Origin of the sequence: Janthinobacterium sp. DSP2-3-3, from assembly GCF_049897325.1 — a bacterium.
Lineage (GTDB): Bacteria > Pseudomonadota > Gammaproteobacteria > Burkholderiales > Burkholderiaceae_D > Janthinobacterium.
The window spans coordinates 56,118-109,378 of record NZ_JAFCWA010000017.1 but is presented as its reverse complement, the minus strand read 5'-3'; the positions used below and the strand labels follow the sequence as shown (position 1 = coordinate 109,378).

Genomic DNA, 53,261 nt, shown 5'->3' with positions numbered 1-53,261 from the left:
AGCTTTACTGCTTCTTCTCGAAGCTCTGGCGTGTATGTTGTTGAGCGTTTCATATGTTCTCCAGTTGGTGAAGTTTGCCAAACAAGAGTGTCCGAAAAAGTCAGGGTACCTCACTCTAACCGATCACTTCGGTGCTCCCGGAATTGACCCTCAGTCCCTAGTTGTGGCGTTTGACGGTGGTCGTGAGGCGATTGAATCGCTCGCTGAGGAGAGAATCCGCTTAGGGATGGTTCCACCTTTTTTGCTCGCAACTAAGGACTTTTAGCGCGTCATGGACTTGCTGGCGTACTTACGTGGATGAAGCAGTTTTCCACTGATGACAGCGGTCGACACTTCGCGTTCCTGAATGTGCCAAACCTGACTAGTGTCGTTTGCTTTTTTTGGCATTGTTGGCTAATAACATCATTCTACAGATCGCGGTTGGTGTCTCTGGGAGAACCCATTAGAATTCAAGAAAAATGGAGGTACGACATGAAACTGAAGTTTTTCATAAGTCTCGATGGCTGGCACTGGTCGCTGTACTGGCCTGGCGTAAATGGATACGGCGCAGTACGCGACATCAGTAAACCATTTAAGAGCAAGGCTGCAGCGGAAGCAAACCTGAAGTGGCTGGACAAAGCGCGGAGCTAAGAGCTACTACATGTAGGTCAGGCAATGGAGGGGCATATCAAACTGCGCGTGTAATTCGCACGCAAACGAACAAACCCGACGGACTTTCGCCGCATTCAACTTTGCTATGCCGGTTTTTGGGTATCTTCGACGGACTTTACATGGTTGCATAGTCGGAAAAAAAGCCTAAAAAATCATAAGCTTAGAATTTCTCCTTCCGACGGACTTTATTGTCTCGACTCATCTGTGTGCACGAACAATAAAGTCCGTCGGAAAACAATAAAGTTTGACACAAGCGGTGCTGTTTCTTGTGGGCTGCGCCATTTGTGGAGTGAGCGCCTACCGTTGACCGGCTAAAAAAATGGAAGATTCGCGGCCGACGGCCAAGTTTTCACGCAGGCTGGTGTGGACGCGGATCGTCGCTCTCCAAGGCGGCTCACGCTCGCACATGCAGTATTGTTTTGGATTTCACGTGCCGTGAAAATTCAAAAAAATGAAAATTGCTGCCACCTGGCACTTCACAAGTTCAGCTCTCCGCCAGCCGCGACTTGACCGATGGGCGCTGTACGGCACAGGTGTTCAGGGCTTCTCCGCTTTGACAAGCGTCCTTCCAGCCCAACGGCATGATGCCGTCCTTGACGATCTCGGCTTCCTCGCGCCTGTTGCGTTGGACCGGTGCTGCACGGCGAGGCATCAACGCTCTGGCCGCAGGTGCGCAAGGTAGGCCGTGCTGCTGTAATTGTTGTGGGGCAAGCACAGATCGTTCAATGCGATTGGGGGGCTGCAGTGATGAGAATACTCACGCCACGTTGCAAGCGCTCAGTACGAGGTGCATCAAACCCAGGTGATCTGGCGCTGCCCAGACCATTGAATGACAACCTGGCCAACAGCAGGCGTCAGTTGTTTGCGCGGCGGCGTGACGCGTTTCAGATGCCAGCATTCTGCATCAGCTGATATTTCTGATGTAATGCCGGCCGATATTGATGGGTTTAACCGTGCGATGGGAATTGGCCCAGTTGCAAAAACAAACCGAACCAGTCTTCCATGTGCCACGTGGTCGTGATTAGGCCGTTGGCGACGGTGTGAAATTCGTGCAGACGGAAGCTCACCTTTTTGCCGGTTGGTGCGATGCCGAACAGCTCGCCCAGATGCGTACCGCTGATCTCGGCACGCACGCCAATCTTGCCCGGCTCTTGGAGCATGTCGTGGATGGTGATGTGAACATCCGGAAACGCGGCAGCAAGCATACGAATGATGGGCTTGATGCCGGACGGACCGGGTCCCTGGCCTGGCGCCAGTGGAATATCCTCCCACTGTGGAGCTAGGACCGAATCCACCATATCTGGGTTTTGCTCGCTGAACGCGCGATACAGCGTTTCGACTGCGATGCGTTCGGCGCGTAATTGCGAGGACAAGTCTGTAGTTGACGTTTTCATGAGAGTAATTAGTTGAGTTGGTTGAGAATGGATTCAGTGTGATGTAGAGGCCAAGAACAATTTGGCAGCTATCTCGGCAACACGCGAGCCGTAAAGACGCGCGGTTTCCAAGTCACCCGAAGACATTTCCTCCGGTGCCGCATCGGCCGGCGACAGTGCCATCGGCCCTAGGAAGGAACCCATACGATTGATGTCATCTCGTTGAGAAGCCTTTGTGTTGGACGATTTCATTCCCACGCCCACCCAGATACCGCGATGTTGTGCGGCAAGCAGGGTGAAATACTGCAGCGTCGCCAGTTTGTCGCCATTGACGCTGGCGCTATTAGTGAATCCGCCAAAAACTTTGTCCTTCCAAAGGTCGGCGAACCATGGTTTGGACGAAGCGTCCGCAAATTTCTTGAACTGCCAGCTAGGCCCGCCCATATAGGTGGGCGATCCAAAAATGATGTAGTGTGCATGCTCGATTTCTGCCCATGCCTGGTCGGACAGATTCCCATCTGCATCGATTTGCAACAAGCTTGCTCTCGCGCCTGCCGCTACGGCTACGGCCACCCGTTTCGTGTGGCCGTAGCCTGAATGAAAAATAACGACGCCTTTTAATTCCGAAGGATGCATGCTCATGATAAAAACCCTTAATGTTAAGTAATGTAGTTCGCCAGCTCTAACTGGCATCAGAAAAAACGGAATACGCAACGCTGCGATCAGTGGGCCTGTGCACCTGCTTTAAGCTGCACCCTGCGCGTCGTTCAGAGATCAACGGCAGCGTCCTTTGCATTGACTGTTGGACTCGGGCCGCCTGGCATGATTTGGCTGCCGGAGGGCATACGTGTGTGAGCGGTGCGCGCGAGCATCCACCCGGGATATTCGGGCGTGAGCTCGCTGACGGTATCAAGCAAGCCGAGGTCGTCAGCATCAAGTTGGAGCTTGACGGCACCCAAGTTCTGCGCCAGCTGATCAAGGTGTTTTGCGCCAATGATTACCGACGTCAAGAAAGGCTTTGCCAAGACATAGGCCAGCGCGACGCTCGCCACACTGGTGCTGTGCTTCTCGGCGACGTGACGCATCGCGTCCACACATTCCCAAGCTTTATTCCTGTCAACGGGCGGAAAGTCGAACGCTGCGCGCCTCCCTTCGCTCGACGAATCGGGGCCGAACTTGCCCGACAGCAGACCGCCTGCAAGCGGTGACCAGACGAGCAGGCCCATCTTTTCCTCGGTTAGCATCGGCACGACTTCACGCTCGATATCCCGCCCCGCAATCGAGTAATAGGCTTGTACGGTTTCGAAACGTGCATATCCATGGCGACGGGCAATACCATTGGCTTTGGCGATCCGCCACGCCGACCAGTTCGAGACGCCGATGTAACGCACCAGTCCACGCGAAATAAGGTCATCGAACGCACGTAGCGTTTCTTCGATCGGTGTGAGGGGATCGTTGGCGTGCACCTGATAGAGATCGATGTAATCGGTCTGCAAACGTTCCAAGCTTGCCGATACCGAATCCATAATGTGCCCGCGCGAGGCTCCCCTGTCATTCGGGCCGGTGCCTGAAGGGTTGAATACCTTGGTGGCAATGACGATGTCCTTGCGCGCCACGCCAAGGTTTTTTAAAGCCTGCCCCAGCATTCGCTCGGACTGGCCGTGCGTATACACATCGGCGGTATCGAAGAAGTTGACCCCTGCCGCCAGGGATTGTTCGACGATACGATCAGCGGTCAGTTGATCCATCCCCGCAATATCGTGATACAGACCTTCTTGTCCCGAAGGCCCGAAGGTCATTGTGCCGAGACAAAGCTCGGACACGAACAGTCCAGTGTTACCCAGTTGCTTGTAGCGCATTGCGAGCTCCAACATTCGTGGGGAGCAACCGTTTGCTCCAGTGGAGTTAACTATGCCCTGTGCGACTTTTGCTATAAAGTACTCCAATCAAAACCCGTTGTTACTCAAAAGAATTACAATGAAAAATCTGGAGGCCCTGGCAATCTTTGTTCGCATTGCAGAAATGGGCAGTTTCACTCACGCAGCGGAGAGTCTCGGCATCCAGAAAGGACGCGCGTCGAACGTGGTGCGTGAACTGGAGGCTCAGATGGGCGCCCGTTTGCTGCACCGCTCAACTCGGACAGTGCAGTTGACGGAGGATGGGCGCAGCTTTTACGCGCGCGCACGTGCACTGCTTGCTGATGCTGAGGAGCTAAGTGTGATGTTCGCCGCGAGCCAGGCCCCGCTCAGCGGCCGTCTCCGCATCGATCTGCCGACCGAATTCGCTCGCTCCACGGTCATGCCAGCGTTGCCCACGTTCATGGAGAGATACCCCGGCATCGAGCTGGAGTTATCCAGCACTGACCGGCGCGTTGATTTGATTCAGGAAGGAATGGATTGCGCCCTTCGCGTCGGTGGCATCGTTGACGAGACCCTCGTTGCGCGGACGCTTGGCACCTTGCGGATGGTGAATGCCGCGAGTCCAGCCTACCTAGCGCGGTACGGTGTTCCGCACACGCTGGAAGACCTATTGGCGCAGGCACATCGCATGGTGCACTACACCCCAACACTGGGCAGTCGGACGCTTGGTTGGGAATATCCAACAGGTCAGACCTATGCTGTGCTTGCACTTCCAGGATCGCTCAGCGTCAACAACGTGCAGACATACCATGGTGCCGGTTTGGCGGGGCTTGGGCTGATTCAGGCTGGCCTTTCGAGCCTGAAGCCTTTCCTTCACAGTGGTGAGCTGGTAGAAGTTCTGCCTGATTTGCGGCCAAAATCCTTGCCAGTGTCTATCGTGGTAGCACATCGGCATAATCTGTCACGCCGGGTACGCATCTTCGTCGAGTGGCTTGAGAACATTCTGACGCCTTACCTGGACCGGTAGTCACGGCGGACTGCGATTCCCTTGACCTAGGCAATGCGCTCAGTTTTGCTGAAGCAGGCACGCATGTTCTTTCTTGGTCTTGGAGCCAAGTTCTCTTTTATTGAAAGATCACATAAGGATTGAAAATCCTTGTGTCGGTGGGTCGATTCCGCCCCGGGCCACCAAGAAGAAAACGCTACCTCCGGCTGGCGTTTTCTTTTATCAGGCACCACCGTTCATTCTCTGGAAAAACCATACGAATGACTTTTTTCTGTCACCGCTGAATCCATTGTGCGAGAATGCCCCTCCCCCCTGGATGGTGCGCATGATGACCAAACTCGCCGCAATCATGATTGGAATGACACTAGTGCTGGCAGCTTGCAAGCCCGCAGCCCCAGTACCTGCGCATGACATTCCTGCGGCAATGCGCCAGACCGCAAGCACGCTGCTGCAATCAAAATTTCTACACGCGACCTCGATTGCTGTCGTTTATCGCGGCAAGGAATTCATTCTGCATCAAGGCGAGCTGGAGACCGGCAAAGCCAATCCGCCGAACGATACAACGCTATATGAAATCGGCTCAGTCAGCAAAACTTTTGCTGGCCTGCTACTGGCGAACGCAGTGCTTGATGGGAAGGCGGCGCTCGACGATCCCATACAAAAGTACCTGGCAGCCGCCTACCCGAACCTGCAGTCGCAGGGCCAGCCAATTCGCTTGCGCCATTTGATCACGCACACCAGCAATATGCCGGGCATGCTGCCATTGCAGGTGAACACCGTATTGAAGGATTTCACTGCACACGCCACGCCGGCAAAGCTCAATGCAGCCTACGCCAACTACGGACAACAGCGATTCTGGCAGGACTTGCACACAGTCAGCATCAAAGGTCCGCTTGGCAAGGACTACGCCTATTCAAGCGCCGGTACCGAACTCATTGCGCACACGCTCGAAAAAATCTACGGAATGCCCTATGAAGTCCTGCTCACGCAATTCGTCGCGCGCGAAGCCGGCATGCACGATACCAAGCTGAGAATCACAGCCAGGGATACCGGCCGGCTGGCGCCCGGCTACCACAGCGACAATCCCGTCGTCACAACAGCGATGCCACAACTGCCTTGGGGGGCAGCGGGCAACCTGAAGTCGACTATGCCGGATATGACGAAGTACCTGCGCCTGCAATTGGGCGCCAATCCTGCGGTCGTCGAATCACACAAGCCGCTGGTACGCTTTCAGGACGACTTCAGCATTGGCTATTTCTGGAACATCGGTAGCAATCGCCAGTTGGGCACGCATTATGTCCACCATGGCGGCGTGCCACGTGCGCAAAGCTACGCTTACGTCGTTCCTCAATATCAGCTTGGGGTTTTCATCATCACCAACCAGAGCGGCGACGCTACTGCCAGCGCCATGGAAAGCGCGCTGGCGCATATTTTCAATACAGTGGAATCTATGGAAAGCGCGAAGTAGGCCGGGAATGGAAATGGTTGACGCGGGCAATATCCGGGGCGCCGCTGCGCTCAAAGCAGGGCACTGACTTCCAGGGAATAGGCGTGCGTGATGTTGTTGGCGGGCCTGGGTTTATCTGCATGCATCAAGGGCGTTAGCATCGTTTCCTTGCGCAACGACGATGGCAGGCTGGCGGGCCAGTTCGATGAAGGCCCGCACGTAGTCGATGGCGGTGTCCGCCTCGCGTGCCCCCAGGAAGATCTGCTTGGCGACGCCGCGCACGCCCAGCCGCACAGGCACCACGTCCATCTTGGCCGCGTATTCCTCGACCAGCCAGCGCGGCAGGGCGGCCACACCGCGGCCGCTGGCTACCATCTGCAGCATGATATCGGTGGTTTCGATGGCTTTGTGGCGCTTGGGCGTGACACCGGCCGGCAACAGGAACTGGTTATAGATGTCCAGGCGCTCGATGTCCACGGGGTAGCTGATGAGCACTTCCTGGGTCAGTTGCTGGGGCTTCACATAGGCCGCGGTAGCCAGGGCATGGCCCTTGGCCACGACGAGCACCTGCTCGTAGTCGAACACGGGTTCGAATGTCAGCCCCGGCTTGTACAGCGGGTCGGGCGTGACCAGCAGGTCGATCTCGTAGCCGAAGAGCGCGCCGATCCCGCCGAACTGGAACTTCTGCTTGACGTCCACATCCACGTCGGGCCATGCGGCCAGATAGGGAGACACCACTTTGAGCAGCCACTGGTAGCAAGGGTGGCATTCCATGCCGATGCGCAGCGCGCCGCGCTCGCCCTGCGCGAACTGGCCCAGGCGCTCTTCGGCCAGGTCCAGTTGCGGCAGCACCCGGTTCGCCACCGCCAGCAGATACTGGCCGGCCTGCGTCAGGCGCAGGCTTCGCCCTTCGCGCAGCCAAACGTCGGTGCCCAGTTGCTGCTCCAGCTTCTTCATGCTGTGGCTCAGGGCCGACTGGGTCAGGTGCAGCACGCTCGCTGCGGCCGTCAACGAGCCTTGTTTCTCGACCTGCTGGACGATGCTGAGGTGGATGCGTTCAAGCATTGAGATGAGCCATGTTCATGGATGTATGAAATAAGACCATTATACTTCATCGATTCCCGCCGTTATCATCGATCCCCTTGTTGCCTGTATTTTTCGGCCCTGGCGCATCCATCCCTATGAAAGCAAAAATGACACGTCCACTTCGTTTAGTCGCGGTTTCCGGCGGGCTGCAACGCCCTTCCAAGGCTGCAGCCCTGGCAGAGCACCTGATGGATCTGATCGCCGACGAAGTGCTGTGCGAACAACGCCTGGTCGAACTGGGTCAGCTCGCACCGCAGCTCGCTGGCGCGGTCTGGCGCTCCCACCTGCCCGATACGGTGGAGCGGGAACTTGCAGCGGTCGAGCAAGCCGACATCCTGGTGGTGGCAACACCAGTCTTTCGCGGCGCGTACACGGGACTGTTCAAGCACTTCTTCGACTTCATTCATCAGGACGCCTTGATCGACAAGCCAGTCTTGTTGGCTGCCACCGGCGGCAGCGAGCGCCATGCCCTGATGATCGACCACCAGTTGCGCCCGCTGTTCAGCTTCTTCCAGGCACGCACATTGCCGCTGGGCGTTTATGCAACCGACAAGGATTTCCTCGACTACCGTCTGCAGGACGAGGCATTGATCCAGCGGGCCACTTTGGCGGTCCAGCGGGCATTGCCCTTGATCGAATTGACGTGCCATGCGAGAGCTACCAAGGCTGATGAAGCGGTCGCGGCCTGACACGCATCACGACGGCCAGCAATCCACACATTCATTTTTTCGCAGAAATCAGGACACCAGATCACCATGAGCAAAGATTTTATATTCAGCATCAAGAGTATTGTTTTCGATGAAAACTATCATCCGGCCGACAATACGCGCCTGACGACCAACTTTGCCAATCTGGCCCGGGGAAACAGACGCCAGGAAAACCTGCGCAATACCCTGAGGATGATAGACAACCGTTTCAACAACCTGGCGCATTGGGACAACCCGAACGGCGATCGCTACTCCGTCGAGCTCGAAATCATTTCCGTGGAGTTGAATATTGATGTCAAAGGCAGCAATATTCCATTGATCGAGATACTGAAACCGACCATCATCGACAAAAAAACCGGGGCACGCATCGATGGGATTGCAGGCAATAACTTCTCCTCTTACGTGCGCGATTACGACTTCAGCGTAGTGCTGGCAGAGCACAACAATAATAAAGCTGCATTCAGTGCACCAGATGATTTCGGCGATTTTCATGGCAAGCTGTTCAAGCACTTTGTAAGATCAAATACTTACAAAAAGCGCTTCAACAAGCCGCCGGTCATCTGTCTCAGTGCATCGAGCAGCAAGACCTATCAGCGGACCGGAAATCAGCATCCCGTATTGGGTGTCGAGTATCAACAAAACGAGTTTTCCTCCACCGATCAATATTTTGAAAAAATGGGGATGCAAGTTCGCTACTTCATGCCGCCGGATAGCGCCGCGCCGCTGGCGTTTTATTTTATCGGCGACCTGCTGGGCGACTATACCAATCTTGAACTGATCGCCACCATCAGCACGATGGAAACATTCCAGAAGATTTACCGGCCCGAAATTTACAATGCCAATTCGGCGGCAGGCAAGTCGTATCAGCCCAGCCTGAAGAATCAGGATTATTCATTGACGCAGATTGTCTACGACCGGGAAGAGCGCAGCCAGCTGGCTGTCAAGCAGGGAAAATATACGGAAGAGCACTTCATCAAGCCATATAAAAATGTTCTTGAACAATGGACTGCCACCACGTTCTCTGATTAATCAACACACGAAATCAATCATCATGAAAAAATTATTACCGACTTCAACTGCCGGCAGCTTGCCCAAACCTTCCTGGCTTGCCCAGCCTGAAAAGCTGTGGTCGCCATGGAAATTGCAGGACGAGGAATTGATCGAGGGCAAACAAGATGCTTTACGTTTGTCCCTGCAGGAACAGCAGCACGCAGGCATCGATATTGTCAGCGATGGCGAGCAGACCCGCCAGCATTTTGTCACCACGTTTATCGAGCACCTGAGCGGAGTCGATTTTGACAAACGTGAGACCGTCAGAATTCGTGATCGCTATGATGCGAGTGTGCCGACCGTCGTTGGCGCGGTGAGCCGCCCAAAGCCGGTTTTTGTTGAAGACGCCAAGTTTTTACGTCAGCAAACCACGCAACCGATCAAATGGGCCTTGCCAGGTCCGATGACGATGATTGATACGCTGTATGACAGCCACTATAAAAGCCGCGAAAAGCTGGCCTGGGAATTTGCCAAGATCCTCAATCAGGAAGCCAGGGAACTGGAAGCGGCCGGCGTCGACATCATCCAGTTTGACGAACCCGCATTCAATGTCTTCTTTGATGAAGTCAATGATTGGGGGATTGCCACCCTGGAAAGGGCCATCGAGGGGCTCAAATGCGAAACTGCCGTCCATATTTGCTATGGCTACGGTATCAAAGCCAATACTGACTGGAAAAATACGCTGGGGTCCGAGTGGCGGCAATACGAAGAATCCTTTCCCAAGCTGCAGCAATCGAATATCGATATCATCTCGCTGGAATGCCACAACTCGCGTGTTCCAATGGACCTGATTGAACTCATCCGTGGCAAAAAAGTGATGGTGGGGGCCATTGACGTGGCAAGCAATACCATTGAAACGCCGGAGGAAGTCGCCAACACCCTGCGCAAAGCGCTGCGGTTTGTCGATGCCGACAAGCTCTATCCGAGTACCAACTGTGGCATGGCGCCCCTGGCTCGTCGCGTAGCCAGAGGCAAATTACATGCGCTCAGTGCAGGCGCAGAAATCATCCGGGGAGAACTCTCAACCTAGCAGGCGGGTGACATACCGAACAGGTGAGTAGCGGTACTTTACAACTCGTTTTCTGCCTGCGTCTTGCCCAACACCGCCAGCATCACCCGCAAGCGCTCCGCCATCCGTGCCCGCAAGGCTTCGTTCAGTAGTGGCGCCACTTGCGTAAAACCATCCGCGATGCGCACCAGCAGCAGCGAGGCGGCGCTGACCGTCATGCTGCGCCGCGTGCCGCGCAGGTCGTAGCGCAGGATGCGCACCACGTTGCGTTCGGCCGTCAATGTATGGTGGCGCGTGTCGGCGAACAGGCGCTTGCGCAAGGACGCATTGAGTGTCGGCCGGCTTTTAGCGATGGCCAACAGTTCCTGCACCAGCGCGTCAAGGTGATGCAGCGTGGGACTAGCCAGCTTGGCAATGTTCGGTTTGGGCGTGTCGCCCACGGCTAGCGCACCCCAGCGCTCACCGTTGCCCGACAGACGCAAGAACTGCGCATAATATATAAACATAAAATTGAATTGAATCATTCTAAATTCAACTTTATGTTCACCTATATGCCCTAATTCCTTGCCGCACGAAAATTTCCGCCATCTATCGCAGGAGTGCGCTAGGCTGTCGCTGTTTGCCGTACAGTTCAGCAACTCCCGTAATACCCATCGCCCCGGTGCCGGCCGCTGCTGCTTTTTGCCGCTGCGCCTGCTGGCGCGATGCTGTCTCGCTTTCACCCGTATTGACCTGGCCGATAGGACCGCATGATTTCATTCCGTACCCCCCATTCTTTTTCTGCGCACCACCGTTGGCGTGGCTGGCTATTACCGCTGCTATTGACCTTGCTGCTGGCGTGCTCGCTATCTGCGCCGCCGGCCTGGTCGCAGCCCGTCGATGATGCGGCCACGGCCGATCAGCGCCTCGATGGCTTGCGCAAGCAGATCACGACCATTCAGAAGGCGCTCGATGGCGAGGCCGATCTCGATGATGCGACCCTGTCGCAGATGCGCGCCGATGCGCTGGCGGCCAGCGCCGAGGCGGACAAGGTGGCCGAGGCGCTCGCGCCCACGCTTTCCAGCGTGCAGGCGCGGCTGGCCGAGCTGGGCAAGCCGGCGGCGGGCACGAAAGATGCCCCTGACGTGGCAGCGCAACGCAGCCAGCTGGACCGCACCAGCAGCGCGCTCGATGCGCAGGTGAAGCTGGCGCGATTGCTGGCCGTGGAAGCGACGCAGGCGTCCGAGCAAGTATCGACGGTGCGCCGCGCGCAGTTGCAGGCGCGCCTGGGTGAGCGCACGGCATCGATCTTGGCCGGTTCCTTCTGGAAACAGCTGCATGGCGAACTGCCGCAAAATCTGCAACGCCTGCGAGCGCTGGAGCTGGAATTGGCCAACGCCGCGCGCGCTACGCCGTGGTCGGCCTGGGGCGGTTTGCTGGCCGGCATCGTGGCCGTGATCGGCGCCAGCGTCTGGGTGTCGCGCTATCTGCTTGTGGTGACGGCCACGCGCGTGCCGCATGGCCGCTTGCGCCGCTCCTTGCATGCGCTAGCCGTGCTGGTGCTGGCGCTGGCCACGCCGGGCTTGGTGGCCGAATTGCTGGCCATGGGGCTGCGCTGGGATGGCGGCCTGTCCGAAAAAACTTCGACTTTCCTCAGCAGCTTGATCGGCATCATCTGTTTTGCCGGTTTTACGGCGGGCTTGGGCCACGCGCTGCTGTCGCCCTGGCGCGTGTCGTGGCGTTTGCTGCCCCTGCCTGATGCGCTGGCGCACCGCTTGCGCCATTTTCCGTCAACGTTTGCCTTCATCGTAGTGCTGGTGTGGGCCACGGAACGGGTCACCATCGTCATCAATGCGGGCCTGTCGACGGCCGTGGCCGTCAATTGCATCGTCGCCCTGGTGATGAGCACGACCATCGCCTATGGCTTGATGCGCGCCGAGCGTTGCTGGCGCCTGTTGCGCGAGGCCGACCCCGCCAGCTTGATCACGCCGCTGTGGCTGCGCTGCGTCACGGTGCTGCTGTGGCTGGCGCTGGCGTCGAGCGTCATCAGCTTGCTGGTCGGTTATGTGGCTTTCGGCAGTTTTATCGCCAAGCAAATCGCCTGGGTCATCGTGGTGGTGGGCAGCACCTATCTGCTGACGGTGCTGGTCGACGATATCTGCATGCTGCTGGCATCCACCCCGCCGCCGCCGGACGCCGTCAATCCCGTGCTGGCCACGCCCAAGGCGCGCGACCAGGCGGCCGTGCTGCTGTCGGGCATCGGCCGCGCCATCGTCGTGCTGCTGGCCCTGATGCTGCTGCTGGCGCCGTTCGGCGAAGGTCCGGGCGAGCTGTTCCAGCGGGTCGGCAAGCTACAGGATGGCCTGGCCATCGGCGAGGTGGCGATCCGCCCTGCCGCGCTGATCCAGGCCCTGCTGGTGCTGGTGGTGGGCTTTGTTGCGCTGGGTCTGTTCAAGCGCTGGCTGCAAAACAGTTATTTGCCGACCACCAATCTCGATTCTGGCATGCAAGTGTCGTTCATCACGCTGTTTGGCTATATCGGCGGCGTGCTGGCCGTGGCGCTGGCCCTGTCGGCGGCCGGCATCGGCCTGGAACGCATCGCGTGGGTGGCGTCGGCCTTGTCGGTGGGTATCGGTTTTGGCTTGCAGGCGGTGGTGCAGAACTTCGTCTCCGGCCTGATTTTATTGGCCGAGCGTCCCGTCAAGGTGGGCGACTGGGTCTCGCTGGGCGGCGTGGAAGGCGACATTCGCCGCATCAATGTACGCGCCACGGAAATTCAACTGGGCGACCGTTCCACGGTGATCGTGCCGAACTCGGAATTCATCACCAAGACGGTGCGCAACGTCACGCACGCCAATCCCCTGGGCCTGGTGCAGGTCAAGTTGCCGCTGCCGCTGGGCACGGATGCGCAAGCGGCGCGCGCGCTGATCCTGTCTACCTTTGTCGACAATCCTGACGTGCTCGACACGCCGGCGCCCAGCGTGCAGCTCGACGGCATCGACAATGGCTTGTTGCTGTTCAACGCCACCGGCTATGCCTCGTCGCCGCGCCTGACGGCAGGCATCCGCAGCGCCCTGTTGTTCGAGCTGCTCAAGCGCCTGGACGAGGCGCATATCGCGATTGCCAAGCCCAGCACGATGGTGCTGAGCAGCGTACCGGCGCAGCCGGATACGCCGGCCATCTCTGCAGCGGTACCCACACCGACTGCGGCGCCGGCACCCGTGCCGCCGTTGACGTCTTAACGCACGGTCGACCACAGCAGGGCCGCCAGGTACAGGCCGATGCCGAACGCCGTGTGGGCCATCAGGCTGCGCAGGCGGGCGGCGGCTGGATGCGATGTCTTGCTGGCGGCGACGCCAGCGCCCATGCCCGGCTGCAAGATGCAAAACGGCGCGGCCACGCTCACGAGGCCCACCAGCAGCGCCGGCGCGAACGTCGGCTGTTGCACCCACTCCCGCTCCACCAGCGCCAGCAGCACGGCCGCAAACAGCACACCGATCACATAATGGGCGGTCCAGCCCATGACCGCTTCATCGCGCACGGGCGCCGCCTGGGCGATGTTGGCATGCGTCAAAGTACCGCGCGGCAGATGGCCCAGCCAGCGTCCCACCATCGCAAAGTTCAGCGAGGGAATGCACCAGAAGCGCTTTAACGCTATCGCCCACACATCCATCACCGCCGTCGCGCCCACGCCGATCGCCAAGGCATCCAGCCAGAGTATTTGCATCGCTATCCCTTATAACATTCAATTTGTTGATTGAATGTTATAAGGGTGCTAGCATCGTGTCAATGAAAAATGCCGACATCGAATTTCTCACCGGTTCCGCCGGGTTTGCCCATATTTTGGGCAGCGCGCCGCGTCTGCGCCTGCTCGAGCAAATCGCGCAGGGCGAGTATGCGGTGGAGCAACTGGTGGAGTTGACGGGCCTGTCCGTGGCGAATACCTCCCAGCATTTGCAGCAGTTGCGGCGCGCCGGCTTCGTGCAGGCGCGGCGCGACGGCAAGCGCGTGCTGTACCGGCTCGGTAGCGGCCCTGTCATGCAGTTGCTCGATGCGCTGGCGCTGTATGCGCAGCATCAGCGCAGCGAGTTGCAGACGCTGAGCCGGGGTGACCATGTGGAAGCGATCACGGGCGAGGAGCTGCTCTCACGCATGCAGGAAGCCAGCATCACCGTGCTCGACGTCCGGCCCGCGCAGGAGTTTGCTGCCGGCCATTTGCCCGGTGCGATCAATATTCCCTTTGAAGACTTGCAGCGCCGCCTTGCCGAGCTACCTGCCAACCAGGACATCGCCGCGTATTGCCGCGGCCCGTATTGCGTGCTGTCCGTGCAGGCGGTGGCGGTCTTGCGCCAGCACGGCTTGCATGCGCGCCGTCTCGGCAGCGGCTACGACGACTGGCAGGCGGCCGGCTTGCCTGTCGTGAAGGCGGCGTGATGGCGATCCCGAACAGCAAGCAGGAACTGGTCGAGGCGATTAGCACCACCTACGCCAAGCTGGCGCAGGAGCTGGCGCGCGTGCCACCGGCCTTGGCGCGCGCACCCGTGCTGGAGGGGCAAGTGAAGGGCACGCGCATGAGCGTGTGCGATCTGCTCGCGTATCTGGTGGGGTGGAACGAGCTGGTCTTGCACTGGCACGCGCAGCTGCGCGAAGGCAAGCGCATCGAGGACATCGCCTTTCCCGCCGAAGGTTTCACGTGGAACGCTCTGGGTCCACTGGCGCAACGCTTCTATGCCGACTATGCTGAACTGGGCATGGAAGACTTGCTGCAGCGCCTGGAACAGGCGAAAAACCAGCTGCTGGCGCTGATCGAGGCGCACGACGATGCGCAGTTGTATGGCCAACCCTGGTACACGCATTACACGATGGGACGCATGATCCAGTTCAATACCTCGTCGCCGTATGCGAATGCGCGCACGCGCTTGCGGGGCTGGCTCAAGACCTTGTAGCTGCTTGATCGGCAGGCTTGCACGATTGCATCAGTACCTTCAGAAAATTTTTCAGGCAGGATAGTGGTCTCAAGTGCCACCATTATGCGTAACCAATGAAGGATCACCATGCTGACCATCGCCCTCGCCCAGCTGAATCCCACCGTGGGCGACTTCGACGCCAATGTCGCCACCATCATCGCGCGCATGCAGCGCGCCAGCAGCGATGGCGCCGACCTGCTGGTGTGCCCCGAACTGTCGCTGTGCGCGTATTACCCGGGCGACCTGTTCGAGGATGCCGCCTTCCTGCGCGACATGCAACAGGCGCTGGAAACCTTGCTGCAGGCATCGACGCGCTGGCCGGCGTTGGTCACCGTCATCGGCACGGCGCGGCCCAATCCCGGCGTTGGCAAGCCGCTGTATAACGCCTTGTTGGCCATCCGCGACGGGCGCATCGTGGCCGAATACTACAAGCAGCTGCTGCCGACGTATGGCATCTTCGACGAGGGCCGCCATTTCGAGCCGGGCCCGCCCGGTGCCTGCACCATGTCCATCGCCGGCTGCAAGGTGGGCTTCATGATTTGCGAGGATGGCTGGAACGACGACGGCCGCGCCTACGCCGTCAATCCCTTCGCAGCCCTGCACGCGGCGCGGCCCGACCTGGTCGTCAGCATCAACGCCAGCCCGTCCGACATCGGCAAGCGCGCGCAGCGCCACGCGGTGTTTGGCGCCGCCTGCGCGCGCGTGAATCTGCCCCTGCTGTTCGTCAACCAGGTGGGCGGCCAGGATCAACTCGTGTTCGACGGCGCCTCGTTTGCCATCTCGCCCAGCCTGGGCGTGCAGTTCGAGGCGGCCCGCTTCGTCGAGGATTTTCCATTGCTGCGCTTTGCCGACGGTCGTTTCGCGCAGCCCGATGGCCAGCCTTTCCCCGTGCCGGACCCGGACGGCATTCCCGCCGTGGAGTTTGCGCGGCGTCAGATCGTGCTGGGTTTGCGAGACTACGCGCGCCGTTGCCGTTTCACGAAAGTTGTCGTCGGCTGCTCGGGCGGCATCGATTCGGCGCTGACCCTGGCCTTGGCCGTCGAAGCGCTCGGTGCGCACAACGTGGTGGCCATCACCATGCCGTCCGTCTTTTCCAGTGCCGGCTCCGTCACCGATTCCGTCGCCCTGTGCGCCAACCTTGGCATTGCCCTGTACACGCACCCGATACGCGACATCGTGGCGCAGTACGAAGCCGGCTACGCGGCCGCCTTCGACGGCAAGCTGCAAGGACTGCCGTTGGAAAACCTGCAGGCGCGTGTGCGCGGCACCATATTGATGGAATACTCGAATGCCTTCGGCGCCCTGCTGCTTACCACCGGCAACAAGAGTGAAATCTCGGTTGGCTACTGCACCCTGTACGGCGACACGAACGGGGGACTGGGGCTGATCGGCGACCTGTATAAAACCGAAGTGTTCGCCCTGTCGCGCCATCTCAACGCCAGCGCCGGGCGCGCACTGATTCCTCTCGCCGTGCTGGATAAACCCCCGTCGGCGGAACTGGCGCCGGGCCAGCGCGACACCGACAGCCTGCCGCCATATCCCGTGCTCGATGAAATTTTGAAGTGGCATATCGAGGGACGGCGCCTGCCGGCACAGGAAAGCGCGCAAGCGCTGACCCTGGTCGATCAGCTGCGCGAGACGGACGAGGGTCGGGCGCTGGTGACGCGCATCCTTGGCATGGTCGCCCGCAACGAATACAAGCGGCGCCAGGCGGCGCCCATCATCCGCGTGCGTTCGCGCGCCTTTGGCAGCGGGCGCCAATTGCCGATCGCCGCCCACTACCCCACCGGAGACGACGCATGACCCTTGCCTATTCCGCTGACGCCGCCATCCTGATCGGCCGCTTCCAGCCTTTTCATAATGGCCATGCCGGCTTGCTGCAAACGGCGTTGGCCACCGCCGCCCAGGTGGTGGTGGTGCTCGGTTCCGCCTTCCATGCGCGCAGCCCGAAGAATCCGTTTACGTGGCAGGAGCGGGCCGCCATGATCGCCGCCACCCTGCCCGAGGCGCAGCGCGCGCGCGTGCATTACGTGGCCGTGCGCGATTATTACGATGATGGCCTGTGGGCCGATGCCGTGCGGCGCGCCGTGGCGGGCGCCGTGCCCGCGGCGCAGCGCGTCACCCTGGTGGCTTGCTTCAAGGACGCCACCAGCTACTATCTGCACCACTTCCCGCACTGGCAGTTACTCAATCTGGAGATCGATCCTGGTTCACCGATTGGCGCGACGGCGATCCGCAACGTGCTGTTTGAAGCTGAAGATGTGGATGTGTCGCTGAGCGCCGTGGCGCAGCTGCTACCTGCGGCCATCGGCCAGTATTTAAAAGCGTGGACCTTGTTGCCGTGGTACGCGCCGCTGGTGCAGGAATACCGCGCCATCGAGGCTTACAAGGCGCGCTGGCGCACGGCGCCATATGCGCCCATCTTTTGCACCGTGGACGCGCTGGTGCAGACCGGCGGCCACGTCTTGCTCGTGCGCCGCGGTGGCTATCCGGGCAAGGGCCTCTGGGCCTTGCCCGGTGGCTTCCTGGAACCGCGCGAACGCCTGCTGCAGGGCGCCCTGCGCGAACTGGCGGAAGAAACCCAGCTGGGCGTGCTGGCGCCCACCCTCGTCGAGGCGCTGGTCGGCGTGGCCGTGTTCGACCACCCGGATCGCAGCCAGCGCGGCCGCACCATCACGCATGCGCATTATTTCGACCTGAAGACGCGCCAGCTGCCGGCCGTGACGGCGGCCGACGATGCGGCGCTGGCCGAGTGGGTGCCCGTGGCATCGCTGCCGGCCATGGAAGAGCAATTCTTCGAAGACCACTTTCATATTCTGAACCACTTCCTGCAGCTCACGCACGAGGGGCGCTGAGGGGGCGTTTTCCCCCTCTCGTCGCGTGTCAGGACATCACGCGTTCCCAGCCATGCCTGACGGCCGCCTTGAAGTCGTTCCATGCCGACTGCGGATACGTGTGTTCCCAGGTGCTGCGCAGTTCAAGCTCGACCTCTTCCCAGCTTTGCCCCCGATAGCTGTCGCTGCCCGCCATCGAATGGCCATAGCGGTAGGCGGGATCGTAGTCGTCGAAGCGCCCGCCGCTGGACGCATACTGGTTACTCCAGTGGTTGCGGTAATACTGCTCGTCGTCGTAGTTGGTGCCTGGCAGGTTGTCGGCGCTTGGATAGCGGCGCACGTTGGCGCCCGCATTGGACGGCGGCGATGCCATGCCGCCCGCAAATTGCTGCGACGCCGCTGCCGCCGCGTTCAGGTTGCCGCTGGGCGTGCCTTGCTGCGATGATGCGCTTGACTGCATGCTGGCGCCTTGGCGCATCGCGCTGTCGTTTTGCGGCATGCCTTGCCAGCCGCCCGCGCGCCAGTGGTCGGCGTGCGCATCGATGTCAAGCGGCGCGTAGCGCTCGACGATGTCGGTGGCGCGCTCGATATCGGCGTCGCTGGCCCCTTCCAGTGTCAGCACGACATGCCCGCGCCGCACGGCTTCCGCATAGATGTGGCGGTCGGCGTGGCCGCCGAACAGGTCCGTAAAGAAATGCTTGATGTTGTCGAGCAGGCTGTCGCTGTCGTCGCGGCGGATGTTTTCCGTGGCGGAAATATCGTCACTGCCCGCATCGTGCAGGCGGATGCTGGCGCCGGAAAAGCCAGCCGTGATCAGGTCGTGCCGGGCGCGCTCGGCCATGTCGCGCAGGACGAAAACTGCTGCCAATGTGTGTGCCATGATGATCTCCAATCGGTGAACAACGTCCTGTCAGTGTAGGCCGTGCACAAGGAAAAGGGCGCTCGTTTGCCCCTTGGAAATCGTTGTATTCAACAAGTATTATCGACGTGACATGGATGCCGCGGCGTCACGTGAAACCTCAGGCGGGCGTGCCCACGAACGCGCGCAAAAAGTTGATAAAGGCGCGCACCTTTTCCGCAATATGCTGGGTGTTCGGATACACGGCATACACGCCCTGCTGCGGAAAGACGACGTCGGGCAGCAGGCGGCGCAGGCGTCCCGCGCGCACTTCCCCTTCTACTTGCCACTGCGGCAGCAGGGCCACGCCGCAGCCGCCCAGGGCAAAGCCCAGCAGGGCCGAGGCGGAGTCGGAATGGATGGCGGCCTCGTCCTGCACGGTGAAGGCGGCGGGACCGTCCGGCGTCTGCACGTCCCAGCGCAGCGGCGTGCTGAGCCGGCTGTGCGCAAGCCAGCGCGCGCGCTGCAAGTCGGGCAAGGTGGCGATGTCCTTGCCGGGCAGGCTGGCCAGGTAGGCGGGCGAGGCGACGGGCCAGATGGCGTAGCGCTCCACCAGCGAAGCGCGGTAGCTAGAATCGTTGAGTGAACCCATGCGGATGGCCAGATCATAGCCGCCCGAAATGAGGTCTTCATGCGAGGACGACGAGGAATGCTGGATTTGCAGCTGCGGATGGGCGGCGGCAAAGGCGATCAGCGCGGGGATCACCGTGCGGCTGCCGTATTCGACGGTGGTGGTCAGGCGTAGCGTGCCGCGCAAGCCCTGATGCCCCTGGCGCGCCGTCTCGATGGCGCTCTGCGCTTCGCTCAGCACACGCTGGCAATCTTCGTAAAAACGCCGCCCCACGTCAGTCAGCGCCAGGCTCCGCGTGCTGCGCGTGAGCAGCGACACGCCCAGCTCCGCCTCCAGCTGTTTCAAGTTAAAACTGACGACGGCCTTGCTCTGGCCCAGCACGGCGGCTGCCGCCGTCAGCGAACCGGCATCGACGATGGCGATAAAAATACCCAGGCGGTCGAGACTGATCATAGATAACAGTGAGAAGAAATGCCGGTTGCAAGGTTTTGTCAAAATTTGTTTGACAGTGTAATCGGGGCTGGCCCGTTACGCAAATGGCGATGGGCGCTTAAGCTGGCCGTTTGCCATTCGGAGCACCATGGACTATCGCAAAAAGGTCGCGGCCATTTATCTGCTGGGGTTTTTCGTCGACCTGATCAACATGTTCATCACCAGCGTCGCCTACCCCGACATCGGCCATGCCCTGCACGCCTCGGTGGCGCAGCTGGCCTGGATCAGCACCGGCTACATTCTCGGCCTGACCATCGTCATCCCGGCCAGCGCCTGGCTGGCTGCCTATTATGGCGGCAAAACCGTGTTCATGGCATCGTTGCTAACTTTTTTATGCGCCAGCATCGGCGCCGGCCTGGCACCGTCGATCGAGGCGCTGATTATCTGGCGCTGCGTGCAGGGCCTGGGCGGCGGCTTGCTCATCCCGCTGGGGCAAAGCATGACCTACCAGTTATACCGGCCTGCCGAGCGCCCCGGCCTGTCCTCCGTCATCATGCTGGTGGGCTTGCTGGCGCCCGCCCTCTCGCCCGCCTTGGGCGGCGTGATCGTCGACAGTCTCTCGTGGCGCTGGATTTTCTACCTGAACGTGCCGTTTGCGGCGCTAGCGCTGCTGCTGGCCGCCTGTTGGCTGCGTCCCGACCCGCCTCGCGCGACCGTTACCCGCCTCGACGTGAGCGGCTTGTTGGCGGGCAGCACGGCGATTTTGCTGCTGTTGCTGGGCTTGAGCATGCTGGGCACGCCGGGCGAGCTGGCCGCTGGCGCCGGTCTGCTGGCGCTGGGCGCCGTCTGCGCCTGGGGCTATGTGCGCGGCGCGCTGCGCAAATCCACGCCGCTGCTCAACCTGCGTCTAGCCGCCGAACCCCTGCTGCGCATTGCCATGTTGATGTATCTGCTGGTGCCGGGTGTATTCATGGGCGTGAGCTTGCTGGCCATGCTGTACCTGCAGGGCGTGCTGGGCATGTCGGCGTCGACGGCGGGTGCGCTGATGCTGCCGTGGGCGCTGGCCTCGTTTGCGGCCATTTCGCTGACCGGTAAAAGCTACCGCCGCGTGGGTCCGCAACCCCTGTTCATCGCCGGCGCGCTGTTGCAGGCGGCGGGCATGCTGATGCTGCTGCGGGTGGATGCGGCAGGTCAATTATTCTGGCTGGCCGGCGCGTATGCCGTGATGGGTTTTGGTGGCGGCTTGTGCAGCAGCACGGCGCAAAGCACGGCCTTCTTGCGCACGCCGGACGCGCAATTGAGCCAGGCCAGCGCGGTGTGGAATATCAACCGCCAACTGGGATTTTGCCTGGGCGTGGCGCTGCTTAGCGTACTACTGAATGGCTTGCTGGCGGCGCAGGGCATCGGCAGCCTGGACGACCCTGCCCTGCATGCGCGCGCGGCGCAGGTGTTTCACTGGTGTTTTGCGCTGGCCGCCGCCTCGTGCGTGCTGCCTTTGGCGCTGTGCCTGCGCATCGATAACCGCGCCATTCTCGACCTTTTGCATCACCATGGAGCAAGCAAAAAATGAATGCAACGAATCCCTATTTTGACGACGTTTTATCTACGCATGTGCTGATCCGCGACTGGCTTTCTGGCGAAGCGGCGGCAGCGGAAAACTGCGCCCAATTGCTGGCGCGTTTCTCGCCCGATTTCACGATGGTGGCGCCGGGCGGCAAGCAGCTCGATGGCGCCGGCTTAACAAAGTTTTTCCGCGCAGCCGGCGGCAGCCGTCCGGGCCTTGCCATGCGCATCACCGACCTGACATTGATCCAGGAAAGTGCCGCCGGCGCCAGCGTAACTTACCGCGAGTTCCAGTCGCTGCCCGGCGGCGACAGCACCGAGCGCCTGTCGACCGTCGTGTATGAAAAAACAGCGGCTGGAACGCTGCATTGGCGCCATCTGCACGAAACGTGGGTGGCTTAATTTAACTCAAATCATGCAAGTCTTTTTGTTGCGCCGGAGCGATGGAAAAGCGGGAAAAAACCACTTCCAGCCCACCGCGTTCCGGCGTACAGCACATGGGTCCCACGCGGTAGTTGCTGGCCTCGGGAAACGGTGCCAGGCGCAGCAGCGGCCAGCGCAGGCCATCGGTCGAATACTGCACCCGGATCACGCCTTGCTCCACCGTCACACGCAGCCAAAAACCATCGGGCATGGCAGGGGCAAGGCTGACGGCCCAATCCGATTTGTCCAGCGTCAGCACGGTGCTCAGCAGCAGCTGGCCATCGGAAAATTCGACGCCGCATTTGATCCAGTTTTCCGCATCGATGCGCACCATCATGCCGGCCTGGTCGTACAGCGCAGCGTACTGCGCTGCCACGTGCAGCTGCGCCGTAAAATCGCCCTCGATATTTCACATAGTGTGCCCCCATCCCAGCGCCTTGTACAGGGCGATCGCATCGATATAGGACGCCGTTTCCACCTGCAACGCTTCGCGCCGGATATCGTACAGTGCGCGCTGGTTTTCCAGCACCGCCTGGTAACTGCCGGAACCGCCCTGATAGCGCGTGCTGGCGATGCCAAGGGCCGCATTGCCATGGCGCGCCGACTGCAGCAAGGAAGCCAATCGCGTCTGATTTTCCGCCAGTTGCGTGACGGCGTTTTCCACGTCTTCCTGCGCCACCAGGATGGCTTGCGCATAGCGCGCCAGGGCGCCCTGCGCCTCCGCCTGCGTGCCGCGCAAGCGTGCCTTGACGCTGCCCAGGCGGAAGGCTGGATAGCTGACGATTGGTGCCACCTCGAAGGCGCGCGCGCCGCCATCGAACACGCCGCTGCCGCGCAGCGCAAAGAAGCCTAAAAAGCCACCCAGGCTCAGGCGCGGATACAGGTCGGCCGTGGCCGCCCCCACGTCTTCGCTGGAAGCTGCCAGCAGGCGCTCGGCGCGCACCACGTCGGGCCGCTGCTTGATCAAGCGGTTCACGTCGCCGAGCGGCAGCTGGCCCGCCAGCGGCGCTTCCTGGCGCGGCATGGTCGCCAGCGAAATGGCGCCCGGCGCTTGGCCGCTCAGCACATCGAGCCGGTACTGCGCCTGGCGCAGGCCCGCCTGCAAGGAAGGCAGCATCGCTTCGCTGCGCGCCAGGTTGGCCAACGCGTTATGGCGTTCTTCCGGCAAACCGCTGCCGGCGCGGATGCGCGCGTCGATCAGGGCCACCGTATCGCGCCAGCTTTGCACCTGCGCCTGCGTCAGCGCCAGGTTTTGCTGGTAACCCAGCGCCTCGTAGTAATTGCGCGCCACATCGGCGGCTATCGTCAACTGCACTTGCCGCAAATCCGCCTGCGCCGCGTCGGCGCGCGCCTGCGCCGAGCGGCTGATATGGGCGAGGCGGCCGAACAGGTCGATTTCCCATTGCGCGTCGAAGCCCACGCGCGTGCTGGCGTTGGCGGCGCGGCTATCGGCTGTGTTTTGCTGCACCTGGCGTTGCCATCCCGCCTGGCTGGTGACGGCAGGCAGTTCATCGAGGCGGCGCTCGTCGAAGACGGCGCGCGCGGCCAGCAAGTTCGCCTGCGCCTGCGCGATATTGAGGTTGTGTTCGAGCGCGCTGGCGATCAGTTGCGACAGGCGCGCATCGTCGAAAAATGTCCACCAGGCGGTCTCGCTGACGGTGCTCGCACCGGGCGCGAATTGCGCTTGCTGCGAACTGGCCAGATGGACGTCGGGCGTGCCTGGCGTGACGTAGGCGGGACTGACGACGCAGCCGGCTAGCAGGGGGAAAAGGGAGACAAGATAGCGGTAGTTTTTCATAGGGATTCCTTCAGCGCCTGCGACAGGTCGCGCGCGCGCGGCGTGGCATGGTCGGCCGTATGGCGGCGGGCCAAAAAGGTGTACACGGTGGGCAGCACGAACAGGGTGAAGAAGGTGCCGATCAACATGCCGGAAACGATCACCACGCCCAGACCGAAGCGGCTGTTGGCACCCGCGCCGGAAGCGAACAGCAGCGGTACCAGGCCCACCACCATGGCGGCCGTCGTCATCAGGATCGGGCGCAAGCGGATTTGCGCCGCCTTGCGGATGGCCGTGATGCGGTCGAGCTGTTCATGCACCTGCAATTCGTTGGCAAATTCCACCATCAAGATGCCGTGTTTGCTGATCAAGCCGATCAGGGTCACGAGGCCGATCTGCGTATAGATATTGACGGTGGCGTAGCCCAGCGCCAGCGGAATCAGGGCGCCGCAAATCGACAGGGGCACCGTGATCAGGATGATCAAAGGGTCCGTCAGGCTTTCATACTGGGCCGCCAGCACCAGGTAAATCACGACGACGGCCGCGAGGAAGGCCAGCAGCAGGGCATTGCCTTCCGTGGCGAACTGGCGTGCGTCCGATTGCCAGTCGTAGCTGAAGCCCGGTGGCAGGGTTTTCGCCACACCGTCGAGGAAGGCCACGGCATCGCCCAGGGTTACGCCCGGCGCCGGCACGCCCTGAAAGGTGGCCGCATTTTGCTGGTTGAACTGTGTCAGCATGTTCGGCTCGATCTGTTCCGTCACCGACACGACGGCCGACAGGGGCAGCAGGCTGCCATCGTCGGCGCGCACGTACTGCTGCGTCAGGGCTTGCGCCGTGAGCCGCTGTTCGCGCGGGCTTTGCGCGATGACGTCATACGCGCGGCCATCCATGCCAAAGCGGTTCAGGTAATTTTCGCCCACCAGCACGGCCAGCGATTCACCGATATCCTGCATCTGGATACCCAGGCTGTTCGCCTTGGAGCGGTCCACGCGCACTTTCACCACGGGGTTGTTGTAATCGAGGTCGCTGTCGACGACGGCAAACAAGCCGCTATCGCGTGCGCGCTGCTTGACGTCTTCCATGGTGCGGAACAGGGTGGCGTAATCCTGCGCGCTGCGCAAGACTAGCTGCACGGGCAAGCCGCCGCTCGACCCGGGCAGGGGCGCCAGCTGGAAGGCGAAGATGCTGGTGCCTTCCACGTCGCCCACGGCGTGCTGCAATTCGGCCTGGATGACGGCCGCATTGCGCGAGCGCTCGGCCCATGGCGTGAGGTTGATGCCGCCGATGCTCGATGCCGGGCCTTCGCCGCCATTGATGATCCAGCGCGACGCCGTTTCGGGAATATTTTTGTAAATGTCATCGAGCTTGTACGAGAAGCGCTCGACGTAATCGAGGTTGGCGTGTTGCGGCGCCTTGATCGCCGTTAATACGCTGGCCTGGTCCTCCGCCGGCGCCAGTTCGCGCTGCGGCAGCAGGTACAAAAACGGCAGACTGACCATCACCAGCGCGGCGAACCCGGCGCTCAGCCAGCGGTGGTGCAAGGAGCGGTCCAGCAGGCGCGCATAGCGGCTGGTGAGGCCCTCGAAGAAATGCTCGGCGGCGCGCGCCATGCGCCCTTCCGATTGTTTCGGCTGCAGCAGCAAGGAGCTCATCACGGGCGACAAGGTCAAGGCCACTACGCCCGACACCACCACGGCGCCGGCCAGGGTCAGCGCGAATTCCTTGAACAGCGCGCCGGTGAGACCCCCCATCATGCCGATGGGTGCATACACGGCCGCCAGGGTGATCGTCATGGCAATCACGGGGCCGGCCACTTCACGCGCGCCCACCAGGGCCGCCGCCACGGGCGTCTTGCCTTCCTCGATATGGCGGTGCACGTTTTCCACCACGACGATGGCGTCATCGACCACCAGGCCCACGGCCAGCACCATTGCCAGCAGGGTGAGCAGATTGATGCTGAAGCCGAAGGCCAGCATCAGCGCCGCCGCACCCAGCATCGACAGCGGTATCGTCACGACGGGAATCAGCACCGAGCGCAAGGAACCCATGCACAGGTAGATGACGATGACGACAATCACAAGCGCTTCGAGCAGGGTGTGCGCCACTTCGTCAATGGACGACTGGATAAAGCGCGCCGTCTCGAATGCCAACTCGACTTTCACCCCGGGCGGCAGGGTTTTCTGTATCTCCGGCAGCAGTTTCTTGATGCCGTCGACAATCACCAGCGGGTTGCCGCCCGGCGTGGGTGACAGGCCCAGGTACACGGCCGGCACGCCATCCATGATGCCGCTCGTTTCCGTCGCGGCCGCGCCCAGTTCCACCGTGCCCACGTCCTTCAAGCGCACGAGGGCAGCGCTGTCCTTTGCATCGCCGCCCTTCTTGACGACCATGTCGCGGAATTCCGCCACGCTGGTCAGGTCGGTGTTGACGCTGATGTTCGAGACGACGAATTGTCCCTTCACTTTGCCGGGCGCCGCCTGGTAGTTATTGCGCCGCACGGCGTCGGCCACGTCGGCCGCCGTCAGGCCGCGCGCCGCCAGTTTCGCCGGGTCGATCCACAAACGCATGGCCAGCTGCTGGCCGCCATACACGTCGACCTTCGCCACGCCATCGATGGTGGCGAACATCGGCTGCACCACGCGCGCCAGGTAGTCCGTCAGCGCGGGCGCCGACACGCTCTCGCTGGCAAAGCCGACATACGCGACGGCCGAGGAATCGCCGGCCGAGCGCTCGATGACAGGATCGAAGGCGCCTTCGGGCAGCTTGTAGCGCACCTGGTTAACCTTGGCCATGACTTCCGTCAACGCCTGCGTGGAATCGCGGTTCAGTTCCATGCGCACGGTCACCGTGCTGCTGCCTTGCACCGACGACGAGGTCAGGTAGTCGATGCCTTCCACCGACGACACGGCTTGCGCAATCGGCTGCGTCACAAAACCCTGCATCAGTTCCGCCGAGGCGCCCGGATAGTTGGTGGTGACGGTGATGGTGGACGATTCGAGCATCGGATATTGGCGTATCGGCAGTTGCTTGATGGCGATCACGCCCAGCATCAGAATCAGGGTGCTGATCACCAGCGCCAGCACGGGGCGGCGCACGAATAAGTCGGTAAATTTCATGGTAGCGTGCTCCTTACGAACCGGCCTTGGGCGCGGCGCGCTTGGCCTCGTCCAGGGTGTTGGCCACCGCCTGCACGGCCATGCCGTCGGCCAGTTTCAGCTGGCCCGAGGCGACCACGCGCTGGCCTTCACGCAAGCCGTCAAGAATGGCCACGCGACCCCCGGCCCGCTCGCCCAGCTTGACACTCACGCGCTTGACGGTGAGCGGCTGCTTGCCCTCCTGCTGCGCGACAAACACCGTGTCGCCATACGCGCTGTAGGTCACGGCCGTTTCCGGCACCGTCAGCTGCTGGCCCGCTTCGCGCGCCACGCGCACATTCGCGTACATGCCCGCCTTGAGCGCTCCCCGCGGATTTGTCAGCGCTGCCTGCACTTGCACCATGCGTGAGCGGGCGATCAGCGGATCGATGGCGTTGATCCTGGCTGTAAAAACCTCGCCGGGATAGGCGTCCACCAGCACTTGCACGGCCTGGCCCGGCGCCAGCTTCGCACTGCTCTGTTCATCGAGGGCGAAGTTCACCAGCAGCGACTGCGTATCGATCAAACTGGCCACCGTGTCGGCCGCGTTCAGGTACTGGCCCGCGTGCACCTTGCGAATGCCCAGCTGCCCGGCGAACGGTGCGCGGATGGTCTTTTGCGCGATCAGCGCCTCCGTCTGGCGCACGTCGCCCTGGGCCGCGTCGCGCGCGGCCAATGCGCTATCCAATTGCTCCTGCGTGGCGGCCTTTTCCTTGACCATCTGCGCCGTGCGGGCATGGCTGCTTTCCGCGTTTTTCAGCTGCGCGCGCTGGCGCAGCAGGGCCGCCTGCTCCGGCGCGTCATTGAGCTGCACCAGTATGGCGCCGGCTGCCACGGTCTGTCCCGATGCGAAGCGGATCTGCGTGATGCGCCCGCCCGTTTCGGCCGCTACCTGCACCTGGCGCGCCGCTTCCAGTTCACCCACGCCCGCAAAAAAACGCTGCTGCGTGCCCAGCACGACGGGCACGAGGGCCACCTTGGTGGCGGGGTAGGCGGCGGCATCGGCCGCATGTGAGTCGGCACGCGGATAGAGCGCGGCACCGGCGACGGCCAGGGTGATGGCCAGCGCGGAAGCGCCGACGAGTTTCGTATTCATGATGAAGTCCTTTACAACAGGAAAGAAGAGGCGCAGCGGAGGCTGATCAGGTCCACTGCGCGTTGAAAAGAAAGAACAAACCCAAGGTCCACAGCAGCAGCACCAAATGCGTCGTCTGCAAGCCTTCCTGGGCGATCCAGTAGCCGAACCACAGGCCGCCCAGGTGCATCAGCAGCAAAAAGGCGGCCATGGCGCACAAGGCCAGGTTCAGCCAAGGCAGCGCCGCCGTCAGGGAGGCGCCAAAGAACAGCACCACGCCCGTCCAGGCGGCGATGGCGGCCAGCAGTTGCAGCGCCAGCACCACGCCCAGCGATAGCCGGTGCAAGGTCAATGAGGTGAGGGCGCGACGCAGCAGCGGCGTCTGGATGGTGGGGTCCTGGCGCAGCGGGTCCATGCGCATGGTGTTGCCGATGGCCCAGACGGCGCCGTGGAAGGCGTGCAGGTTGTTGATGGCGGCCAGACTGAGCCAGGTGGCCAGGCCGGTAGCGAGGATGGCGTGAAACAGCCAGATGGAGTGCGGAAGTTGCATGGGATTCCAGTCCAAAAAGTGTCTTGCCTGCATGCGGACGTGGAAACTCCTCGACAGCGGGGAGCTACCGGCCTATTATGCAAGCAATTAGTTGGTTAACTGGCCCCATGATAGTTGAGTGAAATGAATTACACAAGTAAACGTTTGGATAATAGCGAGGCGCCGCAAACGACGGAGCGCATCCTGTATTTCATCAAGACCAAGGGACCCGTCTCCACGGCCACCCTGGCCAAGACCCTGGACATGACGGGCGAGGCGGCGCGTCAGCAAGTGCAAAAGCTGGTGGCGGCGGGCTTGATCGAGGGGCGCCAGGAAGCGCAGGCAGGTGCTGGCCGGCCGCGCCAGAACTGGGTCTTGACGGAAGCGGGCAATGCGCGCTTTCCCGACACGCATGCGCAGCTGACGATCAAGCTGATCGGCTCGGTGCGCCAGCTGTTCGGCGAAGCGGGGCTGGATAAACTCATTACCCAGCGCGAAGAGGAAAGCCGCAGCGCGTACGCCTTGGCATGCTCGGCGCCGGACTTGCCTACGCGTTTGCAGCAACTGGCGGCCGTGCGCGATGAAGAGGGCTATATGGCGCGCGTGGAAGCCGATGGCAAGGACTGGCTGCTGATCGAAGACCACTGCCCCATCTGCGCCGCCGCACGCACTTGCCAGGGTTTTTGCCGCTCCGAATTGCAGCTGTTCCAGGAAGTGGTGGGGCCGGGCGCGACCATCGTGCGCGAACAGCATTTGCTGACGAACGCGATGCGGTGTATCTATCGCATTTCGCCGTTGCTTTAAGTCTTGGGAAACAGCGGCCACGTGCATAGCGCCACCAGCCCCGCCAGCCACCACACGACGGGCCAACTGCTGGCCGCCAGCAGGTGCGGGATGGCCATCGGCGTGAGGAACAGCCCCACGTAGACGGCCGTATTTGCCATGCCCAGGGCCGTGCCCGCGTTGGTGCCGCCCGCTTCCGTGGCCAGCTCCGTGTAGGCCACGCCATGCCAGGCGGACACGGCGATGCCGGCAGCCACCACGGCGGCCATCAGCAGCCAGCCGGGCGCGTCCAGTCCGGCGATGCATCCCAACAAGACGAATGAGGCCAGCGCTACCAGGGCCGAGCCGCGCAGGTAGGCGGGCCGGTTCGCGTGGCGGTCCGTGTGGCGTCCGCTCCAGATGCGCATCACCATGGCGCCCGCCTGCAGGGCTACCATCACCGCCGTGATGGCGGCCAGGCCCAGGTGGCCATGGTCGTGCAGGAAGACGGTGGCATAGCTGAGCACGGCAAACTGGGGCACGCACAGCAGGCCGATGGCGGCCACCATGCGCCAGACTTTGCGGTTCTTGAGGGGACCTTGCAGCGGTGGCGGCGGCTTGGCCCCGGACAGGCCCATGGACGCGTTTTGTGGGTCCGTGGCGGCCTCGGCAGAGAAATCGGGCTCATGCATCCAGCGCCATGTAAAAAACGCCGACAGGCCGCATACGAGGGCCAGGGCGCCAAACACGGGCATGAAGCCAAAGCGCGATGCCAGGCTGGGCAAGATGAGGGCACCCAAGCCGCCACCGAGCGGCACGGCCGTCTGGCGGATGCTCATGGCGAAACCCCGTTCGCCCGTGCCGAACCAGCGCATCACGGCGCGACCGCTGGCGCCATTCACGCTACCGCCCAGCACGCCCACCAGCGCCAGCCCGGCCGCCAGCGCCCACAAGGGCGGCACGTTACCATCCTGCGGCGTGATCCACAGCAGCAGGGACAGCAAGGCCAGCATGGTGCCTAGCAAGCCTGTCAGCAGCACGGGACGGTCGCCCCAGCGGTCGGTGGCCATGCCCCACGGCAATTCGGTCAGGGCCACGCCCAGGCCCATGGCGCCCAGCGCCACGCCCAGTTGCGTATTGCTCAGGTGATAGCCGCTGCGCAGCCAGATGGCTGTGGTGGGCATGCCGTTGGCGGCGGCAGAAAAGCTGGCATTGGCCGCCACGCCCACGGCCAGCACTTTCCAGCGGTGGGCATCGCCGAGCGCGGGCGTGGAGACGGGAACAGGAACAGCTGGGCAACTGGTGGTCATGGTATGGAGAGGAAAGTGGTTGACCCTGACAGTGTTGCGCGCTACGATCATTCTGAATATCAGATAATTTTCGCTGCACCATCCCATAAAATAGGACGATTGAATCTGCGCCATGAGCCTGCTTAATTTTGACATTGCCTTCTTGCGCAGCTATGTAGCTGGCATCGAGTTGGGCAGCTTTGCCCGCGCGGCCGACAAGGTGGGCCGTTCCACCTCGGCCGTCAGCGCGCAGCTGAAAAAACTCGAGGAGCAAGCGGGCATGCCCCTGTTCCGCAAGGATGGCCGGGGACTGGCGCTAACGCCGGCCGGCGAAGTTCTGCTCGGTTATGCGCGCCGCTTGCTGGAACTCAACGACGAGGCGGCCGTCGCCTTGCGCGGCGCGGAACTGGAAGGCTGGATCAGGCTGGGCTTGCAGGAGGATTTTGGCGAAGCCTTGCTGCCCGACGTGCTGGGGCGCTTTGCGCGCGCGCATCCGAAAGTGCGCATCGAGGCGCACGTGGCGCGTAACACGGCCCTGATGGAAGGCTTGGCCATGGGCCAGCTGGACCTGGCCCTGCTGTGGGGTGGCGCCTGCATCGCCGACGTGGCGCAGTATCCGCCGCAGCAGCGCCAGCATATTGCCGAGCCGGCCATGCGCTGGATCGCTTCGTCCAGCCTGGACTGGCGGCCCGGGTCGGGCGAACCGTTACCCTTGATTACGTTTGACCGCGATTGCCTGTTCCAGCGCTGCGCCACGCAGGCGCTGGACCGGGCTGGCATCGCCTGGCGCACGGCGTTCACCAGTCCCAGCCTGGCCGGCCTGTGGGCCGCCGCGGCCGCCGGGCTGGGCGTGACGGTGCGCACCAGCCTGGGCTTGCCCTCTTCCGTGCGCGCGCTCGATCACGTGGCGGAGGGCTTGCCCGCCCTGCCCCCGCTGTCGCTGGAACTGCTGCGCGCCTCCAGCGTGTCCAGGCCGCCCGTCGAGCGGCTCGCCGGCCTGATCATCGAGTCGCTGCAGCAAGGTGCGGATTGACACGCCTGCACCGTGAGGCAGCCGCTGCTGCGGATGACATCAGTCGCTGGCCCATCATGCTTGCAAACAATGGAATGCTAAGCTTAAAAAATTTCAAAATTGGGAAGCATCGTGAGGCCGCCTTATGTCGAATCGACTGGAAATGTTGCGTATTTTTTGCTGTGCTGCCGAACTGGGCAGTTTTAGGGAAGCGGCCATCCGCCTGGCCATTTCACCGCAGGCCGTCACGCGCGCGGTACAGGAACTGGAACGCTTGCAGGGTGAATTACTGTTTCACCGCAATACGCGGCAGGTGCAGCTCAGCGCATTTGGCGCGAAATTGGCCATTCTTGCGCAGCAAGCCGTGCAGCAAGTGGACCAGTTGTTCGAACACGACGATATCGACAATGGCGATGAACCGGCCGGGCTGGTGCGCCTGACGGCGCCCGCTTCGCTGGCGCGCGCCGTGATTCTGCCGACCCTGACGGACCTGGCCCTGCGCCATCCGAAGATCAATTTCGACTTGCGCCTCAGCGATGAACTGGTCGACGTGGTCAATGAAAAGATCGATATCGGCGTGCGCATCGGCGTGCTGCGCGACAACCGTTTCGTGGCGCGCAAAGTGGCCAAGACGCAGCTGTACGTGGTGGGCACGCCCGAGTGCATCGCGCGCCACGGCAGCCCGGACGTCTTCGACGACTTGAACCGCTTGCCGACCACCGCCATGCATGACCGCAACACGGGCCGCGCCTGGCCATGGCTGTTTGCCGATGGCCAGCACATCTATCCGGCGGGCGCGCGTTTCATGTGCGATGACGCGGAAGCGGAATTGTCTGCCGTGCTGGCAGGACTGGCGTTTGGCCAGCTGCCCAGCTTTCTCGTCGACAGCCACCTGGCCGCCGGTCGCCTGGTGGCCGTCATGCGCGCCGCAGAACCTGTGCCATGGGACATCTATATTTATCGCCCGCAGCGGGGGCCGCTGGCGCAGCGGCTGCGCCTCGTCTTCGATGAGTTGGGCGACGCGCTGTCGAAGCTTTAACTGGCCGCCTGGCGGGCGATCAGCACTTGCACGGGCGCCATGGGGAAGTCGCTGGCCTGGTATCGCTCGATGCGGGCAAAGCCGGCGCTGCGCAAGTGCTGTGCCAGTTCCCCTTGCCGCGCTGGTCCAAGGCTGACATTGCCAAACTGGAACGCGCCTACGCGCTGATGCAGGAGCCGATGGCGCAAGACCTCACGCTCGACTACCTGTGCGCGCAAGTGGGGCTGAGTTTGTTCAAGTTCAAGCAGGGTTGGCACTACCGCCACAACGACAGCCCGCAAGGCACTCTGCTGGCGCTGCGCATGCAGCTGGCAAAGTTGCTGCTGGAAAATGCTTGCCAGGTGGCGCAAGCGGGCTGGTAAGCGAGCTGATAAACGGGCTGATAAACCGGGCTGATAAACCGGGCTACCGCCACCCGGCCAATTTCAGTGCCGCATTTAGCCGCCATTTCGACTACGCGCGCAAGACCGTGGCGCGCGCGAAGCGCTGAAAAGCCGGTGTAGAATCGGCGGGCAAGATGTACTCATTCGACTTACAAGGAGACATGATGGCCCGCAAAATCTTTGTCAATCTGCCCGTGCAGTCGCTCGAGCGTTCCGTGGCCTTTTTCACGGCCCTGGGCTTCAGTTTCAATGCCTATTTCACGGATGAAACGGCGACTTGCATGATCGTCGCCGACGATATCTTCGTGATGCTATTGACGCACGAAAAATTCAAGCAATTCACGCCCAAGCAGCTGTGCGATACCAAGGTGGCGACGGAAGTGCTGGTGTGTTTGTCGGCCGAGAGCCGGGGCGAAGTCGATGACCTGGTGGCAAAGGCCGTCCAGGCGGGCGGCAGCATTTACAAGGAGCCGATCGATTTCGGCTTCATGTATGGCCACAGTTTCCAGGATCCCGATGGGCATCAATGGGAGTTGATGTACATGGAAGCGAATTCAATACCGCAATAGTTGCGGTATTGAATCCGGCACGGCGCTCTTAGCTGGCCAGCGCCAGCAGGTCGACCACTTCCAGGCCTGCCAGGTCTTGCGTCGTGTTGCCCGCAAACGCGGCGCGGCTTTGCTGGCCGTTTTTCAGCCAGGTGCGCGTGACTTCCTTGATCTGGCTCAAGGTGCAGGTCAATACGCCGGTGCGGAACTGCTGGCGCACGGCTTCCGTCGTGCCCCGCTGCTGCATGTTCCACGCCGTCAGGGCTTCCGCGTACGGCGAGTGCGGCTTGTCGAGGCCCTTGATGACGCAGATGATGGCTTCTTCCACTTGCTCCTGCGAGAAATCGCCATCGAGGATTTGATCCAGAGTCGTGCCGAAGTCGGCAAATGTGCCGGCCAGGCGCGGATCGCGGTAGGAGCTCAGGGTGAACGTGCCGGCGCCGGCCGCGTAGCTGGCGCTGCCGCCATACGCGCCGCCTTTTTCGCGCAGGGCCGTATGCAGCACCTGGTTGGTCATCAGTTCGGCGGCGACGGCCAGGGCGGAAGCGTCCGGATTGTGCACGCCAGGCACGGCCCAGGAAACGAAGCAATGGTTGATCTGGCTCGTCGCATGCAGGGCCGTGTTGGCCAGCGGTAAGGCGGCAGGTGCGACGGCAACGGCTGGCGCGGCCGTGTCGGTGCTGGTTGCAGGCAATTCCAGCAAACGGGCCAGGGTGATGCCATCTTGCTCCAGGCCGGCGCACAGCACGGTCGGCTGCTGGGCGATGATGTGCGCGTGCAGGGCGTCGAGCTCGCGCGCGATTTCCTGCAAGCCTGCGGACGTCTTGCTCAGTTGCTGCAAACGGCGGTAGAACGGCAGCGCAGCCGGGCCGCCGACAATGTCGTCGAAGCGGCGCGTGGGCGACAGGGGCGCTGCCGAGGCCAGCATGGCGTAGCGGTTGCCCGATTCGGCCAGGCTGCTCAATTTGTCCTGCACCAGGCTTTCGATCAGGAAGGCCAGGCGCTCTTCTTCATCGAAGCGGGGCTTGGCGATCCAGGCCGACAGCACGGCGGCAATCGCCGCGTGTTCTTCGCGCAAGCCGCTGGCCGAGAACGAGAGTTCCACGCGCATCGCTTGCTGCGGACGGGGAATGGCTTCCAGGCCGATGTGGAACGAGGGCACCATGCTCTGGCGCCAGGCGCTGGCGTCGTCGAACGACATGTCGCCCACGCCCAGTTCCGGCGCCAGGTCCGTGTACAGGCGCAGCCATGGCCACGACGCTTCCGGCAGGCTCGACACGTCGTACAGCACGTTGGCATAGCTGATGCCGTTCGATGCGATGGAAAACGCCACGGCGCCGTCGATCGCCGGGGGGATCGGCAAGGCCGGACGCGGCGCGGCGCTGACGTCGCCAGGGCGGATGCGTGGCAAGACTTCCGAATTCGATGGCAGTTGCTGATGCGCTTCCAGCGCGGCCGATTCGGCCACGATGTGTTCGCGCTCGGCATCCGTCAGCTGCGCTTGCAGGGCCGCCAGCTTGGCGTCTTCCTGGGCCGCGCGGTCCGTGAAGTAGGCGCTGTCGGGCACCACGTGCGTGGTCAAGCGGGTCGGATTGGCGATCAGTTCGCGCACCAATTGCTTGAAGAATTCCGGGTCTTCGATCTGCTGTTCCAAGGTTTCCAGGATGGCCGCATTGTCGAAGGCATCCATCACATCGCCGCCATACATGGCCAGCGGCAAGGCGTGCAGCAAGCGTCCCAGGCCGTAAGGCATGCGGCCGCTGCTGATCTCGCGCTGGCTGTACTTGATGTCGCGCAAGGCAGCGTGCAGCACGGCGGCCGGAATGCCCTCTTCCGCCGTTTCTTCCAGGGCCGTCCAGATGCGCTGGTGCGCATCGGTGATCTGTTCCTGCGTCAAACCTTCCATGCCGATGTGGAACACCATCTGGCGGATGCCCGCGTCGCGGCCATTCATGTCCGATGGGCGGCCATAGCCGGCCGATTCCATGGCACGCATGACGGGCGCCGAGGATTCACCGAGCAAGCCGTGCGACAGCAAATGCGCGTGGTAGTAGGCGATGGGGTCGCTCGACTCGCCCATCAGCCAGGCGAATTGCAGGCCGAACTCATCGTCGCGCGCTTCCTGCGAAGGAATTTTCACCACGTTTTCCTGCGGCGTGGTCCATGCGGGAGCCAGTTGCGGCAAGCGGCGCTCGGAAAAACCGCTGAGCTTGGACAGCACGCGTTCGGCAACCTGCTCTTGCACGGCCGACGCTTCGATATTGCCGGCAGTCATGATCACGGCTTGCGAAGGATGGTAATGGCTGGCGTGGAATTCTTTCAGCATGGCATGCGTGAGTTCCGGGATCACCAGCGGATCGCCGCCCGATTCCACTTCATACGTCGTGCCCTTGAGCAAGGCGCTGGCGATGCCGCTGTCGAGCGCGCGCATGGGGCTGTTGAAGGCGCCCTTCATTTCATTGAAGACGATGCCTTGGTACACCAGCTTATCGCCTTCGAACGCATGGCGCCAGCCTTCCTGGCGGAAGTTCAGGTAATCGAGGTTCGGGAAGAAGGCGGCATCGAGGTAGACGTCGAGCAAGTTGAAGAAATCCTTGCGGTCGGTGCTGGCGAACGGGTACACGGTGCGGTCCGGATAGGTCATCGCATTCATGAAGGTGGCCGTCGAGCGGCGCAGCATCGAGAAGAAGGGGTCGCGCACCGGGTAGCGCGACGAGCCGCACAGGGCCAGATGCTCGAGGATGTGGGCACGCCCGTCGCTCACTTCCGGCACAGTGGGAAAGGCCACCAGGAACACCATCTCAGCCTGCTCGGTATGCATGTGGATATGGCGCATGCCCGTTGCTGGCTCGACATATTGCTCGATGGTTGCCTGCAAGACTGGAATGAAGTTGCTGCTGACTTTTTCAAATGTGCTCATGCGGTATGGGATCTCTTTGGTAGGTGATACGGATAGTCGGTTGGGCTGCATGACATGTGGGGGCAAAGTGGCGTAATGCCAGGGCTGGCCGCCAGGGCGGGGTGCCACTTTGATGCCTGTATGAAGTTTTCCCTATTGTACTAGGAGTATCTGCGCGCCGCCGCCGAGGCTTGCTTGTCGGACGCAAAAGCAACAATATTGCTAAATAAACTATTTGTGGACAGGTGGCGCCCTGGGATGGAGGCTTAGCGTACCATGCGCCTTTTCCCCTTGCTGACTGATCCGAAGGCGCTTACCTTGTCCAGACTGTCCTTTCGCCAACTGTTATTTGCCGCTTTCATTTTGACGACGGGCATTTTGACAGCCACCTCCGTGCAAGCCCTGCTGACCCTGGAGTACCTGGCGCGCCTGGGGCGCGAGACGGCGGCGCAGGCGATTGCCCTGACGGAGCAGTCGCAGCGTTTGTCCGAGCGCACCCTGGCCATGGAGCGTAGCGCACGCCAGTTCCTCGTGCTCGATGATCCCGTGTTCCGCGAGCGCTACGCGGCGGCCCGCGACGAAGCGACGGCGGCGCTGCAGTTGCTGAACCGCGCCACGCCCGAGTTCGCGCCCCAACTGGCCGACGAGTGGATGGTGCAAGCGCAAGCGGCCTGGGAAGTGTTGCAAGCGGGAAAACGTCGCAAGCGCGATGGCCACGCCGTCGTCTACCGCGCGTTTGCCCGCATGACGCAGATCAATGACCGCCTGGCGCGCGAAAGCAAGACGGAAATCGGCAGCCGCAACGATGCCTTGCTGGCCGAGCTGGAACGCCAGCGCCGCGTGCTGAGCGTGCTGGTGGGCGGCGCCGTGTTGCTGGCGGCCGTGCTGGCCACCTGCTTCGGCTTCTTGCTGTCGCGTCCGCTGCGCCGCATCGAGACGGCCATCGGGCGCCTGGGCGACAAGCGCTATGACCAGCCCATCGTCGTCGGTGGCCCGGCTGACACGCGCCGCCTGGGCCAGCAGCTCGATTGGCTGCGCCAGCGCCTTGCAGACCTCGACGCGGACAAGGAACGCTTTCTGCGCCACATCTCGCACGAACTGAAGACGCCGCTGGCGGCCCTGCGCGAAGGCGTGGCCTTGCTGGAGGACGAGGTGGCCGGCAAGCTCAGCGATGGCCAGCGCGAAATCGCCGGCATCCTGCAGCAAAACACGGCCTCCTTGCAAACCCAGATCGAAGACTTGCTGCGCTACAATACTGCCGCCTTTGACGCCCAGCATCTGGCACGCAGCAAGGTCGACTTGCTGGTCTTGCTGCAAGATGTGGTGGCCGGGCAGCGCTTGCAATGGCTGGCGCGCCGCCTGACCGTCGAGGTGCAGGGCGAATCCTTGAGCGTGCAGGCCGACCGCGACAAGCTGGCGACGGCCTTGGCGAACCTGCTGTCGAACGCCGTGCGCTTCAGCCCGGAAGGCGGCACCGTGCGCTTTACCTTGTCCAGCGAAGGCGGCCGTGTGCGCATCGACTGCATCGATGAAGGCACTGGCGTGGCGCCCGAGGATGCCGCGCGTATTTTTGAACCGTTTTACCAAGGAGTGCGCCAGGCGGCCGGCGCGCGCAACGGCAATGGCATTGGCCTGTCCATCGTGCGCGAATATGTCGCCGCCCACGATGGCAGCGTGACTCTTTTACCGCGCCCCGCTGGCGCGCATTTTCGGATAGAACTGCCCTTATGATGACGAGAATTTCCCTGGCTGGCATGGCGGTCTGCGCGCTGCTATTGGGCGCTTGCGCCGCCAAGCCCCCCACCCAGACGCCCGTGCTGGTGCAAACGCCGCCGCGCGTCGTGGTGGTGATGGACCCCCAGCTGGCCGAACTGCTGGCGTATCAAGGCGCCTTGCGCCTGATGACGCCGTCGGAACTGGTGAAAGCGCAGCTGGACCTGGCGAAGGCCGATCACGCGCCGCACAGCACCGTCCGCCGCGCCATGCTGCAAGCGGCCTTGCGTGGTGCCGGCGACCTTGCCCGCGCGCAAGCGCTGCTCGAACCATTGCTCACGGCCACGGGCAAGGATGCACAATTGCTGGCGCCGCTGGTGCAATTGCTCAGCAGCCAATATGCGGAACTGCGCCGCCAGGAAGACAGCGTCGATAAGCTCAACACCCAGTTGCGCGACGCCCAACGCCGTATCGATCAGCTCAATGAAAAACTGGAAGCGCTGAAAAACATCGAGCGCAGCCTGTCCGTGCGCCCAGCCGCAGGAGTGCCGAAATGAGCCAGCACGCCCACATTTTATTGGTCGACGACGACCCTGACCTGCTGCGCCTGCTGACCATCCGCTTGAAAGCGGGCAATTATCGGGTTACGGCCGTGGGCAGCGCGGAAGCGGCGCTGGCCCGCCTGGCCGTGGAATTGCCGGCCTTGGTCATTACTGACGTGCAATTGCCGGGCCGCGATGGCCTGGCCCTGTTCGATGAAATCCGCCGCCAGCATGCGGCCCTGCCCGTCATTTTGCTCACGGCGCATGGCACCATCCCCGACGCCGTCGAGGCGACGGCGCGCGGCGCGTTTGCCTACCTGACGAAGCCGTTCGATGGCAAGCTGCTCATGGAAAAGGTGGCGTATGCCATCAACCTGTCTACCGTCATGCCGGCACCAGCGTCCGGCGACGAGAGCTGGCGCGCCGAGCTGATCAGCCGCAGCGCGCAGATGGCCGAGCTGCTGGCCGAAGCCAAGCTGGTGGCCGGATCGGACGCCAGCATCCTGATCCGCGGCCCCAGCGGCACGGGCAAGGAGTTGCTGGCGCGCGCCCTGCACAACGCCAGCCGCCGCGCCAAGGCGCCGTTCATCGCCGTCAATTGCGGCGCCATCCCCGAGCAGTTGCTGGAATCGGAACTGTTCGGTCACGTGAAGGGCTCGTTTACGGGGGCCGTCGGCAACCGTGAAGGCCTGTTCCTGGCGGCCGATGGCGGCACCTTGTTTTTAGATGAGATCGGCGACATGCCGCTGCCGCTACAGGTGAAACTGCTGCGCGTGCTGCAGGAGCGGGCCGTGCGCCCCGTCGGTGCCGACCAGACGCGTCCCGTGGATGTGCGGCTCTTGTCCGCCACGCACCGCGACCTGGACGTGGCCATGGCGGAAGGGCAATTCCGCGAAGACTTGTATTACCGCCTGAACGTGGTGACCCTGACCCTGCCGTCGCTGGCCGAGCGCCGCGAAGACATCGCCCTGCTGGCGAATCATTTCCTGCAGAAACTGGCGGCCAAGTACCAGAAGCCCCTGAACGGCTTCGCGCCCGACGCCCTCACTGCCTTGGTCAGCGCGCCATGGCCCGGCAACGTGCGCCAGCTGGTCAATGTGGTCGAGCAAGTGTGCGCGCTGGCCACGGCGCCGCTGGTACCCCTGAGCCTGGTGCAACGGGCCTTGCGCGTGCCGTCGCTGGAAGCGCTCAGTTACAACGAAGCCAAGCAGCGCTTCGAGCGCGACTACCTGATTCAATTGCTGCGCCTGACGGACGGCAACGTGGCCGACGCGGCCCGCCTGGCCGACCGCAACCGCACGGAGTTCTACCGTTTACTACAGAAATACGAGCTGACGCCGGCCCTGTTTCGGCTTGACGGCGACCCTGTCGCTGAATAGCGACAAAAATAAAGCATGGATAATCAAAGACTTACCGAGAAATATTGATTGTCTTGCCACAAGCTGTCGCTGTCAGGCGACAAAAAGCCCCGTTTTTCGGGGCAGATCCGGCTGAAACGGGCTGGAAAAATCGGGCTTGCAAGTAAGTCGTTGATTTTGAAGGCAATTTAAAAGCTGGCACGGTGCTTGCTGTATGGGTAGATGTGACGCTTCAACGTGTTGCTGTTTATTGCTATAGCCAAGTAAGAAGCTTTTAACTTCATTGAGAGGAACTACCATGCAAACATCGAAACTGTTCAATACCCTGGTCGCCGCTATCGTACTGTCGGGCGCCTCGATCACCGCTTCGCATGCAGCTGACTCCGCCCCAAAAGCACAAGCTCCTGCTGACACCGTAGTGGCCGCCAACGCCGCCGCTGCCATCCCTGATGAAACCATCACTTCCTCGGCCAAGGCCGCCCTGAGCGCCGATGCGCAAGCCGCTGCCCTGCCAGTGAAGGTAGCAACCCAGCAAGGTGTCGTTGTGCTGTCGGGCGATGTGCCGAGCGCCGAAGCGGGTGACCGCGTCGTGCAGATCGTCGCTTCCGTGAGCGGCGTGAAAGAAATCAAGAACGAGCTGAAAGTCAAAGCCGCCGGTTAATCCCTCGCGCTGTACTTTACTCCGGGTTGCCCTGTCTGCGGACAGGGCATTTTTTTGTCCGCATGGTTTTTACGGGGCAGCGATGCCCATGCTGCCAGGCAAGGAGTTGGGCAATACGGGTAGAATAGCCGGCACTGGCGCCGCTCCCGGCGCTGTTTGTCATCCCCGGCACAGTGTTGCAAGACTGCGCCGCTACCAGGTTACCGCATGTCTTCTTTTTCTACCGCTGCCCTGTTGCGCAATCTGAAACCCGATAGTTTTACCGTTGCTCTGCTCGTCACCGTGGTGCTGGCCACGTTCCTGCCTTGCACGGGCACGACGGCGGTGGTCTTCGGCAATATCACCACCGTTGCCATCGGCGCCCTGTTTTTCCTGCACGGCGCCAAGCTGTCGCGCGAAGCCGTGGTGGCCGGCGCCATGCACTGGCGGCTGCACTTGCTGGTGCTGGCCAGCACCTTTGTCCTGTTTCCGCTGCTGGGTCTGGCCCTGCGTCCGCTGGCGCTGACGTTTCTGACGCCCGACCTGTACATGGGCATCTTGTTTCTGTGCGCTCTGCCATCCACCGTGCAATCGTCGATCGCCATGACGGCCATGGCGCGCGGCAACGTACCGGCTGCCATCTGCAGCGCCTCGGCCTCGAATTTCATCGGTATTTTCCTCGCCCCCATCCTGGTCGGCTTGCTGGTGGCCAAGGGCGCGGAAAGCAAGTCGTCGGTGGACGCGGTGCTCGCCATCGTCATGCAGTTGCTGCTGCCATTTTTGGCCGGCCAATTCCTGCGCCGCTGGATCGGCCGCTGGGTCGACCGTCACAAGGCCACCTTGAAGTACGTCGACCAGGGCTCGATTTTGCTGGTGGTCTACACGGCGTTCAGCGAAGCCGTCAGCGAAGGCCTGTGGCATACGATCTCGGTGGAAACCCTGGTCGCGCTGGGCCTGATCAGCCTGCTGCTGCTGGCGCTGGTGCTGGGCATCTCGACCTTTGTCAGCCGCCGCCTGGGTTTCAACAAGGAAGATGAAATCGCCATCGTCTTTTGCGCATCGAAGAAAAGTCTGGCCAGCGGCGTGCCTATGGCCAAGGTGCTGTTCTCCACGCGTTCGCTGGGCATGGTGATTTTGCCGCTGATGTTGTTCCACCAGATCCAGTTGATGATCTGCGCCGTGATTGCGCAGCGCTATGCGCGGCGTGATGCGGGGGAGGAAGTGCCTGCGTCGACGCTGTGATCCTGGTCTTGTAGTAGCCGCATCGCCTGCTGCAGCCCAGCAATAATCACCGCATACGCCTGCCGCCGGCTGGCCTCGTCCGGCGCGCGCAGCACATATGAGGGGTGATACACGGCAACCAGCCAGCGCCCGTCGTGCTGGATGGGCGTGCCGATCAGCGGCGTCATGGTGGCTGTGCCATCTTGCAGCACGGACTTTAACGCCGTGCTGCCCAGCGCCACGATCACCTGTGGTTTGACATGATCGATCTCTTCTTCCAGCCAGCCATGGCAGGCGAGGATTTCGCGCTGCGCGGGCGTCTTGTGCAGGCGGCGCTTGCCGCGCGGTTCCCACTTGAAATGCTTGACGGCGTTGGTCAGATAGATGCTGTCGCGCGCCATGCCCGCATCGTGCATCGCTTGGTCCAGCAGCGCGCCGGCCGGGCCCACAAACGGCAGTCCCGCCAGGTCTTCCTGGTCGCCCGGTTGCTCGCCGACGAGCATGATGCGCGCCTGTTGCGGGCCGCTGCCGGGCACGGCTTGCGTGGCGTGTTGCCACAGTTCGCAGCGGCGGCACTGGTCCAAAGTGGTGGCTGCCGCGCGCGCGGGCTGGGCGCGCTCGGCGGAAATCGGGATCATGGTGGCGCCACTGCGCTGGCCCACGCTAGCGGTCTGCCCCGTGCGCCGTTCGCCATTCGCGGCGCCGCTGAGCATGGCGGGCACGATGGCTCCTTCAGGCAAGTTCTTCCAGAAACGCGAGGGGATATGGCTGTGCAGCAAGTCCGCATTCACGCGCGCCGGGTTGAAGATGCTGCGGTAATACGTCAGCCACAGCGCTTCGCCCGCGTCATCGATGTCGGCTGCGCCGCGCAGCAATGCGGGGCCGGCGCGCAAGGTCGTGCCATCCCACAGCATGGTGGCCGTGGGCGTGGCGATCATCCAGCTGATGGTGCCCATGCGGCGCGCGAAATGGCGCGCCACTTGCGGCAGTACGTCGTGGGTCGGCTCGAACCAGGCGACAAAACGGGGGGCACCGTCACTTTCGGCCCGCTCGCGGAAGCGTACATACGCGTGCATGTCGTGCTCTTCGCGGTGTACGGCCTTGGCCATGGCGTGCAGGCGCGCGCCGTCCGTATCGGCAGGCGACATCACGTCGTGCTGGCCCAGTTGCCAGCGCCACAGCACCTGGTACAGGAAGGCCCAGCGGTCGGCGGCGCTGAAACAGGCGGCAGCCTCCAGCAGTTCCACCAAGGGACGGGGCAGGCGCAGCAGTGGCGCGCTGGTATCCGTTGCATCTGGCGTGGAGGAAAACAGGTCGCCATCACCGGGTTGCGACTGCCAGGCAACGTCGGCAGGTGGCACGCCGCGCGCGATCAGTTCGCGTGCGGCCGCGCGCCACTCGTCGAACGACTGCGCCAGCCGCACCATCGTACTCATGCGGCCTGCAGCTCCGGCCATAAATTCATCTGCCGCGGCACATCGGCCATAGTGCGGCGCAGCTGTTCCGAGGCGGTGGTGTCGCGCGCGGGAAAGTAATCAGCCGTAATGATGAACGGCGCAATCTTTTTCATGCTGCAGCGCAGGCGCGACAAATCGGCGTAGCGCACCTGCCGCAAACGGCGCAGGTCGACGATGCGCTGCGCATTGCGCAAGCCGATGCCGGGCACGCGCGCGATCATGTGCTGCGCCGCGCGGTTCAAGTCCAGCGGAAAATGTTCGCGGTGCGCCAGCGCCCAGGCCAACTTGGGATCGATGTCGAGCGCCAGGTTGCCGCCCGTACTCGGGAGCAATTCGCTGGCCTGAAAGCCATAGCTGCGCAGCAGGAAATCAGCTTGGTACAGCCGGTGTTCACGCAGCATGGGCGGCGGCGCCAGCGGCACGCTGTTCGGGCTGTCGGGGATCGGGCTAAAGGCCGAATAGTAAACGCGCTTGAGCTTGTAGCTGCCGTACAGGGTCTCGGCCGTGGAGAGAATTTGCTGGTCGTCGCTGGCGTCGGCGCCGACGATCATCTGTGTGCTCTGCCCTGCCGGCGCGAAACGCGGCGAGCGCGGTTCTTCCGCCTTTTCATCGAGCTTGCGGCGGATCGCCCCCATCGCCAGCTTGATCGTGTGCACGCTTTTTTCCGGCGCCAGCTTTTGCACGCTGTCTTGCGTCGGCAGTTCGATATTGACGCTGAGCCGGTCGGCATAGCGGCCCGCCTGCGCGATCAGGCCCGGATCGGCATCGGGGATGGTTTTCAGATGGATGTAGCCGCGGAATTGGTGCACCTCGCGCAACTCGCGCGCCACTTGTACCAGCTGCTCCATCGTGTAGTCGGCCGACTGGATGATGCCGGAACTGAGGAACAGGCCGTCGATGTAGTTGCGCAGGTAAAAGTCGGCGGTGAGTTTCACCACTTCGGCCACCGTAAACCGCGCGCGCGGTACGTTCGAGCTACGGCGGTTGACGCAGTACTGGCAATCGTACAGGCAGTAATTGGTCAGCAGCACTTTCAGCAGCGAGACGCAGCGCCCGTCCGGCGTGTAGCTGTGGCAAATGCCCATGCCGGAGGTGGCGCCAAAGCCGTCCTTGCCGATGGAATCGCGTTTGGGCGCCCCGCTGCTGGCGCAGGACGCGTCGTACTTGGCCGCATCGGCCAGGATTTCCAGCTTGTCCGTTAATTCCATGCTGCACCTCGATATACTGTGTTTATATACAGTATATCAGGAATGCCGCGCGATAGAGTGAGCGAAAAGCGGTGTTTTTGGGTGTCGAAGAAGGCCTTCACACAGTAAGGAAATTACATATAAGCAATGAAATATAGTGTTAGGATGTAAATGTTAGCTGGAGTTTCATATTCTTTGAGGCCCTTAGCCAAAAACACATCCGATTCACTCTCATGTTCAGCCTATTCCAGAAAAAACTCGTTTTCGTATTCCTCGTCCTTTTCTTCCAGAGTTCGTTCGCGCAAAGCTACACCATGCCGACGATCACTGTCACCGCCGAGCGGGAGCGGCAGGCTTATGAAGACTGCGTCGCCATAAGCGGCGTTTTTTGCCACTGGCCCGGCGACATGTTCGACATCTACAACCGCCCCTCGCGCGGTGGCGGCACGCCAGGTACCGCCAATACCGACGCCGCGCCATCGAATGCCAATACGAATATCGACCGCTGCGGCGCCATGACGGCGCACCCGGTCGTCATTGCCACCGGCGAGAAGATCAAGCCCGAGTTGGACTTCCAGTCGTTGGGCTTGTACGGTTTGGGGCTGAAGAGAACCTATCGCAGCAAGCACGCGGTGGGTACCTTGTTCGGTGCGCAGTGGCTGTCCAACGTGGATGTGCCCCGGCTGAAGGAGCCGAATTGCGGCAATACGGGAACGGGCCGATGCATACCCCGCTCCGTGACGGTCACCGATCCCACTGGCAGCACGACCCATTATCAATACGTCGGGGAGAACGAGTTTCCCTCCCCGCAGGATCCTCGCGCAACATCATATTTATATCTATCAGGAAAGTCCGTGCGCAGTGGCGAAATGGTTTATACCCCTGGCGCCGGCTGGACTTTGTGGGCCAATGGCAATACCTATACCTACAATAAAGTGGGTGCCATTGTCTCCATCTTGGAAGGTGCCGGCGCGCAACTTAATTTCGCTATGATGCGGGCGGCCGTCTGTTGAGCCAGACGACGGCGGCAGGAACGGGCGCGGCGCAGACGGTTGTGCATAGCTGGAATGGAAATGAGATTGCAAAAACCGAATATCGCAATGCGGGGAACGTGGCCTACTTGCGCGTCAGCTACACCTACTATCATGCGTGGGCCCCGTCGGGAAAGCTCGAGAGTGAAACGTGGGATGACCTGAAGACCGGCAAGCAAAAGAAATTCGTGCACACGTACACGTTTTATCCAAACAGCACCATGTCTAGCTGGACAGTATCGCGCAGCCTGCCCGGTGGCGCGGCAGTCACGCGTTATGACTACGACACGCGTGGCAACCTGACTGGCATGACGAATCCGCTGGGCCATCAGCAAGCGTGGTCAGGCTATGATGGCATGGGGCGTCCAGCTAGCCATGCCGACAGCAATGGCGTCGCCACTACATATGCTTACGATGGCATGGGCCGCCTGCTGGCGAGCACGCTCAATGGCAGCCAGACGACGCAACTTGCCTATCATGCGGGCGACCTGGTACGGTCCATCAGCTATCCGGACGGCAGCATGACGCAGTATCAATACACTGCGGGCGGCCGGGTCGAATATGTCGGTAATGCGCTGGGGGAATTTACGCATATTGCGGTCAATGTTCCTGACAACAGCCTGCGTGTGAGTTCCGCCCTGCATCATGCGGAGGTGAGTGCTGGCCTGCCAGTCCCCGTTGCTGCCGGTGAGTTGAGCGCCACGACGGCTATGGATTCCCTGGGGCGTCCATATAGTGAGCTTGGTAATAATAGTCAGCGTCTCGACAAACGATACGACCACAATGGCAATCTCGTGAGCGTTACCGATGCGGCAGGGCGCACGACGACCTCCGAATACGATGCCGCGAATCGTCTCGTCAAGAGCACCGCACCCGATGGCGGGGTGACTGTACTGGCCTACGATGCCGAAGGCATGCTGGCATCGGTGACCGATCCACGGCCACTGCAGACGCGCTATACCTATAACGGTTTTGGCCAAGTCATTAGCATCGCCAGTCTGGATACGGGGACCACCACATATGGCTATGACAGCGCGGGCCGGTTGGAAAGTGAAGCACGTTCTGATGGCAGAGTTACCCGCTACACTCTGGATAGCCTGGATCGTCAAATTTCACGCAGCAATAGCGGTGAAACCGAGAAATTTAGCTATGACGAGGGACGGTTTGGCAAGGGGCGCCTGACTGGTTTCACGGATCTGACGGGGTACACCAGCTATGCCTACAATGCATCTGGGCAGCTCACTGTCCAAGTCAATAATATCTACGGCAGCACCCATACCACTGTCTGGGACTATGATGCCACTGGCCGCCTTGAGGGCATCCATTATCCATCGGGCACGCGTACTTTTTATTCGTACGATGCATATGGCAGGGTAAGTGAACTCTTGACGAATGCGACTGGCGTATGGACGAAACTCGCAGATTCAGTGCTGTATCAGCCGGTCAGCGGCAAGCCCCATGCCTGGCGTTACGGGAATAATTTGCCGCGCAGAGTAACGTTGGATACGGATGGCCGAATTACGCACATTTCTGGCAGCGTGGAAAACGTCGAATATCGTCATAACAGTACGAATCAGATCATTGCCATGATCGATTCGGGCAATGAGCATATGACCCAGGGAATTGACTATGATGCCGCTGATCGCGTAGGACTGGTGACGCGCCGGATCGACTATCAGAGTTTCTCTTGGGACCAGGCTGGCAATCGTACAGGCCAGGCCAGGAAAGGCAGCAATTATAGTTTCGTGCTCGATAGCGGCAGCAACCGGCTCGCATCATGGAGCGGCAATGGTGAGTTTCGTAACTTCAGCTACAACCCCGTGGGCACGCTGGCCAGCGAATCGCGCCATGATGGCAGCCGTTCCTATACCTACGATGGATTCAACCGCATGCGTGGCGTGATCGTCAATGGCCGTTATGTCGGAGACTATCGCACCAATGCGCTGAACCAGCGTGTGCAAAAAGATGGAGCCGGTGGCATCACGCAAGCCATTTATGGTCCAGGCGGTGAACTGCTGGCAGAAGTGGGAGCGCAAACCAGTCATTATTTCTGGTTCAATGGCGAGCTGATTGGCATGGCGCGTGCCAACCAGATTTACTTTAGTCATAACGATCACCTGGGTCGCCCCGAAGCCATGAGCAATGCCAGTGGTGCCGTTGTATGGCGCGCCGCCAATGCCGCATTTGACCGCGCCGTCATCGTCGACACGATTGGCGGCTTGAATCTCGGCTTCCCGGGCCAGTACTACGATGCCGAATCGGGCCTGTGGTACAACTGGCACCGCTACTATGATGCATCGCTGGGAAGGTATTTGCAGAGCGATCCCATCGGGTTGACTGGGGGAATCAATACCTACGCATATGTGAGTGGCAATCCAGTTAGTCTCGTTGATCCTACGGGGCTAGAACCTCCGGCTGGAGCAGTTGCGTTCCGGGATTTCATGCGCAGCATTTGGCCCATGCCAGGTTTCACTAATCAGATTTCCGGTGCCACACGTGATTTCACGCGCAATTACAATGACATGCGAACTGCTAACACGATTGGCGCTGACAAGTACTTCCACTGCAAAGCCAACTGCGAAGCAACTCAGAGGGGATGGGTCGGTGAGAAGACAGCTTGCGTTATCTCGGACGTCCGCGAGGGGGGTGACCAATACGTGAAATTGGACCCGCCGAGTGCTTCGGCAGCCGATCAAGTTGCCAACATGGCAGGCCGCTCAGAGGCACGCTCAGGAGGGACGTGTGAGGCCGTGTGCAGCACGTTCCGCCCTAACGGTTTGTCTAATTCTTATTGAGGAAATGATGAAACGACCGTTTCTTATAGGTGTTCTCTTGCTTCTGGCGGCAGTGCTCATTGCTGCCGGAATATGGATCAAGCGGGAAGCGTCGATTGATAGCTGCCTGGACCGCGGTGGGCGGTGGGATTACGAAGTTGCTGCTTGCGAAGGGGCCACTGAGTAGGTGCAATGAACTCTCTGCGAAGCTGGGGCTCGTTCCCGAAACCGCGATCGGCTCTGGCGTGCGATGGGTGATGAACCTGTCGTCACGCCACTGGAGCAGAGGGCGATCGATGGCGATGGGAAGAAATTATGCGCAACGGTTTGTGCCGATGTCGGAAGACAGGCAGGCGGCGTAAAAATACAATGCATCAAGACAAGTTCTGCATCGCCCGCGCAAAAAAAAGCATTGCCTGCGAGGCTGGGAAAAGGTGATCGATTCTCTGCTGTCAGGTGGTATTGACGTACCGCAGCCAGCTGCCATTTCCCGGCACTGGCTGCATTTTTCCGCATTTGCTCTTTGCCATTGCTTGACCCATGCCATGGCATAACGTTATATATAAGTGTATATTACGCTCCTTGTTCACCGTTCACTTACAAGGATACGACCATGCGCCTCACCCCTCTCGCCCAATTCTTCGGCGCCGCCCTGCTTGCCACCGTCGCCTCGTCCGCCCTGGCCGGCGAAGTGGTGGTGTCGGCTGCGGCCAGTCTGACGAATGCGTTCAAGGATGCGGCGCAAAGCTATGAGGCGCAGTATCCGGGCAGCAAGGTGTCTTTGAACTTCGCCGCTTCGGGCGTGCTGCTGCAGCAGATCGTCAAGGGCGCGCCCGTGGACGTGTTTGCCTCGGCCGACCAGGAAACCATGGATGCGGCGCAAAAGCAGGGCCTGGTGCTGCCGACCGACCGCATGGACTTCGTCAGCAACAGCCTGGTGCTGATCGTGCCGCACGATAGCAAGCTGGGTATCAAGAGCTTGAGCGACCTGACGCACAAGGGCGTGACCCGCGTGGCCATCGCCAACCCGGCCAGCGTGCCCGTCGGCCGCTATTCGGAAGGCGCACTGAAAAAGGCGAAGCTGTGGGACGCCGTGCAAGCTAAAGCCATCGGCACGCAGAATGTGCGCCAGTCGCTCGACTATGTGGCGCGCGGCGAAGTCGATGCGGGCTTTGTCTACGCCACCGACGCGGCCATCATGAAGGATAAAGTCAACGTCGTGCTGGAGGTGCCGCTCGAGGCGCCCGTGCTGTACCCGATCGCCACCATCAAGAGCAGCGGCAATGCCGCCGAAGCGAAGCGCTTCGTCAGCTACCTGCAGACGGCGCCGGCGCAAGCCATCCTCGCCAAGTACGGATTCAAGAAACCATAACTTAGGCACGCGCCCGCATGGATATTGCCTGGACCGCGCTGGCCCTGTCGCTCAAAGTAGCGGCCTGGGCCACGGCGCTCAATTTGCTGCTCGGCATCGGCACGGGCTATCTGCTGGCGCGCACGCGATTTCCCGGGCGTGAGCTGCTCGACGCCCTCTTGACCCTGCCGATGGTGATGCCGCCCACCGTGCTCGGCTATTACCTGCTGGTGCTGCTGGGCCGGCGCGGCACGCTGGGCATCTGGCTGCAAGACAACTTCGGCATCAACCTCATCTTTACCTGGCAGGGCGCCGTGATCGCCTCCACGGTGGTCGCCTTTCCCCTTGTTTTCAAGCCGGCGCGCGCCGCCTTCGAGGCGGTCGACGGCCAACTGGAGCAGGCGGCCCGCGTGCTGGGCATCTCGGAAATGGCGATTTTCTTCCGCGTGACCTTGCCGCTGGCCTGGCGCGGCATCCTGGCCGGCGTGCTGCTGGGTTTTGTGCGCGCGCTGGGCGAGTTTGGCGCCACCCTGATGGTGGCCGGCAGTATTCCCGGCAAGACACAAACTTTGTCAGTGGCCGTGTATGAAGCCGTGCAGGCAGGCCAGGACGACGTCGCCAACACCCTGGTGCTGATTACTTCTGCCGTTTGCATCGTGGTGCTGTTGTCGGCCGGCCGTCTGGCGCCCGGGCGCATTGCGCACAAATGACACTGATGATGACGCCTATGCAACTCGACCTCGACCTTCGCGCCACCTTGCGCTCCGGCAAACGCCGCTTCGAGCTGCAGGTGCAATGCACGTCCAGCAGCCAGCGCATCGCCATGTATGGCCCGTCCGGCGCCGGCAAGAGCATGACCCTGAAAGCCATTGCCGGACTGTTGACACCGGACGCCGGCCATATCCGCCTGAATGGCCGTACCCTGTTCGATTCCGCCGCCGGCATCAACCTGCCGCCGCAGCAGCGCAACGTGGCCTACCTGTTCCAGGACTACGCGCTGTTTCCGCACCTGACGGTGCGCCAGAACGTGGGCTTCGGCCTGGCACGGGGCTGGTTCAACCCGCGCGCGCGCGAAAAATTGCAGAAAGTCGAGCATTGGCTCGCCGCGTTTCATTTGCAGGAACTGGCGCACCAGTTCCCCGACGAGTTGTCCGGTGGCCAGCGCCAAAGGGTGGCGCTGGCGAGGGCGCTCGTGGCCGAGCCGGCCGCGCTGCTGCTCGACGAGCCGTTTGCCGCCCTCGATCCGGCCCTGCGTGTCAAAATGCGTCTGGAACTGAGCCAGTGGCAGCAGCGCCTGGACGTGCCCATGATCCTGATCACACATGATCCGGAAGATGCGCGCATGCTGGGCGAGCATGTGTTGTACTTGCGTGACGGACAAATTGACAGCATGGAAGAAAATAGGGCATTGGGTGAACGCATTGGATAAATCAGCGGCAGCAGAAATCGGCCTGCAAGGCTCGGTATGGATGACGGTGGGCGGCGAGCACCTGGGCGGCGTCGGCCGCGTGGAATTGCTGGGCGCCATCGCCGAATGCGGCTCCATCACGCAGGCGGCCAAACTCGTCAAGATGAGCTACAAGGCGGCCTGGGACGCCATTGACGCCATGAACAACCTGGCTGGCGAGCCGCTGGTCGAGCGCTTGACGGGCGGCAAGGGCGGCGGCGGCACGCGGCTCACCCCACGGGGGCGCCAGCTGGTCGACAATTTCCGTATCATCGAGCGCGAGCATGCCCGCTACCTGCGCCAGCTGGGCAGCCAGGCGGAAGGCATCGCCGACGATCTTTTACTCATACGGAGAATGGCCATGAAAACCACGGCACGTAATCAATTCCTGGGCAAAGTTGCCGAACTGAAACAGGGCGCCGTCAACGATGAAGTCACCCTGGCATTGCCAGGCGGCCAGCACATCGTGGCCATCGTCACGCAGGGCAGCAGCGAAAGCCTGGGCCTGGTGCCGGGCGCGGAAGCGTTTGCGCTGATCAAGGCGTCGTCTATCATCCTCGTGCTCGATGGCGAAGGAGCGCGCTTTTCCGCGCGCAACCAATTGGCCGGACTGGTGACCCGCGTGCAGACGGGCGCCGTCAACACGGAAGTGGTGCTGGACTTGCCGCGTGGCGGCACGATCGCTGCCATCATCACGAACCAGAGCAGCACTGACCTGGGCATTGAGATCGGCAGCAATGTGACGGCGATTTTCAAAGCGTCTAGCGTGATCCTGGGCGTGCCCGCCTGATTTAATCTTGTAAGCGCGCCAGCCACTCCCGCGCGGCGGCCAGCGCCTGCTCGAGTTCCTGCGCCGTGTGCGCCAGCAGCGCCGGCACCTCGTCCAGGCGGCCCGCGTCGATGGCTTCCTCGGTGGCAAACGCGGCGCGGATCAGGCGCTTCGTGCCCAGCGTACCGACGGAACCGCGCACGCCGTGCAGGATGCGCGCCACGTCGCTGTGGCGGTCCTCCTGCAACGCTGTTTCGGCGTCGCGCGCGGGCGTCATGCCCTTGTTCAGCGCGTCTTCCACCATGCGCCGCAGCACGCCGCGCCCCTTTGCATCGCGCCCCATCACGCGCATCAGCGGCGCCATGGAAAACACTTCCTCATCGGCAACGGGCGCCGGCTCGGCCGTCTGCACTTGCGGGCGCTTGGGCAGGTGGCGCAGGATGACTTCCATCATCTCTTCCACCACCACGGGCTTGGCGATGAAATCGCTGATGCCGGCCGTCATGCAGCGCTCGCGCTCGGACGCCAGCACGCCGGCAGTCATGGCGATCACGGGCAGGCTCAAACGCAGTTCCGTGCGGATGATGTGGGTGGCGCTGAAACCGTCCATGATGGGCATCTGCATGTCCATCAGCACGATGTCGTAGCGCAGCGCCTCCGTGCGCAGCCGTTCCACGGCTTGCAAGCCGTCGCCCACCACGTCCAGGGTGGCGCCCATGTGCTCGAGGATGCCGCGCGCCACGGCCTGGTTCAAATGATTGTCTTCCACCAGCAGGAAATGCGCGCCGGCCAGCTCCGTGCCCAGCGGCTGGTGCAAGATGCGCTGCTCGCCGCCGTCGTTCTTGGTGATCAGCGCCTGGTGCAGGGCATCGAACAGGCTCGATCCCGTGATCGGCTTCATCAGCACGACATCGGCCTCGGCGGCGCTGGAGATTTCCTCCAGGTGGTTGCGCGCGAAGGCGTTGACCATGACCACGATGGGCTGGCGTTGGCCGATGGCCGCCTGGCGAATGGCCTTGGCCGTGGCCAGGCCGTCCATGACGGGCATGTGCCAGTCTGCCAGCACCACGTCGTAGGGCTGCTGCTGCGCCAGGCGTTCGCGGTACAGTTCGATGGCGGCAAAGCCGGAGTCCACTTCGTCGGCCAGCCAGCCCCACGCCTCGATCAGCTTGACGATCAGTTCGCGCGTGGTGCGGTTATCGTCGGCCACCAGCAGGCGCAGCTGGCCCAAGGCCGGCGTGCGCCGCGTTTCAGCCGGCTGCGCCAGCATGTCGAACGGCACGCTGAACCAGAAGCGGCTGCCCTTGCCTTCGCTGCTGGCGACGGCGATGTCGCCGCCCATCATGTGGATCAGCTGCTTGCTGATGGCCAGGCCCAGGCCCGTGCCGCCGAAGCGCCGCGTGATGCTCTGGTCGCCCTGTGAAAACGCGGAAAACAGCTGCTGTTGCTGCAGCTCCGTCATGCCGATG

Annotated in this window: 48 protein-coding genes and 1 tRNA gene (1 of these 49 only partly in view); 31 read left to right on the top strand and 18 right to left on the bottom strand. The window is 61.8% G+C overall.

The window, feature by feature from the left end; genetic code table 11:
* Together ACP7DE_RS25795 and ACP7DE_RS25790 are read left to right on the top strand one after the other, a co-directional pair.
* Positions 1 to 265: DUF1488 family protein (locus ACP7DE_RS25795; protein ID WP_426074767.1), on the top strand; the 265-nt coding region annotated here is incomplete at its 5' end.
* Between the two features lie 206 nt (positions 266 to 471).
* On the top strand, positions 472 to 630 hold the full coding sequence (locus ACP7DE_RS25790) for a hypothetical protein (RefSeq protein WP_426074766.1): 159 nt from the start codon (positions 472 to 474) through the stop codon (positions 628 to 630).
* Positions 631 to 1,598: 968 nt separating this feature from the next.
* Here ACP7DE_RS25790 and ACP7DE_RS25785 read toward each other — a convergent pair.
* The 3 genes from ACP7DE_RS25785 to ACP7DE_RS25775 form a co-directional block, all read right to left on the bottom strand.
* Positions 1,599 to 2,045, bottom strand: a complete 447-nt coding sequence (locus ACP7DE_RS25785; protein ID WP_426074765.1) for an ester cyclase — start codon at positions 2,043 to 2,045, stop codon at positions 1,599 to 1,601.
* A 33-nt stretch (positions 2,046 to 2,078) separates the two neighbouring features.
* Positions 2,079 to 2,666 (bottom strand): flavodoxin family protein, encoded by a 588-nt coding sequence (locus tag ACP7DE_RS25780; protein ID WP_426074764.1) that lies wholly within the window; start codon positions 2,664 to 2,666, stop codon positions 2,079 to 2,081.
* A 125-nt stretch (positions 2,667 to 2,791) separates the two neighbouring features.
* The gene (locus ACP7DE_RS25775) at positions 2,792 to 3,883 is read right to left on the bottom strand and encodes an aldo/keto reductase (protein WP_426074763.1); all 1,092 of its coding nucleotides are present in this window, start codon (positions 3,881 to 3,883) and stop codon (positions 2,792 to 2,794) included.
* 118 nt (positions 3,884 to 4,001) lie between these two features.
* On the opposite strand from ACP7DE_RS25775, the gene ACP7DE_RS25770 reads away from it, so the two are divergent.
* From ACP7DE_RS25770 to ACP7DE_RS25760, 3 genes are all read left to right on the top strand, one after another.
* Positions 4,002 to 4,910, top strand: a complete 909-nt coding sequence (locus ACP7DE_RS25770; RefSeq protein ID WP_426074762.1) for a LysR family transcriptional regulator — start codon at positions 4,002 to 4,004, stop codon at positions 4,908 to 4,910.
* Positions 4,901 to 5,074 (top strand) — tRNA-Phe (locus tag ACP7DE_RS25765). The genes ACP7DE_RS25770 and ACP7DE_RS25765 overlap by 10 nt, the downstream gene beginning before the upstream one ends.
* Positions 5,075 to 5,214: 140 nt before the next feature.
* Entirely contained in the window at positions 5,215 to 6,357 is a 1,143-nt protein-coding gene (locus ACP7DE_RS25760) for a serine hydrolase domain-containing protein (protein WP_426074761.1), read from the top strand.
* 111 nt (positions 6,358 to 6,468) lie between these two features.
* Here the strand turns inward: ACP7DE_RS25760 and ACP7DE_RS25755 are convergent, their stop codons facing one another.
* On the bottom strand, positions 6,469 to 7,401 hold the full coding sequence (locus ACP7DE_RS25755; protein WP_426074760.1) for a LysR family transcriptional regulator: 933 nt from the start codon (positions 7,399 to 7,401) through the stop codon (positions 6,469 to 6,471).
* Positions 7,402 to 7,529: 128 nt separating this feature from the next.
* On the opposite strand from ACP7DE_RS25755, the gene msuE reads away from it, so the two are divergent.
* From msuE to ACP7DE_RS25740, 3 genes are all read left to right on the top strand, one after another.
* Positions 7,530 to 8,111: an FMN reductase gene (msuE, locus tag ACP7DE_RS25750; protein ID WP_426074759.1), complete on the top strand. Its 582-nt coding sequence runs from the start codon at positions 7,530 to 7,532 to the stop codon at positions 8,109 to 8,111.
* A 66-nt stretch (positions 8,112 to 8,177) separates the two neighbouring features.
* On the top strand, positions 8,178 to 9,158 hold the full coding sequence (locus ACP7DE_RS25745; protein ID WP_426074758.1) for a DUF1852 domain-containing protein: 981 nt from the start codon (positions 8,178 to 8,180) through the stop codon (positions 9,156 to 9,158).
* A gap of 22 nt (positions 9,159 to 9,180) precedes the next feature.
* Complete coding sequence (locus ACP7DE_RS25740) at positions 9,181 to 10,209, top strand: methionine synthase (protein WP_426074757.1); 1,029 nt, start codon at positions 9,181 to 9,183, stop codon at positions 10,207 to 10,209.
* Between the two features lie 38 nt (positions 10,210 to 10,247).
* Here ACP7DE_RS25740 and ACP7DE_RS25735 read toward each other — a convergent pair whose 3' ends face one another.
* Positions 10,248 to 10,694 carry a hypothetical protein gene (locus ACP7DE_RS25735; RefSeq protein WP_426074756.1) on the bottom strand — a complete coding sequence of 149 codons (447 nt, stop codon included), beginning with the start codon at positions 10,692 to 10,694 and terminating at the stop codon, positions 10,248 to 10,250.
* A 243-nt stretch (positions 10,695 to 10,937) separates the two neighbouring features.
* On the opposite strand from ACP7DE_RS25735, the gene ACP7DE_RS25730 reads away from it, so the two are divergent.
* The gene (locus ACP7DE_RS25730; protein ID WP_426074755.1) at positions 10,938 to 13,409 is read left to right on the top strand and encodes a DUF3772 domain-containing protein; all 2,472 of its coding nucleotides are present in this window, start codon (positions 10,938 to 10,940) and stop codon (positions 13,407 to 13,409) included.
* Here the strand turns inward: ACP7DE_RS25730 and ACP7DE_RS25725 are convergent.
* A complete protein-coding gene (locus ACP7DE_RS25725; RefSeq protein ID WP_426074754.1) occupies positions 13,406 to 13,894 on the bottom strand; it encodes a DUF2938 domain-containing protein in 489 nt (162 codons plus the stop codon). The two genes, ACP7DE_RS25730 and ACP7DE_RS25725, sit on opposite strands and share 4 nt — an antisense overlap.
* Before the next feature lie 62 nt (positions 13,895 to 13,956).
* On the opposite strand from ACP7DE_RS25725, the gene ACP7DE_RS25720 reads away from it, so the two are divergent.
* The 4 genes from ACP7DE_RS25720 (at position 13,957) to ACP7DE_RS25705 (ending at position 17,989) form a co-directional block, all read left to right on the top strand.
* Positions 13,957 to 14,601 carry an ArsR/SmtB family transcription factor gene (locus tag ACP7DE_RS25720; RefSeq protein WP_426074753.1) on the top strand — a complete coding sequence of 215 codons (645 nt, stop codon included), beginning with the start codon at positions 13,957 to 13,959 and terminating at the stop codon, positions 14,599 to 14,601.
* Positions 14,601 to 15,113: a ClbS/DfsB family four-helix bundle protein gene (locus tag ACP7DE_RS25715; protein WP_426074752.1), complete on the top strand. Its 513-nt coding sequence runs from the start codon at positions 14,601 to 14,603 to the stop codon at positions 15,111 to 15,113. Before ACP7DE_RS25720 ends, ACP7DE_RS25715 begins: the two co-directional genes overlap by 1 nt.
* A gap of 108 nt (positions 15,114 to 15,221) precedes the next feature.
* Complete coding sequence (locus ACP7DE_RS25710; protein WP_426074751.1) at positions 15,222 to 16,937, top strand: NAD+ synthase; 1,716 nt, start codon at positions 15,222 to 15,224, stop codon at positions 16,935 to 16,937.
* A complete protein-coding gene (locus ACP7DE_RS25705; RefSeq protein ID WP_426074750.1) occupies positions 16,934 to 17,989 on the top strand; it encodes a bifunctional nicotinamide-nucleotide adenylyltransferase/Nudix hydroxylase in 1,056 nt (351 codons plus the stop codon). The genes ACP7DE_RS25710 and ACP7DE_RS25705 overlap by 4 nt, the downstream gene beginning before the upstream one ends.
* Positions 17,990 to 18,017: 28 nt before the next feature.
* On the opposite strand, the gene ACP7DE_RS25700 is transcribed toward ACP7DE_RS25705, so the two are convergent.
* Positions 18,018 to 18,848 carry a hypothetical protein gene (locus ACP7DE_RS25700; RefSeq protein WP_426074749.1) on the bottom strand — a complete coding sequence of 277 codons (831 nt, stop codon included), beginning with the start codon at positions 18,846 to 18,848 and terminating at the stop codon, positions 18,018 to 18,020.
* A 139-nt stretch (positions 18,849 to 18,987) separates the two neighbouring features.
* Positions 18,988 to 19,890, bottom strand: coding sequence for a LysR family transcriptional regulator (locus ACP7DE_RS25695; protein WP_426074748.1), 903 nt, complete (start codon positions 19,888 to 19,890; stop codon positions 18,988 to 18,990).
* Positions 19,891 to 20,017: 127 nt separating this feature from the next.
* Here ACP7DE_RS25695 and ACP7DE_RS25690 point away from each other — a divergent pair, with 127 nt between their 5' ends.
* Both ACP7DE_RS25690 and ACP7DE_RS25685 read left to right on the top strand, forming a co-directional pair.
* Complete coding sequence (locus ACP7DE_RS25690) at positions 20,018 to 21,439, top strand: MFS transporter (RefSeq protein ID WP_426074747.1); 1,422 nt, start codon at positions 20,018 to 20,020, stop codon at positions 21,437 to 21,439.
* Complete coding sequence (locus tag ACP7DE_RS25685) at positions 21,436 to 21,834, top strand: DUF4440 domain-containing protein (RefSeq protein ID WP_426074746.1); 399 nt, start codon at positions 21,436 to 21,438, stop codon at positions 21,832 to 21,834. Before ACP7DE_RS25690 ends, ACP7DE_RS25685 begins: the two co-directional genes overlap by 4 nt.
* Position 21,835: 1 nt before the next feature.
* On the opposite strand, the gene ACP7DE_RS25680 is transcribed toward ACP7DE_RS25685, so the two are convergent.
* From ACP7DE_RS25680 to ACP7DE_RS25660, 5 genes are read right to left on the bottom strand one after another with little or no spacing between them, the layout of a single operon-like run.
* Positions 21,836 to 22,261: a DUF1349 domain-containing protein gene (locus ACP7DE_RS25680; protein ID WP_426074772.1), complete on the bottom strand. Its 426-nt coding sequence runs from the start codon at positions 22,259 to 22,261 to the stop codon at positions 21,836 to 21,838.
* Between the two features lie 3 nt (positions 22,262 to 22,264).
* Positions 22,265 to 23,653, bottom strand: a complete 1,389-nt coding sequence (locus ACP7DE_RS25675) for an efflux transporter outer membrane subunit (protein WP_426074745.1) — start codon at positions 23,651 to 23,653, stop codon at positions 22,265 to 22,267.
* On the bottom strand, positions 23,650 to 26,748 hold the full coding sequence (locus tag ACP7DE_RS25670) for a MexW/MexI family multidrug efflux RND transporter permease subunit (RefSeq protein ID WP_426074744.1): 3,099 nt from the start codon (positions 26,746 to 26,748) through the stop codon (positions 23,650 to 23,652). Before ACP7DE_RS25670 ends, ACP7DE_RS25675 begins: the two co-directional genes overlap by 4 nt.
* Positions 26,749 to 26,761: 13 nt before the next feature.
* Positions 26,762 to 27,862 carry an efflux RND transporter periplasmic adaptor subunit gene (locus tag ACP7DE_RS25665; RefSeq protein ID WP_426074743.1) on the bottom strand — a complete coding sequence of 367 codons (1,101 nt, stop codon included), beginning with the start codon at positions 27,860 to 27,862 and terminating at the stop codon, positions 26,762 to 26,764.
* A gap of 46 nt (positions 27,863 to 27,908) precedes the next feature.
* On the bottom strand, positions 27,909 to 28,391 hold the full coding sequence (locus tag ACP7DE_RS25660) for a DUF2165 family protein (RefSeq protein ID WP_426074742.1): 483 nt from the start codon (positions 28,389 to 28,391) through the stop codon (positions 27,909 to 27,911).
* A gap of 123 nt (positions 28,392 to 28,514) precedes the next feature.
* Here ACP7DE_RS25660 and ACP7DE_RS25655 point away from each other — a divergent pair, with 123 nt between their 5' ends.
* Positions 28,515 to 29,174: a helix-turn-helix transcriptional regulator gene (locus tag ACP7DE_RS25655; protein WP_426074741.1), complete on the top strand. Its 660-nt coding sequence runs from the start codon at positions 28,515 to 28,517 to the stop codon at positions 29,172 to 29,174.
* Here the strand turns inward: ACP7DE_RS25655 and ACP7DE_RS25650 are convergent.
* The gene (locus ACP7DE_RS25650; protein ID WP_426074740.1) at positions 29,171 to 30,442 is read right to left on the bottom strand and encodes an MFS transporter; all 1,272 of its coding nucleotides are present in this window, start codon (positions 30,440 to 30,442) and stop codon (positions 29,171 to 29,173) included. The genes ACP7DE_RS25655 and ACP7DE_RS25650 overlap by 4 nt on opposite strands.
* Before the next feature lie 112 nt (positions 30,443 to 30,554).
* Here ACP7DE_RS25650 and ACP7DE_RS25645 point away from each other — a divergent pair, with 112 nt between their 5' ends.
* The 4 genes from ACP7DE_RS25645 to ACP7DE_RS25630 all read left to right on the top strand — a co-directional run bounded on the left by ACP7DE_RS25645 (position 30,555) and on the right by ACP7DE_RS25630 (position 33,424).
* Positions 30,555 to 31,454: a LysR substrate-binding domain-containing protein gene (locus tag ACP7DE_RS25645; protein ID WP_426074739.1), complete on the top strand. Its 900-nt coding sequence runs from the start codon at positions 30,555 to 30,557 to the stop codon at positions 31,452 to 31,454.
* 124 nt (positions 31,455 to 31,578) lie between these two features.
* Complete coding sequence (locus tag ACP7DE_RS25640) at positions 31,579 to 32,472, top strand: LysR family transcriptional regulator (RefSeq protein ID WP_426074738.1); 894 nt, start codon at positions 31,579 to 31,581, stop codon at positions 32,470 to 32,472.
* A gap of 26 nt (positions 32,473 to 32,498) precedes the next feature.
* Positions 32,499 to 32,834, top strand: a complete 336-nt coding sequence (locus ACP7DE_RS25635; protein WP_426074737.1) for a hypothetical protein — start codon at positions 32,499 to 32,501, stop codon at positions 32,832 to 32,834.
* A gap of 185 nt (positions 32,835 to 33,019) precedes the next feature.
* Positions 33,020 to 33,424 carry a VOC family protein gene (locus ACP7DE_RS25630; protein WP_426074771.1) on the top strand — a complete coding sequence of 135 codons (405 nt, stop codon included), beginning with the start codon at positions 33,020 to 33,022 and terminating at the stop codon, positions 33,422 to 33,424.
* Between the two features lie 28 nt (positions 33,425 to 33,452).
* Here the strand turns inward: ACP7DE_RS25630 and ACP7DE_RS25625 are convergent, their stop codons facing one another.
* Positions 33,453 to 36,323 (bottom strand): insulinase family protein, encoded by a 2,871-nt coding sequence (locus ACP7DE_RS25625; RefSeq protein WP_426074736.1) that lies wholly within the window; start codon positions 36,321 to 36,323, stop codon positions 33,453 to 33,455.
* Between the two features lie 297 nt (positions 36,324 to 36,620).
* Here ACP7DE_RS25625 and ACP7DE_RS25620 point away from each other — a divergent pair, with 297 nt between their 5' ends.
* The 5 genes from ACP7DE_RS25620 (at position 36,621) to ACP7DE_RS25600 (ending at position 41,797) form a co-directional block, all read left to right on the top strand.
* Complete coding sequence (locus ACP7DE_RS25620; RefSeq protein WP_426074735.1) at positions 36,621 to 38,033, top strand: HAMP domain-containing sensor histidine kinase; 1,413 nt, start codon at positions 36,621 to 36,623, stop codon at positions 38,031 to 38,033.
* Positions 38,030 to 38,572 carry a hypothetical protein gene (locus ACP7DE_RS25615; RefSeq protein WP_426074734.1) on the top strand — a complete coding sequence of 181 codons (543 nt, stop codon included), beginning with the start codon at positions 38,030 to 38,032 and terminating at the stop codon, positions 38,570 to 38,572. The genes ACP7DE_RS25620 and ACP7DE_RS25615 overlap by 4 nt, the downstream gene beginning before the upstream one ends.
* Entirely contained in the window at positions 38,569 to 39,936 is a 1,368-nt protein-coding gene (locus ACP7DE_RS25610) for a sigma 54-interacting transcriptional regulator (RefSeq protein WP_426074733.1), read from the top strand. The genes ACP7DE_RS25615 and ACP7DE_RS25610 overlap by 4 nt, the downstream gene beginning before the upstream one ends.
* Before the next feature lie 277 nt (positions 39,937 to 40,213).
* Entirely contained in the window at positions 40,214 to 40,576 is a 363-nt protein-coding gene (locus ACP7DE_RS25605) for a BON domain-containing protein (RefSeq protein ID WP_426074732.1), read from the top strand.
* A 207-nt stretch (positions 40,577 to 40,783) separates the two neighbouring features.
* A complete protein-coding gene (locus ACP7DE_RS25600; RefSeq protein WP_426074731.1) occupies positions 40,784 to 41,797 on the top strand; it encodes a bile acid:sodium symporter family protein in 1,014 nt (337 codons plus the stop codon).
* Here the strand turns inward: ACP7DE_RS25600 and ACP7DE_RS25595 are convergent.
* The gene (locus ACP7DE_RS25595) at positions 41,749 to 43,212 is read right to left on the bottom strand and encodes a UdgX family uracil-DNA binding protein (RefSeq protein ID WP_426074730.1); all 1,464 of its coding nucleotides are present in this window, start codon (positions 43,210 to 43,212) and stop codon (positions 41,749 to 41,751) included. The two genes, ACP7DE_RS25600 and ACP7DE_RS25595, sit on opposite strands and share 49 nt — an antisense overlap.
* On the bottom strand, positions 43,209 to 44,441 hold the full coding sequence (locus tag ACP7DE_RS25590) for a putative DNA modification/repair radical SAM protein (RefSeq protein WP_426074729.1): 1,233 nt from the start codon (positions 44,439 to 44,441) through the stop codon (positions 43,209 to 43,211). Before ACP7DE_RS25590 ends, ACP7DE_RS25595 begins: the two co-directional genes overlap by 4 nt.
* 212 nt (positions 44,442 to 44,653) lie before the next feature.
* Between ACP7DE_RS25590 and ACP7DE_RS25585 the strand changes: the two genes are divergently transcribed.
* From ACP7DE_RS25585 to ACP7DE_RS25560, 6 genes are all read left to right on the top strand, one after another.
* The gene (locus tag ACP7DE_RS25585) at positions 44,654 to 45,433 is read left to right on the top strand and encodes a DUF6531 domain-containing protein (RefSeq protein WP_426074728.1); all 780 of its coding nucleotides are present in this window, start codon (positions 44,654 to 44,656) and stop codon (positions 45,431 to 45,433) included.
* On the top strand, positions 45,430 to 48,246 hold the full coding sequence (locus ACP7DE_RS25580) for an RHS repeat-associated core domain-containing protein (RefSeq protein WP_426074727.1): 2,817 nt from the start codon (positions 45,430 to 45,432) through the stop codon (positions 48,244 to 48,246). Before ACP7DE_RS25585 ends, ACP7DE_RS25580 begins: the two co-directional genes overlap by 4 nt.
* Before the next feature lie 592 nt (positions 48,247 to 48,838).
* Complete coding sequence (gene modA, locus ACP7DE_RS25575) at positions 48,839 to 49,597, top strand: molybdate ABC transporter substrate-binding protein (protein ID WP_426074726.1); 759 nt, start codon at positions 48,839 to 48,841, stop codon at positions 49,595 to 49,597.
* A 17-nt stretch (positions 49,598 to 49,614) separates the two neighbouring features.
* Positions 49,615 to 50,286 (top strand): molybdate ABC transporter permease subunit, encoded by a 672-nt coding sequence (gene modB, locus ACP7DE_RS25570; RefSeq protein WP_077398318.1) that lies wholly within the window; start codon positions 49,615 to 49,617, stop codon positions 50,284 to 50,286.
* 17 nt (positions 50,287 to 50,303) lie between these two features.
* Positions 50,304 to 51,005, top strand: coding sequence for a sulfate/molybdate ABC transporter ATP-binding protein (locus ACP7DE_RS25565; RefSeq protein ID WP_426074770.1), 702 nt, complete (start codon positions 50,304 to 50,306; stop codon positions 51,003 to 51,005).
* A 40-nt stretch (positions 51,006 to 51,045) separates the two neighbouring features.
* On the top strand, positions 51,046 to 51,813 hold the full coding sequence (locus tag ACP7DE_RS25560; RefSeq protein WP_426074769.1) for a TOBE domain-containing protein: 768 nt from the start codon (positions 51,046 to 51,048) through the stop codon (positions 51,811 to 51,813).
* Position 51,814: 1 nt separating this feature from the next.
* On the opposite strand, the gene ACP7DE_RS25555 is transcribed toward ACP7DE_RS25560, so the two are convergent.
* Positions 51,815 to 53,261 carry the 3' portion of a response regulator gene (locus tag ACP7DE_RS25555; RefSeq protein WP_426074725.1) on the bottom strand. 1,628 nt of this gene lie beyond the right edge of the window, so only the last 1,447 of its 3,075 coding nucleotides appear in the window; its start codon lies beyond the right edge, outside the window; its stop codon occupies positions 51,815 to 51,817.

What these genes read in the sequence shown, in the direction of transcription:
- ACP7DE_RS25725 (WP_426074754.1), bottom strand. Translation starts at nt 13,894, where the DNA reads ATGCAAATACTCTGGCTGGATGCCTTGGCGATCGGCGTGGGCGCGACG.
- ACP7DE_RS25675 (WP_426074745.1), bottom strand. Translation starts at nt 23,653, where the DNA reads ATGAAAAACTACCGCTATCTTGTCTCCCTTTTCCCCCTGCTAGCCGGC.
- ACP7DE_RS25775 (WP_426074763.1), bottom strand. Translation starts at nt 3,883, where the DNA reads ATGCGCTACAAGCAACTGGGTAACACTGGACTGTTCGTGTCCGAGCTT.
- ACP7DE_RS25595 (WP_426074730.1), bottom strand. Translation starts at nt 43,212, where the DNA reads ATGAGTACGATGGTGCGGCTGGCGCAGTCGTTCGACGAGTGGCGCGCG.
- ACP7DE_RS25690 (WP_426074747.1), top strand. Translation starts at nt 20,018, where the DNA reads ATGGACTATCGCAAAAAGGTCGCGGCCATTTATCTGCTGGGGTTTTTC.
- ACP7DE_RS25600 (WP_426074731.1), top strand. Translation starts at nt 40,784, where the DNA reads ATGTCTTCTTTTTCTACCGCTGCCCTGTTGCGCAATCTGAAACCCGAT.
- ACP7DE_RS25645 (WP_426074739.1), top strand. Translation starts at nt 30,555, where the DNA reads ATGAGCCTGCTTAATTTTGACATTGCCTTCTTGCGCAGCTATGTAGCT.
- ACP7DE_RS25590 (WP_426074729.1), bottom strand. Translation starts at nt 44,441, where the DNA reads ATGGAATTAACGGACAAGCTGGAAATCCTGGCCGATGCGGCCAAGTAC.
- ACP7DE_RS25640 (WP_426074738.1), top strand. Translation starts at nt 31,579, where the DNA reads ATGTCGAATCGACTGGAAATGTTGCGTATTTTTTGCTGTGCTGCCGAA.
- ACP7DE_RS25650 (WP_426074740.1), bottom strand. Translation starts at nt 30,442, where the DNA reads ATGACCACCAGTTGCCCAGCTGTTCCTGTTCCCGTCTCCACGCCCGCG.
- ACP7DE_RS25755 (WP_426074760.1), bottom strand. Translation starts at nt 7,401, where the DNA reads ATGCTTGAACGCATCCACCTCAGCATCGTCCAGCAGGTCGAGAAACAA.
- ACP7DE_RS25615 (WP_426074734.1), top strand. Translation starts at nt 38,030, where the DNA reads ATGATGACGAGAATTTCCCTGGCTGGCATGGCGGTCTGCGCGCTGCTA.
- ACP7DE_RS25685 (WP_426074746.1), top strand. Translation starts at nt 21,436, where the DNA reads ATGAATGCAACGAATCCCTATTTTGACGACGTTTTATCTACGCATGTG.
- ACP7DE_RS25705 (WP_426074750.1), top strand. Translation starts at nt 16,934, where the DNA reads ATGACCCTTGCCTATTCCGCTGACGCCGCCATCCTGATCGGCCGCTTC.
- ACP7DE_RS25695 (WP_426074748.1), bottom strand. Translation starts at nt 19,890, where the DNA reads ATGATCAGTCTCGACCGCCTGGGTATTTTTATCGCCATCGTCGATGCC.
- ACP7DE_RS25610 (WP_426074733.1), top strand. Translation starts at nt 38,569, where the DNA reads ATGAGCCAGCACGCCCACATTTTATTGGTCGACGACGACCCTGACCTG.
- ACP7DE_RS25780 (WP_426074764.1), bottom strand. Translation starts at nt 2,666, where the DNA reads ATGAGCATGCATCCTTCGGAATTAAAAGGCGTCGTTATTTTTCATTCA.
- ACP7DE_RS25760 (WP_426074761.1), top strand. Translation starts at nt 5,215, where the DNA reads ATGATGACCAAACTCGCCGCAATCATGATTGGAATGACACTAGTGCTG.
- ACP7DE_RS25565 (WP_426074770.1), top strand. Translation starts at nt 50,304, where the DNA reads ATGCAACTCGACCTCGACCTTCGCGCCACCTTGCGCTCCGGCAAACGC.
- modB (WP_077398318.1), top strand. Translation starts at nt 49,615, where the DNA reads ATGGATATTGCCTGGACCGCGCTGGCCCTGTCGCTCAAAGTAGCGGCC.
- ACP7DE_RS25605 (WP_426074732.1), top strand. Translation starts at nt 40,214, where the DNA reads ATGCAAACATCGAAACTGTTCAATACCCTGGTCGCCGCTATCGTACTG.
- ACP7DE_RS25730 (WP_426074755.1), top strand. Translation starts at nt 10,938, where the DNA reads ATGATTTCATTCCGTACCCCCCATTCTTTTTCTGCGCACCACCGTTGG.
- ACP7DE_RS25585 (WP_426074728.1), top strand. Translation starts at nt 44,654, where the DNA reads ATGTTCAGCCTATTCCAGAAAAAACTCGTTTTCGTATTCCTCGTCCTT.
- ACP7DE_RS25630 (WP_426074771.1), top strand. Translation starts at nt 33,020, where the DNA reads ATGGCCCGCAAAATCTTTGTCAATCTGCCCGTGCAGTCGCTCGAGCGT.
- ACP7DE_RS25560 (WP_426074769.1), top strand. Translation starts at nt 51,046, where the DNA reads ATGACGGTGGGCGGCGAGCACCTGGGCGGCGTCGGCCGCGTGGAATTG.
- ACP7DE_RS25655 (WP_426074741.1), top strand. Translation starts at nt 28,515, where the DNA reads ATGAATTACACAAGTAAACGTTTGGATAATAGCGAGGCGCCGCAAACG.
- ACP7DE_RS25715 (WP_426074752.1), top strand. Translation starts at nt 14,601, where the DNA reads ATGGCGATCCCGAACAGCAAGCAGGAACTGGTCGAGGCGATTAGCACC.
- ACP7DE_RS25735 (WP_426074756.1), bottom strand. Translation starts at nt 10,694, where the DNA reads ATGTTTATATATTATGCGCAGTTCTTGCGTCTGTCGGGCAACGGTGAG.
- modA (WP_426074726.1), top strand. Translation starts at nt 48,839, where the DNA reads ATGCGCCTCACCCCTCTCGCCCAATTCTTCGGCGCCGCCCTGCTTGCC.
- ACP7DE_RS25785 (WP_426074765.1), bottom strand. Translation starts at nt 2,045, where the DNA reads ATGAAAACGTCAACTACAGACTTGTCCTCGCAATTACGCGCCGAACGC.
- ACP7DE_RS25670 (WP_426074744.1), bottom strand. Translation starts at nt 26,748, where the DNA reads ATGAAATTTACCGACTTATTCGTGCGCCGCCCCGTGCTGGCGCTGGTG.
- ACP7DE_RS25660 (WP_426074742.1), bottom strand. Translation starts at nt 28,391, where the DNA reads ATGCAACTTCCGCACTCCATCTGGCTGTTTCACGCCATCCTCGCTACC.
- ACP7DE_RS25665 (WP_426074743.1), bottom strand. Translation starts at nt 27,862, where the DNA reads ATGAATACGAAACTCGTCGGCGCTTCCGCGCTGGCCATCACCCTGGCC.
- ACP7DE_RS25770 (WP_426074762.1), top strand. Translation starts at nt 4,002, where the DNA reads ATGAAAAATCTGGAGGCCCTGGCAATCTTTGTTCGCATTGCAGAAATG.
- ACP7DE_RS25700 (WP_426074749.1), bottom strand. Translation starts at nt 18,848, where the DNA reads ATGGCACACACATTGGCAGCAGTTTTCGTCCTGCGCGACATGGCCGAG.
- ACP7DE_RS25625 (WP_426074736.1), bottom strand. Translation starts at nt 36,323, where the DNA reads ATGAGCACATTTGAAAAAGTCAGCAGCAACTTCATTCCAGTCTTGCAG.
- ACP7DE_RS25745 (WP_426074758.1), top strand. Translation starts at nt 8,178, where the DNA reads ATGAGCAAAGATTTTATATTCAGCATCAAGAGTATTGTTTTCGATGAA.
- ACP7DE_RS25740 (WP_426074757.1), top strand. Translation starts at nt 9,181, where the DNA reads ATGAAAAAATTATTACCGACTTCAACTGCCGGCAGCTTGCCCAAACCT.
- ACP7DE_RS25710 (WP_426074751.1), top strand. Translation starts at nt 15,222, where the DNA reads ATGCTGACCATCGCCCTCGCCCAGCTGAATCCCACCGTGGGCGACTTC.
- ACP7DE_RS25790 (WP_426074766.1), top strand. Translation starts at nt 472, where the DNA reads ATGAAACTGAAGTTTTTCATAAGTCTCGATGGCTGGCACTGGTCGCTG.
- ACP7DE_RS25720 (WP_426074753.1), top strand. Translation starts at nt 13,957, where the DNA reads ATGAAAAATGCCGACATCGAATTTCTCACCGGTTCCGCCGGGTTTGCC.
- msuE (WP_426074759.1), top strand. Translation starts at nt 7,530, where the DNA reads ATGACACGTCCACTTCGTTTAGTCGCGGTTTCCGGCGGGCTGCAACGC.